The sequence below is a fragment of the Micromonospora sp. DT47 genome, from assembly GCF_049844475.1.
In the GTDB taxonomy this organism is placed as follows: Bacteria; Actinomycetota; Actinomycetes; order Mycobacteriales; family Micromonosporaceae; genus Micromonospora.
Map to the genome: position 1 here is coordinate 1 of NZ_JBNCLC010000009.1, position 56398 is coordinate 56398.

General features: G+C 73.9%; 51 protein-coding genes and 3 pseudogenes (1 of these 54 cut by a window edge). 35 read left to right on the forward strand and 19 right to left on the reverse strand.

The window, feature by feature from the left end:
• Positions 1-230 precede the first annotated feature (230 nt).
• From ACLQ2U_RS15770 to ACLQ2U_RS15780, 3 genes are all read left to right on the forward strand, one after another.
• Entirely contained in the window at positions 231-641 is a 411-nt protein-coding gene (locus ACLQ2U_RS15770) for a hypothetical protein (RefSeq protein WP_425751396.1), read from the forward strand.
• Between the two features lie 104 nt (positions 642-745).
• Positions 746-1717, forward strand: coding sequence for a pirin family protein (locus ACLQ2U_RS15775; RefSeq protein WP_425751397.1), 972 nt, complete (start codon positions 746-748; stop codon positions 1715-1717).
• A gap of 38 nt (positions 1718-1755) precedes the next feature.
• A complete protein-coding gene (locus ACLQ2U_RS15780; RefSeq protein WP_425751398.1) occupies positions 1756-2421 on the forward strand; it encodes a hypothetical protein in 666 nt (221 codons plus the stop codon).
• Between the two features lie 226 nt (positions 2422-2647).
• On the opposite strand, the gene ACLQ2U_RS15785 is transcribed toward ACLQ2U_RS15780, so the two are convergent.
• Positions 2648-3301 carry a DUF1345 domain-containing protein gene (locus ACLQ2U_RS15785; RefSeq protein WP_425751399.1) on the reverse strand — a complete coding sequence of 218 codons (654 nt, stop codon included), beginning with the start codon at positions 3299-3301 and terminating at the stop codon, positions 2648-2650.
• Between the two features lie 79 nt (positions 3302-3380).
• Complete coding sequence (locus ACLQ2U_RS15790; RefSeq protein WP_425751400.1) at positions 3381-3653, reverse strand: DUF2795 domain-containing protein; 273 nt, start codon at positions 3651-3653, stop codon at positions 3381-3383.
• A gap of 153 nt (positions 3654-3806) precedes the next feature.
• On the opposite strand from ACLQ2U_RS15790, the gene ACLQ2U_RS15795 reads away from it, so the two are divergent.
• A complete protein-coding gene (locus ACLQ2U_RS15795; RefSeq protein WP_425751401.1) occupies positions 3807-4220 on the forward strand; it encodes a DUF2267 domain-containing protein in 414 nt (137 codons plus the stop codon).
• A 109-nt stretch (positions 4221-4329) separates the two neighbouring features.
• Here ACLQ2U_RS15795 and ACLQ2U_RS15800 read toward each other — a convergent pair whose 3' ends face one another.
• Positions 4330-5493, reverse strand: coding sequence for a CaiB/BaiF CoA transferase family protein (locus ACLQ2U_RS15800; RefSeq protein WP_425751402.1), 1164 nt, complete (start codon positions 5491-5493; stop codon positions 4330-4332).
• A gap of 297 nt (positions 5494-5790) precedes the next feature.
• Here ACLQ2U_RS15800 and ACLQ2U_RS15805 point away from each other — a divergent pair, with 297 nt between their 5' ends.
• From ACLQ2U_RS15805 to ACLQ2U_RS15825, 5 genes are all read left to right on the forward strand, one after another.
• Positions 5791-6807, forward strand: a complete 1017-nt coding sequence (locus ACLQ2U_RS15805) for a TerC/Alx family metal homeostasis membrane protein (protein ID WP_425751403.1) — start codon at positions 5791-5793, stop codon at positions 6805-6807.
• 123 nt (positions 6808-6930) lie between these two features.
• Positions 6931-7521: a sulfite oxidase-like oxidoreductase gene (locus ACLQ2U_RS15810; protein WP_425751404.1), complete on the forward strand. Its 591-nt coding sequence runs from the start codon at positions 6931-6933 to the stop codon at positions 7519-7521.
• A 1-nt stretch (position 7522) separates the two neighbouring features.
• A complete protein-coding gene (locus ACLQ2U_RS15815; RefSeq protein WP_425751405.1) occupies positions 7523-8284 on the forward strand; it encodes a ferredoxin reductase in 762 nt (253 codons plus the stop codon).
• A 16-nt stretch (positions 8285-8300) separates the two neighbouring features.
• Positions 8301-8594: a DUF6510 family protein gene (locus tag ACLQ2U_RS15820; protein ID WP_425751406.1), complete on the forward strand. Its 294-nt coding sequence runs from the start codon at positions 8301-8303 to the stop codon at positions 8592-8594.
• Between the two features lie 490 nt (positions 8595-9084).
• Positions 9085-9606, forward strand: a complete 522-nt coding sequence (locus ACLQ2U_RS15825) for a GNAT family N-acetyltransferase (protein WP_425751407.1) — start codon at positions 9085-9087, stop codon at positions 9604-9606.
• Positions 9607-9722: 116 nt separating this feature from the next.
• Here the strand turns inward: ACLQ2U_RS15825 and ACLQ2U_RS15830 are convergent, their stop codons facing one another.
• On the reverse strand, positions 9723-11171 hold the full coding sequence (locus tag ACLQ2U_RS15830) for a M20/M25/M40 family metallo-hydrolase (RefSeq protein WP_425751408.1): 1449 nt from the start codon (positions 11169-11171) through the stop codon (positions 9723-9725).
• Positions 11172-11335: 164 nt separating this feature from the next.
• Here ACLQ2U_RS15830 and ACLQ2U_RS15835 point away from each other — a divergent pair, with 164 nt between their 5' ends.
• Positions 11336-12640, forward strand: coding sequence for an NAD(P)/FAD-dependent oxidoreductase (locus ACLQ2U_RS15835; protein ID WP_425751409.1), 1305 nt, complete (start codon positions 11336-11338; stop codon positions 12638-12640).
• Positions 12641-13046: 406 nt separating this feature from the next.
• Here ACLQ2U_RS15835 and ACLQ2U_RS15840 read toward each other — a convergent pair.
• Together ACLQ2U_RS15840 and ACLQ2U_RS15845 are read right to left on the reverse strand one after the other, a co-directional pair.
• Positions 13047-13841, reverse strand: a pseudogene (locus ACLQ2U_RS15840) (spermidine synthase).
• A gap of 92 nt (positions 13842-13933) precedes the next feature.
• Complete coding sequence (locus tag ACLQ2U_RS15845; RefSeq protein ID WP_425751410.1) at positions 13934-14911, reverse strand: DUF2267 domain-containing protein; 978 nt, start codon at positions 14909-14911, stop codon at positions 13934-13936.
• Between the two features lie 183 nt (positions 14912-15094).
• Between ACLQ2U_RS15845 and ACLQ2U_RS15850 the strand changes: the two genes are divergently transcribed.
• The 4 genes from ACLQ2U_RS15850 to ACLQ2U_RS15865 all read left to right on the forward strand — a co-directional run bounded on the left by ACLQ2U_RS15850 (position 15095) and on the right by ACLQ2U_RS15865 (position 17232).
• Positions 15095-15406 (forward strand): hypothetical protein, encoded by a 312-nt coding sequence (locus tag ACLQ2U_RS15850; RefSeq protein ID WP_425751411.1) that lies wholly within the window; start codon positions 15095-15097, stop codon positions 15404-15406.
• 263 nt (positions 15407-15669) lie between these two features.
• On the forward strand, positions 15670-16038 hold the full coding sequence (locus tag ACLQ2U_RS15855; protein WP_425751412.1) for an STAS domain-containing protein: 369 nt from the start codon (positions 15670-15672) through the stop codon (positions 16036-16038).
• A gap of 67 nt (positions 16039-16105) precedes the next feature.
• Positions 16106-16552, forward strand: coding sequence for a response regulator (locus tag ACLQ2U_RS15860; protein WP_425751413.1), 447 nt, complete (start codon positions 16106-16108; stop codon positions 16550-16552).
• A 131-nt stretch (positions 16553-16683) separates the two neighbouring features.
• Positions 16684-17232, forward strand: coding sequence for an ATPase (locus ACLQ2U_RS15865; protein ID WP_425751414.1), 549 nt, complete (start codon positions 16684-16686; stop codon positions 17230-17232).
• A gap of 10 nt (positions 17233-17242) precedes the next feature.
• Here the strand turns inward: ACLQ2U_RS15865 and ACLQ2U_RS15870 are convergent, their stop codons facing one another.
• Complete coding sequence (locus ACLQ2U_RS15870; RefSeq protein WP_425751415.1) at positions 17243-18094, reverse strand: hypothetical protein; 852 nt, start codon at positions 18092-18094, stop codon at positions 17243-17245.
• A gap of 356 nt (positions 18095-18450) precedes the next feature.
• Here ACLQ2U_RS15870 and ACLQ2U_RS15875 point away from each other — a divergent pair, with 356 nt between their 5' ends.
• A complete protein-coding gene (locus ACLQ2U_RS15875; RefSeq protein WP_425751416.1) occupies positions 18451-19401 on the forward strand; it encodes an endonuclease/exonuclease/phosphatase family protein in 951 nt (316 codons plus the stop codon).
• Positions 19402-19411: 10 nt separating this feature from the next.
• Here ACLQ2U_RS15875 and ACLQ2U_RS15880 read toward each other — a convergent pair whose 3' ends face one another.
• Positions 19412-19837: an OsmC family protein gene (locus tag ACLQ2U_RS15880; RefSeq protein WP_425751417.1), complete on the reverse strand. Its 426-nt coding sequence runs from the start codon at positions 19835-19837 to the stop codon at positions 19412-19414.
• Between the two features lie 143 nt (positions 19838-19980).
• Complete coding sequence (locus ACLQ2U_RS15885) at positions 19981-20931, reverse strand: serine/threonine-protein kinase (RefSeq protein WP_425751418.1); 951 nt, start codon at positions 20929-20931, stop codon at positions 19981-19983.
• Between the two features lie 179 nt (positions 20932-21110).
• Here ACLQ2U_RS15885 and ACLQ2U_RS15890 point away from each other — a divergent pair, with 179 nt between their 5' ends.
• From ACLQ2U_RS15890 to ACLQ2U_RS15900, 3 genes are all read left to right on the forward strand, one after another.
• Positions 21111-21344 carry a hypothetical protein gene (locus tag ACLQ2U_RS15890; protein WP_425751419.1) on the forward strand — a complete coding sequence of 78 codons (234 nt, stop codon included), beginning with the start codon at positions 21111-21113 and terminating at the stop codon, positions 21342-21344.
• A gap of 173 nt (positions 21345-21517) precedes the next feature.
• Complete coding sequence (locus ACLQ2U_RS15895) at positions 21518-22264, forward strand: response regulator transcription factor (RefSeq protein ID WP_425751420.1); 747 nt, start codon at positions 21518-21520, stop codon at positions 22262-22264.
• A complete protein-coding gene (locus tag ACLQ2U_RS15900; RefSeq protein ID WP_425751421.1) occupies positions 22242-23753 on the forward strand; it encodes a HAMP domain-containing sensor histidine kinase in 1512 nt (503 codons plus the stop codon). The genes ACLQ2U_RS15895 and ACLQ2U_RS15900 overlap by 23 nt, the downstream gene beginning before the upstream one ends.
• Positions 23754-23805: 52 nt before the next feature.
• Here ACLQ2U_RS15900 and ACLQ2U_RS15905 read toward each other — a convergent pair whose 3' ends face one another.
• Complete coding sequence (locus ACLQ2U_RS15905) at positions 23806-24651, reverse strand: arginase family protein (RefSeq protein ID WP_425751422.1); 846 nt, start codon at positions 24649-24651, stop codon at positions 23806-23808.
• A 153-nt stretch (positions 24652-24804) separates the two neighbouring features.
• Here ACLQ2U_RS15905 and ACLQ2U_RS15910 point away from each other — a divergent pair, with 153 nt between their 5' ends.
• Positions 24805-25530, forward strand: coding sequence for a helix-turn-helix domain-containing protein (locus tag ACLQ2U_RS15910; protein WP_425751423.1), 726 nt, complete (start codon positions 24805-24807; stop codon positions 25528-25530).
• Here ACLQ2U_RS15910 and ACLQ2U_RS15915 read toward each other — a convergent pair.
• Positions 25506-25904, reverse strand: a complete 399-nt coding sequence (locus tag ACLQ2U_RS15915; RefSeq protein ID WP_425751424.1) for a VOC family protein — start codon at positions 25902-25904, stop codon at positions 25506-25508. The genes ACLQ2U_RS15910 and ACLQ2U_RS15915 overlap by 25 nt on opposite strands.
• A gap of 150 nt (positions 25905-26054) precedes the next feature.
• Between ACLQ2U_RS15915 and ACLQ2U_RS15920 the strand changes: the two genes are divergently transcribed.
• The 4 genes from ACLQ2U_RS15920 (at position 26055) to ACLQ2U_RS15935 (ending at position 31250) form a co-directional block, all read left to right on the forward strand.
• Positions 26055-26288, forward strand: a complete 234-nt coding sequence (locus ACLQ2U_RS15920; RefSeq protein ID WP_425751660.1) for a hypothetical protein — start codon at positions 26055-26057, stop codon at positions 26286-26288.
• A 17-nt stretch (positions 26289-26305) separates the two neighbouring features.
• Positions 26306-27727, forward strand: a complete 1422-nt coding sequence (locus ACLQ2U_RS15925) for a class I SAM-dependent methyltransferase (RefSeq protein WP_425751425.1) — start codon at positions 26306-26308, stop codon at positions 27725-27727.
• A 25-nt stretch (positions 27728-27752) separates the two neighbouring features.
• Positions 27753-29780 carry a sulfatase-like hydrolase/transferase gene (locus ACLQ2U_RS15930; RefSeq protein WP_425751644.1) on the forward strand — a complete coding sequence of 676 codons (2028 nt, stop codon included), beginning with the start codon at positions 27753-27755 and terminating at the stop codon, positions 29778-29780.
• A gap of 186 nt (positions 29781-29966) precedes the next feature.
• Positions 29967-31250: a citrate synthase gene (locus ACLQ2U_RS15935; RefSeq protein WP_425751426.1), complete on the forward strand. Its 1284-nt coding sequence runs from the start codon at positions 29967-29969 to the stop codon at positions 31248-31250.
• A gap of 144 nt (positions 31251-31394) precedes the next feature.
• Here the strand turns inward: ACLQ2U_RS15935 and ACLQ2U_RS15940 are convergent, their stop codons facing one another.
• Positions 31395-32801: a glycosyltransferase family 4 protein gene (locus ACLQ2U_RS15940; protein ID WP_425751427.1), complete on the reverse strand. Its 1407-nt coding sequence runs from the start codon at positions 32799-32801 to the stop codon at positions 31395-31397.
• 312 nt (positions 32802-33113) lie between these two features.
• Between ACLQ2U_RS15940 and glgX the strand changes: the two genes are divergently transcribed.
• Genes glgX through treZ form a run of 3 tightly spaced genes read left to right on the forward strand, consistent with a single transcriptional unit; the run spans position 33114 to position 39299 of the window.
• Positions 33114-35231, forward strand: a complete 2118-nt coding sequence (glgX, locus tag ACLQ2U_RS15945) for a glycogen debranching protein GlgX (RefSeq protein ID WP_425751428.1) — start codon at positions 33114-33116, stop codon at positions 35229-35231.
• A gap of 1 nt (position 35232) precedes the next feature.
• Positions 35233-37569: a malto-oligosyltrehalose synthase gene (treY, locus tag ACLQ2U_RS15950; protein ID WP_425751429.1), complete on the forward strand. Its 2337-nt coding sequence runs from the start codon at positions 35233-35235 to the stop codon at positions 37567-37569.
• Positions 37566-39299 carry a malto-oligosyltrehalose trehalohydrolase gene (gene treZ / locus ACLQ2U_RS15955; protein WP_425751430.1) on the forward strand — a complete coding sequence of 578 codons (1734 nt, stop codon included), beginning with the start codon at positions 37566-37568 and terminating at the stop codon, positions 39297-39299. Before treY ends, treZ begins: the two co-directional genes overlap by 4 nt.
• A gap of 24 nt (positions 39300-39323) precedes the next feature.
• On the opposite strand, the gene ACLQ2U_RS15960 is transcribed toward treZ, so the two are convergent.
• Positions 39324-40802 carry a glutamate--cysteine ligase gene (locus ACLQ2U_RS15960; protein ID WP_425751431.1) on the reverse strand — a complete coding sequence of 493 codons (1479 nt, stop codon included), beginning with the start codon at positions 40800-40802 and terminating at the stop codon, positions 39324-39326.
• Positions 40803-40966: 164 nt separating this feature from the next.
• On the opposite strand from ACLQ2U_RS15960, the gene ACLQ2U_RS15965 reads away from it, so the two are divergent.
• The gene (locus ACLQ2U_RS15965) at positions 40967-41305 is read left to right on the forward strand and encodes a DUF3817 domain-containing protein (protein ID WP_425751432.1); all 339 of its coding nucleotides are present in this window, start codon (positions 40967-40969) and stop codon (positions 41303-41305) included.
• A gap of 121 nt (positions 41306-41426) precedes the next feature.
• Here ACLQ2U_RS15965 and ACLQ2U_RS15970 read toward each other — a convergent pair.
• Positions 41427-41737, reverse strand: a pseudogene (locus ACLQ2U_RS15970) (hypothetical protein).
• Between the two features lie 136 nt (positions 41738-41873).
• Here ACLQ2U_RS15970 and ACLQ2U_RS15975 point away from each other — a divergent pair.
• The 5 genes and pseudogenes from ACLQ2U_RS15975 to ACLQ2U_RS15995 all read left to right on the forward strand — a co-directional run bounded on the left by ACLQ2U_RS15975 (position 41874) and on the right by ACLQ2U_RS15995 (position 47866).
• The gene (locus ACLQ2U_RS15975; RefSeq protein ID WP_425751433.1) at positions 41874-42992 is read left to right on the forward strand and encodes a Vms1/Ankzf1 family peptidyl-tRNA hydrolase; all 1119 of its coding nucleotides are present in this window, start codon (positions 41874-41876) and stop codon (positions 42990-42992) included.
• Positions 42985-44549, forward strand: a pseudogene (locus ACLQ2U_RS15980) (thiamine pyrophosphate-binding protein). Before ACLQ2U_RS15975 ends, ACLQ2U_RS15980 begins: the two are co-directional and overlap by 8 nt.
• Before the next feature lie 43 nt (positions 44550-44592).
• A complete protein-coding gene (locus ACLQ2U_RS15985) occupies positions 44593-44718 on the forward strand; it encodes a hypothetical protein (protein WP_425751434.1) in 126 nt (41 codons plus the stop codon).
• A gap of 319 nt (positions 44719-45037) precedes the next feature.
• Positions 45038-46441 (forward strand): hypothetical protein, encoded by a 1404-nt coding sequence (locus tag ACLQ2U_RS15990; protein WP_425751645.1) that lies wholly within the window; start codon positions 45038-45040, stop codon positions 46439-46441.
• 282 nt (positions 46442-46723) lie between these two features.
• Positions 46724-47866 (forward strand): SigB/SigF/SigG family RNA polymerase sigma factor, encoded by a 1143-nt coding sequence (locus ACLQ2U_RS15995; RefSeq protein WP_425751435.1) that lies wholly within the window; start codon positions 46724-46726, stop codon positions 47864-47866.
• Between the two features lie 255 nt (positions 47867-48121).
• On the opposite strand, the gene ctaD is transcribed toward ACLQ2U_RS15995, so the two are convergent.
• From ctaD to ACLQ2U_RS16020, 5 genes are all read right to left on the reverse strand, one after another.
• Entirely contained in the window at positions 48122-50125 is a 2004-nt protein-coding gene (ctaD, locus tag ACLQ2U_RS16000; protein WP_425751436.1) for a cytochrome c oxidase subunit I, read from the reverse strand.
• Positions 50126-50212: 87 nt separating this feature from the next.
• Positions 50213-50938, reverse strand: coding sequence for an ATP-binding protein (locus tag ACLQ2U_RS16005; RefSeq protein WP_425751437.1), 726 nt, complete (start codon positions 50936-50938; stop codon positions 50213-50215).
• A 92-nt stretch (positions 50939-51030) separates the two neighbouring features.
• Positions 51031-51495: a DUF4383 domain-containing protein gene (locus ACLQ2U_RS16010; RefSeq protein WP_425751438.1), complete on the reverse strand. Its 465-nt coding sequence runs from the start codon at positions 51493-51495 to the stop codon at positions 51031-51033.
• A gap of 103 nt (positions 51496-51598) precedes the next feature.
• Complete coding sequence (locus tag ACLQ2U_RS16015) at positions 51599-52756, reverse strand: glycosyltransferase (RefSeq protein ID WP_425751439.1); 1158 nt, start codon at positions 52754-52756, stop codon at positions 51599-51601.
• 103 nt (positions 52757-52859) lie between these two features.
• The gene (locus tag ACLQ2U_RS16020) at positions 52860-53840 is read right to left on the reverse strand and encodes a glucosyl-3-phosphoglycerate synthase (protein ID WP_425751440.1); all 981 of its coding nucleotides are present in this window, start codon (positions 53838-53840) and stop codon (positions 52860-52862) included.
• Positions 53841-54090: 250 nt separating this feature from the next.
• Between ACLQ2U_RS16020 and ACLQ2U_RS16025 the strand changes: the two genes are divergently transcribed.
• The 3 genes in view from ACLQ2U_RS16025 to ACLQ2U_RS16035 are tightly spaced (at most 48 nt apart) and all read left to right on the forward strand, a layout consistent with a single transcriptional unit that may run on beyond the window.
• Positions 54091-55104 carry a Gfo/Idh/MocA family protein gene (locus ACLQ2U_RS16025; RefSeq protein WP_425751441.1) on the forward strand — a complete coding sequence of 338 codons (1014 nt, stop codon included), beginning with the start codon at positions 54091-54093 and terminating at the stop codon, positions 55102-55104.
• A complete protein-coding gene (locus tag ACLQ2U_RS16030; protein ID WP_425751442.1) occupies positions 55097-56185 on the forward strand; it encodes a zinc-dependent alcohol dehydrogenase in 1089 nt (362 codons plus the stop codon). The genes ACLQ2U_RS16025 and ACLQ2U_RS16030 overlap by 8 nt, the downstream gene beginning before the upstream one ends.
• A 48-nt stretch (positions 56186-56233) precedes the next feature.
• A protein-coding gene (locus tag ACLQ2U_RS16035; protein WP_425751443.1) for an ABC transporter ATP-binding protein crosses the window boundary here: on the forward strand, positions 56234-56398 show its 5' portion. 1581 nt of this gene lie beyond the right edge of the window; only the first 165 of its 1746 coding nucleotides appear in the window; it begins with the start codon at positions 56234-56236; its stop codon lies beyond the right edge, outside the window.

Genomic DNA, 56398 nt, shown 5'->3' on the forward strand with positions numbered 1-56398 from the left:
CAAGCGCTACACCGCCCGACACATGTTCCGGCTCATGGAAACCGCCGGAAGGACTTGACGAGCCATAGAAGCGTCAACTGGCGCCTGGCACCGCCGGCGCCTCGGGCGGGTAGGGCTGCGGGCGGAGGACCTCGGCGACGAGCTCTACCAGGTCAGCAGCCCGGTGGACTCCGGCGTCGTGCCGCGGCCGGAGGTGCTCGACGACCGGGTGCGGCTGCGCGTCGAGGAGAGTGGCCGGGCCGGGCCGACGCGTCGACGTGGTGCTCAACTCGCGTCTCGTCTGGCGGATCCGCCTGGTCGGCGGGGTCAGTGAGCAGCAGCTCGACCTGACCGACGCCCGGCTGGCCGGGGTGGATCTGGCCGGCGGCGCGGCCAAGGTCGACCTGCGCCTGCCCGAGACGACCGGCACCCTCACGGTGCGGATGACCGGGGGCGTCAACCAGTTCGCGGTGCACGCGCCGGGCAGCCCGCCGGTCCGGCTCCGCGCCGCCGAGGCCGGCGGCATTACCCTGTACGGCGACCGGCGGGACGGCGTCGCCGCCGGGGAGATCGTCAGCTCCCCGAACTGGGACCGGTCCGTCGACCGGGTCTACGTCGACCTCGTCGCCGGCGCCAACACGGTCACGGTGACCGAGGACTGAGGGCCGCCAGCGCAGGTCCGCGGCCGCCGGACCATGCGCCCGGCCGCGGGGGCGGTACCGGCGGCGTGGGGCGGGCCGGTGGCGGCGCGGCATAGAGTCGGGCCGTGGACCGTACCGAATCGTTGCCGGCGGAGACCCGACCACCCGGCGTGGCGCCGGTCGACCCGGGCAGCGTGCTGCTGCCCGGGCACGACGTGCCCCTGGGCCGCTACACCACCGTGCGCCGGCTGCTACCGCAGCGCCAGCGCCGGATGGTGGGGGCGTGGTGCTTCGTCGACCACTTCGGCCCGGATGACGTCGCCGAACGGCCGGGCATGGAGGTGCCGCCGCACCCGCACACCGGCCTGCAGACCGTCACCTGGCTGCTGGACGGCGAGATCGTGCACCGGGACAGCCTCGGCAACGTCCAGCCGATCCGTCCCGGCCAGCTCAACGTGATGACCTCCGGGCACGGCATCGCGCACTCCGAGCGGTCGCCCGGCACGCATCCGCCGCTGATGCACGGCGTGCAGCTCTGGGTGGCCCTGCCGGACCCGGCGCGGGCCGGAGCGGCCGACTTCGCCCACCACGCCGAGCTGCCCGGGTGGCGCCACGGCGAGTGGGACGTCACCCTGCTCGTGGGGGAGCTGGGCGGCGAGCGTTCCCCGGCCGTGGTGCACACCCCGCTGCTCGGCGCGCAGCTGGAGGCCCGCGGGCCCGCGCCAGCGACGCTTCGGCTGCGGCCCGACTTCGAGTACGGCCTGCTGGCCATGTCCGGCGCGGCGCAGGTGGACGGTCTGGGGCTCGCCCCGGGCGCGCTGCTCTACCTGGGCGCCGGTCGGGACCGGGTGGCGCTGGCAGCCGAGGCCGGCACCCGGTTGATGCTGCTCGGCGGGGAACCGTTCGACGAGCCGCTGGTGATGTGGTGGAACTTCGTCGGCCGCTCGCACGAGGAGGTGGCCGCCGCCCGGGAGGACTGGATGGCCGGCCGGCGCTTCGGCGTGGTGGCCGACGACTCCGCCCCGCCGCTGCCCGCCCCGGAGATGCCGACCACCCGGCTGAAGGCCCGCGACCGGCGCGGCGGCGTACGGGGCTGACCAGGCGTGGCCGCCGGCGGGGCGGGTAGTCGCGGGGCATGACCCGCAGTGTGATTTCTCGTACCGAGGACAGGAAACGCCTGGTCCGGCGGCTCGCCGGTGGTGGGCGGGGTTTCGCCGAGCAGTACGGGTTCCGGGTGACCAACAACCCGGCCAGCCTGTTCCAGCTGCTCTGCCTGGCGGTCCTGCTCGCCCGCCGCGGCGACTTCCGGCGCGCCGTGGACGCCGCCCACGCCCTACCCGACCACGGTTGGGACAGCGCCGCCCGGCTCGCCCGGTCGCTGCACGCCGACCGGGTACGGGCGTTGCGGGAGGCCGGCCAGCGCGGCAACGTCGACGAGTTGGCCGACGTCCTGGGCGATCTCGCCCGTACGGTGGTCGAGCGGTACCGGGGCGACCTGCGCCGGTTGCGGGCGACGGCCGGCCACGACGCGGGCCGGGAACGGGCGTTGCTCACCACGCTGCCCGGAGTGGACGACCAGGTGGCCGACCTGTTTCTACGCGAGACCCAGGCGTTGTGGCGGGAGGTGGCGCCCGTCGCCGACCGGCGGGCGTTGGCCGCCGCGCGTCGCCTGGGGCTCGGCCGGTCCGCCACCGACCTGGCCGAGCTGGCCGGCGGCGGCGAGTCGGAGCGGTTGGCGTGGCTGGTCGGGGCGCTCGCCCGGGTCGACCTGGAGCAGCGGTACGCCGAGGTGACGGCCTGACCGTGGCGGGGTGCCCTGGCCCACAGTCTCGCGAAAATCAGCCGTACGGGTGATGTTCTGTCGTATGATGATCGTGGCAGTGATGCCCGCCCGGTTCGGGCGAACATCCACCTACCGGCGGTTCGCCGGTGACAGGTGCGCGTGGCGCCCCAGGTCGCGGTTCGTGGCCCGGGGCGCCCGCCTGTTTCCCGGCCGCTGTCGCATCCCGCTGGCCCAGGGGAGCCGATCACCGGGCCAGGCCGGCCAGCAGGTTCACCGTCGCGGCGATGATGATCGCCCCGAACAGGTACGACAGCAACGCGTGCCGCAGCACCGTCCGGCGCATCTCGTTACTGGTCAGGTCGGTGTCGGAGACCTGGAACGTGGCCCCGACGGTGAACGCGACGTACGCGAAGTCGACGTAACACGGCTTGCCCGGCTGGTGGAAGTTGACCCCGCCGTCGCCGCCGGTGTAGTAGATCCGGGCGTACCGGGCGGTGAAGACGGTGTGCACCACGCACCAGGACACCAGGACGCTGAGCACGCCGAGCCCGCCGTACAGGTCCCGCAGCAGGCCCGGCGCCGTGCCGTGGGCGTTGATCAGCACCACCACGACCGCCAGCAGGCTGGCCAGGCAGGCGGCCAGCAGCAGGAAGTCGCGCATGGCCCGGTTCGGGTCCTCGTACACGGCCAGCCGCGCGGTCCGCTGGGCGTCCATCGGCCAGAGCGTGCGCCAGACCAGCGCCAGCCAGCTCGCCGCGGCGGCGTCCCAGCCGACCAGCGGGGCCAGCCCGGGCGAGACCAGCATGGTCGAGAGCCCGCCGACCACGACCCCGACCACGGCCATCACGGTGAGCTGGACGGCGGCCGGGGTATGCCCGTCCGGCGCCCGGCGGATCACCGGGCGCTCCGCGACCCGCTGCGCGCCAGCGCCGCGTACCGCGCCGTCCCGCCGAGCGGCCGCACCGCGTGCCGGCGGGTCAGATGCCGCGCAGGTGCTGCGAGACCCGCTGGTGCTGCTTTTCCCGGGCCTGCGCGCTCCGCTGCGACGGGCTCACCTCGGGTGCGGCGTCGATGCCGGCGGAACGGGCCACCTCGTTGCCGTTCGCGTAGTCCACCGGCGGCAGCGCGCGCAACGCCTGGAGCACCTCCGGCGGGGCGCCCTCCCGTTCGGCCTCCCGCACCACGTCGTCCTTCTCCGCCGGGTAGTCCAGGCTGGACAGGTACTGCAGGACGTCGGTGTAACTCGCCATGGCGTGGGCTCCCTCGCCGCCTCGATCCGGTCACGACCGGGCGCGGTTACCCGTCCGTCCGGTCGTCACGCGCCGCCGGGGCGAAAAATCGGCGCGGTTTCCGGCGCCACCCGCCGGGTACCCGACCGGTCCGACGCCGGAGGGAGCACCGTGATGAACTACGACACCTTCGTCGACCAGGTCGCCCAGCGGACCCGGACCAGCTCGGAACGGACGGTGGAGCTGACCCGGGCGACCCTGGAGACCCTCGCCGAGCGACTGACCGGGGGTGACGTGCTCGACCTGGCCGCGCAGCTGCCGGCCCCGTTGCAGCTGGTGCTCAAGCCCAGCCCGAGCACCGAGGCCGCTGACCGGTTCGGTGCCGCGGAGTTCGTCGCGCGGGTCGCCCGGCGGGCCGGCGTCGACGAGCCGGCGGCCCGGGACGCGGTACGGGCGGTCTTCGTGACGTTGCGCGAGGCGGTCAGCGGCGGCGAGTTCGACGACATGGTGATCCAGCTGCCGCGGGACTACCGGGACATGGTGGAGCCGGCGCTGAGCCCCGGCGCGACCGTCCTGCGCCACGCCTGACCCACCGGCGCCGCCCCGCGGGCGGGCCGGCCCGCCCGCCGGCCAAGGGGTCCCGCCGGCACTGCCTACTGGTGCGCCGACCGATCGGGCCGCGCCCCGGTCCCGGGCCTCAGACCACCGTGCCGGCGGCGCGCAGCGCGGCGATCCGGTCGGCGTCGAAGCCCGCCTCGGCCAGCAGCTCGTCGGTGTGCTCGCCGGGCTGCGGCGGGGGCCGTCGTACCGAGGTGGGGGTGGCGGAGAACCGGGGCGCGGGCGCCGGCTGGGTCACCCCGTCGTGCGTGACGAAGGTGCCCCGGGCGGCCAGGTGCGGGTGTTCCGGCGCCTCCCGCCAGTCCAGCACCGGCGCGACGCAGGCGTCCGAGCTGGCCAGCAGGTCGGCCCACTCGTCCCGGGTACGGGTGCGGAACAGCCGTGCCCACGCCGCGCGCAGCGCCGGCCAGTTCGCCGGGTCCGTCCGGTCGAGCGCCTCGTCGCCGGGGAGCGGGAAGCCGGTGAGTCGGACCAGCTCCTCGTAGAAGCGCGGCTCCAGGGCGCCCACCGCGAGGTGGCGCCCGTCGGCACACTCGTACGTGTCGTAGAACGGCGCGCCGCCGTCGAGCAGGTTGACCCCGCGCGGGTCCTGCCACATGCCGAACCGGCGCAGCGCGTGGATCTGGGTGCTGAGCACCGACACGCCGTCCACGATGGCCGCGTCGACCACCTGGCCGGGGGCGCCGGCGCGGACGGCGTACAGGGCGGAGACGATGCCCAGCGCGAGCATCATCCCGCCGCCGCCGAAGTCGCCGAGCAGGTTCATCGGCGGCACCGGGCGCTCGCCGGGCCGGCCGATGCCGTGCAACGCCCCGGTCAGCGCCAGGTAGTCGATGTCGTGGCCGGCGGACGCGGCGAGCGGGCCGTCCTGGCCCCAGCCGGTCATCCGCCCGTAGACCAGGCGGGGGTTGACCGCCAGGCAGTCGTCCGGGCCGAGGCCGAGACGTTCGGTCACCCCGGGCCGGTAGCCCTCGACCAGCGCGTCCGCGTCGCGGACCAGGGCCAGCACCACCTCGCGCCCGACGTCGGACTTCAGGTCGACCGCCATCGAGCGACGGTTGCGGTTGAGCAGGTCGCCCGGCGGGCTGCCGAAGGCGGCCGGGGTGGTGCGGTCCACCCGGACCACGTCGGCGCCGAGGTCGGCGAGCATCATCGCGGTGAACGGCCCGGGCCCGATGCCGGCCAGCTCGACCACGCGGACGCCGGTGAGCGGGCCGGTCGGGGTGGGAGCGTCGTCGGTCATCGGGCCACGATAGGCGCAGCGCGGCCGGCACGTCGCCCCGGGCGGCGGCGGGGGACCGCCACACCCTTCCGAGGATCATGGCCACGCAGCGGTTGACCAGGGCAACTTGATGACCAGCGGCGGGCGTGGCCGACTTGGCGGCGGAGTGAGCCTGACCTAACCTTGACCGCACGAGGGGAGTACTTCCCACGAACCATGCCGGTCAGTACGGCGTGCCCAGGGCACGCCTCGGGTGGTTGCCCACGAAACCGTGGGTGAAGGAGACCTCGAACATGGCACCGTGTTCGAGGAGGCTCCATGACCGATGTGTCGTATCTGGCCGCCGATCTCCAGTCGGTCGGCACGCCCACGCTCTGGGCGGTCACCATCGCGGGCGTGCTCGCCCTGCTGGTACTGGACTTCCTGGTCACCCGCCGCCCGCACGAGGTGTCGATCAAGGAGGCGCTGGGCTGGTCGGCGTTCTACATCGCGCTGCCGCTGGCCTTCGGCGCCTGGATCTGGTCCCGCTTCGGCTCCCAGCAGAGCGTGGAGTACCTGACCGGTTACCTGGTCGAGAAGTCGCTCTCGGTCGACAACCTCTTCGTCTTCATGCTGCTGCTGGCGGCCTTCGCGGTGCCCGCCGTGCTCGCCCAGCGGGTACTGCTCTACGGCATCGCCGGCGCGCTGGTGCTTCGGGCCGTCTTCATCGCCCTCGGCGCCGCCGCCCTGCAGACCCTGGACTTCGCCTTCCTGCTCTTCGCCGTCATCCTGATCGCCACCGCGGTCAAGCTGCTGCGCGACGCCCTCTCCGGGCACGCGCAGGAGGTCGACATCAACAAGATGCGGTCGGTGAAGCTGCTGCGCAGGTTCATGCCGGTCGTCGACGACTACCACGGCACCCGGATGACCATCCGGCAGCACGGCCGCCGCGCGCTCACCCCGTTCGCCCTGGTCGTGGTCGCGGTGCTCGCCACCGACATCGTCTTCGCCGTCGACTCGGTGCCCGCCGTCTACGGCATCACCGAGGACCCGTACCTGGTCTTCGCCACCAACGCCTTCGCCCTGCTCGGCCTGCGCGCGCTCTACTTCGTGCTGCACGCCGCGCTGAGCCGGCTGGTGCACCTCAGCTACGGACTGGCGGTCATCCTCGCCTTCATCGGCGTGAAGCTGGGCCTGCACTGGGCGCACGGCATCTGGTCGGGCGTACCGGAGATCCCGACCCTGGCCTCGCTCGGCGTGATCGTCGGCGTCCTTGTGGTCGTCACCATCACCAGCCTGCGCGCCACCCGGGACACCGCGCCCGGCGAGCACGAGGCGGTCTCCGAACGGCACTGACACCGGCCGCGCCGGCGGCGGCCCGATCCGGCCGCCGCCGGGCCGCGCCGGGAACCGATTCCGGGGTACGCCCGAACGCTCCCGCCCCCGTCCGCCAGGTGGTACGACTGACGGGTGGGAATCGTGTCACCGGGCTTTCAGGGCCGACGCCGCACGACCGGACCGGACCTGCCGCCGGGGCAGTACCTGACCGAGGACTTCCCGGTCCTCTCCGCCGGCCCGACACCGAAGGTGCCGCTGGACACCTGGGAGTTCGTCATCTCCACCGAGACCGGCGCCGAGTTCCGCTGGTCCTGGGACGAGCTGATGGGCCTGCCGCAGGAGATGCCGACCGTCGACATCCACTGCGTTACCCGCTGGTCCAAGTTCGGCACCAGCTGGCAGGGCGTCTCGCTGGACCTCCTGCTGGACGGGATCGACACCGGGGCGCGCTACGCGCTCGCGCACTCGTACGGCGGCTACACCACCAACCTGCCGCTGGACGACCTGCGCGGCGGGCGGGCCTGGATGGCGCACACCTACGACGGCGGCCCGCTCCCCGCCGAGCACGGCGGGCCGGCCCGGCTGCTGGTGCCGCACCTCTACCTCTGGAAGTCGGCGAAGTGGGTGCGCGGGATCCGGCTGCTGGTTGACGACCAGCCCGGTTTCTGGGAGACCGCCGGCTACCACGACTACGGCGACCCGTGGCGCGAGCAGCGCTACCAGGGCGACTGAGGTGGCCACGCCCGTGGCTGCGGGCCGGGTGAACGCGCCGCTGGCGTGGCGGGTGGCCCGGTTGGTGGAACGCCGGGTCGAGACGCCGACCGCGCAGACGTTGATCTTCGACGTGCCGGGCTGGCCGGGGCACCTGCCCGGGCAACACGTCGACGTCCGGCTCACCGCCGAGGACGGCTACCAGGCGGCCCGGTCGTACTCGGTGGCCGGGACCGCCGAGGGGGAGCGGATCGCGCTGACCGTGCAGAAGGTGCCCGACGGTGAGGTGTCGCCGTACCTGATCGACGTCTACGCCGAGGGTGACCCGGTGGAGGTGCGCGGCCCGGTCGGCGGCTGGTTCATCTGGCGGCCGGAGGAGACCGCGCCGGTACTGCTGGTCGCCGGCGGGTCCGGGGTGGTGCCGCTGATGGCCATGGTCCGGGCCCGACGCGCCGCCGGCAGCCGGACGCCGTTCCGGCTGATCTACTCGGTGCGCACCCCCGCCGACGTCCTCTACGCCGACGAGCTGCGCCGCCGGGCCCGCGACGACCTGGGCCTGGACGTGACGTACGTGTACACCCGCGAGGCGCCCGAGGGGTGGCGGGGCGAGCCGCACCGGATCGGAGTGGCCGACGTCAACACCCACGGCTGGCCGCCGGACCTGGAGCCGCTCTGCTACGTCTGCGGCCCGACCGGCTTTGTGGAGACGGTGGCGGATCTGCTGGTGGGCCTGGGCCACCAGACCCGGCGGGTGCGCACCGAACGCTTCGGCCCCACCGGTTGAACCGCGAGGAGACCCCATGACCGAGATGTCCTACCTGGACGGCAACATGCTCGACGGCCCGCTGCGCGAGCTGTTCGCCGTGGACCTGAGCGCCGCGACCGGGCGCTGCCAGTCGTGCGGGATGGTCGGCCCGATGGCCGCCCTGCACGTCTTCTCGCACGCGCCCGGCCTGGTGGCCCGCTGCCCCGCCTGCGCCGAGGTGATGCTGCGGCTGGTCCGCGCGCCCGACCGGGCCTGGCTGGACCTGCGCGGCACCACCTTTCTCCAGGTGCCGATGCCGGCGCAGCAGCCGTTCCCGCGCCCGCTCTGACGCTCCTTCGACTCCCTCGCCGAGTTCCAGGACGTCACCCTGGGCTGGAACCGGGGCCCGGTCACCGCGCCGGCGGCGACCGGGCCCCGCTCGCTCAGGCGGCCGCGGCGGCCAGCCGCCGCCGGTGCGAGGACGTCCGGGCACGCGGAGGCGCCCGCACGGGAAGTGCGGAAACACGAGGAACTCCCTCGGAAGCGATGTGGGTGGCGTGGTCACGCCATGACAAGGGACCTGCGCATACGGCGGGTCACTTCATCGCTTCGCGACGGACGACGGGGCCCGGCCCTTCGGGCGGGCCGGAACGGCCCGACGGCTCAGGAGAGCGGGATCGCCCGCGAAGCGGAGGCCAGCATCGTGCCGAGAGGAGCAGTGCCCATGATCAGCCTCCGATCGTCGGTGGATCCGGTCCACCGTACGGGGCGATGTGTCCGTTCGCGATCGCGGTTTCCGGTTGGACAACCCCCTCGGCGGGCGACCAGAGTGGTCCGCCGTGAGATACCTGCGCAGCGCCGGCCCGGTCGGCATCCGACGGCCGCGCCCCGCCGACGAGTCCGAGTTCACCGCTGCCGCCCGGCGCAGCCGCGACCTGCACCACCCCTGGCTGGCCGCCGCAGACGACGCGGAGAAATACGCCGCCTACCTGAGCCGGATCCGCCGCCGCGACAACCAGGGCTTCCTGATCTGTGACCGGCCCACCGGAGAGGTCGCCGGGTACGTGACCATCAGCGGGATCGTCATGGGCGCGCTGCGCGGCGGCTATCTCGGGTACGCCGCGTTCCTGCCGTACGCCGGGACCGGGCACGCCTCGGCCGGGATCGGCCTGGTGGTGGAGCACGCCTTCGGCACGCTCGGCCTGCACCGGCTGGAGGCGAACATCCAGCCGGGCAACGAGCCGTCGAAGCGGGTGGCCCGCAGGCTCGGCTTCCGCAGGGAGGGCTACTCGCCCGACTACCTCTTCATCGACGGGGCCTGGCGCGACCACGAGCGCTGGGCGATCACCAACCAGGCCTGAGCCCGCCGGCCATGATCGTCTACGGGTCACCGATCCGACACGCCGGTCCTGGTGCCGGAGAAGCGTAGACGATCATGGCAAACACCTCGCCCGCGAGATGGCGCGGCGACGACCGGTCAGCTGCCGGGGCGGGGGAACGCCACCGGGCTGCGGTGTCCGGCATGGTCGACCGCCCGGACGCCGAAGAAGACGTTGTCCTTGGACAGGTCGATCGTCGCCTCGGTGACGTCGCCGACCGCGATGATCTTCTGCCACTCGGCCGCGGTGGTCTCCCGCCACACGACCTCGTAGCCGGCCAGGTCCGGCTCGGTCCCGCGCTGCCAGCGCAGCGCGGTGTCGTTGGTGAGGTTGGTGGTGACGACGATCGCGCCCTTCGGGGTGCCGGGCCCCTGCGCGAGGGACCAGAGCGTCGCGCCGTTGACCCGGGCCACCCGGGTGATGTAGTCGAAGTCGCAGAACTCCGGCAGGTCGCCGTATTGCGCGCCGTCCACCACCCGGACGTCCTGGTGCTGGTGGGCGAAATCCTCGTTCGGTTCGGTGAACCGGCCGGCCGGCCAGCCCTCGCGCAGGAACGGGATGTGGTCGCTGCCGCGCAGGTAGCGGTCCCGCCGGTAGATCACCCGGACCCGCATCCCGGTGGCGCCGTTCTCGGCGACGTCGCCGACGAACCGGGCCAGCTGCCGCGACGGCGAGTCGTTCTCGCCGCCCACCGACTGCCGGGTGGTGGCCTCGGCCGGGGTCTCCGCGGTCGGCACGCCCTCGGCGAAGAGCCGGACGCTGCGCGGGTCACGGGTGCCGTCGTCGGCGGTGCTGGAGCCGATGATGTCGTTGCTGAACATGCCCTGGATGTCGACGCCGGCCGCCTTGTACTGCTTCGCCAGGTAGGTCGAGCCGTACAGGCCCTGCTCCTCGCCGGCCACCGCGGCGAAGACGATGGTCGCCTCGCTGCGTCGGGTCGCCATCACCCGGGCCAACTCCATCAGCACCGCTACCCCGGAGGCGTCGTCGTCCGCGCCGGGGGCGTCGCTGACCGCGTCCAGCACGTCGGTGGCCCGGGAGTCGTAGTGACCGGTCACCACGTACACCCGGTTCGGGCTGGCGTCGCCGCGCAGGGTGGCGACGACGTTGGTGATCTTCGTGGCGACCGGGATCCGGGAGGCGGGTTCCTGGATGTACGACTGGAGCTCGACGGTCATCCGGCCGCCGGAGGCGGCGGCGTACCCGGACAGCTGCGCGAAGATCCAGTCCCGGGCGGCGCCGATGCCGCGCTCGGGGTCGTCCTGGCTGGACAGGGTGTGCCGGGTGCCGAAGGCGGCGAGCCGGCGGACGGTGGCCTCGATCCGGTCCCGGTCGATCTCCTGCAGCAGGGCCCGCAGCTCGCGGTCCGGGGCCTGCGGGTGGATCGGGTGGCCCGGTCCGGCCGGGGGCGCGGCGTCGTGCGCGGCGGCGGGCCTGGCGGTCAGCGGTACGGCGACCGTGGCGGCGGTCGCGACTGCGGAGGCGGACAGGAAGGTGCGGCGGGTGGACCTCGTGGGCCGACCGCCGGTGGTCTCGTGTGATCCCATGAGGGCATCCTGACCACATCCAATGCTGTCTGTCCATATCTATCGGGATGGATCGGCGAGTTTCACCCGGAACGGGTGATGCCGCGGGGTGCCCGCTTTCCTACGGTGAGAGACATGGCCTTCGACCACGTTTGTCCGGCGGGTCGGCGGGAACCGCAGCGGGCATGACGAAACCTCGTGTGGTGATCGTGGGGGCCGGGTTCGCCGGTTACCACGCGGCGAAGACGTTGTGCCGGTTGGCCGGCAAGCGGGCCGAGATCGTGGTGCTGAACTCGACCGACTACTTCCTCTACCTGCCGCTGCTGCCCGAGGTGGCCGCCGGCGTGGTGGAGCCGAGGCGCATCTCGGTGCCGCTGAGCGGCACCCTCGACGGGGTGCGGGTGGTGGTCGGCGAGGCCGACACGGTTGACCTGCAGAACCGCTGGGTGGGCTTCACCCAGCCCGAGGGGGACAAAGGTCGGCTCGCGTACGACCGGCTCGTCCTCGCGGTCGGCAGCGTCAACAAGCTGCTGCCGATCCCCGGGGTGACCGAGTACGCGCACGGCTTCCGCGGCCTGCCCGAGGCGCTCTACCTGCACGACCACGTGATCCGTCAGCTCGAGCTGGCCGAGCAGGCCGAGGACCCGGCCGAGCAGCGGGCCCGGACCACCTTCGTGGTGGTCGGCGCGGGGTACACCGGCACCGAGGTCGCCGCGCACGGGCAGCTCTTCACCGACGCGCTGGTCGCCCAGCGGCCCCGGCTGAACATCCGGCCCCGCTGGATGCTGCTGGACGTGGCGCCCCGCGTCCTGCCCGAGCTGGACAAGCGGATGTCCGACACCGCCGACCGGGTGCTGCGCCGGCGCGGCGTCGACGTCCGGATGGGCACCTCGGTCGTCGAGGCCACCGCCGACGGGGTGAAGCTCACCGACGGCGAGTACATCCCGACCTGCACGCTGGTCTGGTGCGTCGGGGTCCGCCCCGACCCGTTCGTGGCCGAGCTGGGCCTGCGGACCGAGAAGGGCCGCCTGGTGGTCGACGAGTACCTCAACGTCCCCGGCTTCCCCGAGGTGTATGCCTGCGGCGACGCCGCCGCCGTGCCGGACCTGATCCGCACCGGGCAGATCTGCACGATGACCGCCCAGCACGCGCAGCGGCAGGGCAAACTCGCCGCGCAGAACATCGCCGCCTCGTACGGGCACGGCAAGCGGCGGCCGTACAAGCACCACGAACTGGGCTGGGTGGTCGACCTGGGCGGGAAGGACGCGGCGGCGAACCCGCTGAAGGTGTCGCTGTCCGGGTTGCCGGCCAAGGCGGTCACCCGCGGCTACCACCTGCTGGCGATGCCCGGCAACCGGGCCCGGGTGGGCGCCGACTGGGTGCTCGACGCGGCGCTGCCCCGCTCGGCCGCGCAGCTCGGCCTGGTGCCGGCCCACGCCGTACCGCTGGAGAGCTCGTCGCCCGAGGTGCCCGCCCGGGTGCCGCACTGACCACCGTCCGACCGTCCGGCTGGGCTCGCCACCGTCGGCGGCCCGGCCGGCGTCGGTTCCCGGCCCTGCCCGGGGTCAGCCGGTCGGGTCGGCGTCCGGGTCGGTGGGGTCGGGCAGCGAACCGGGTCCCGGTGGGGGCGAACTCCCCCAGCAGGACCCGCCCGATGCCGGCGGCCGGGATGGCCCAGCAGGGCGCCGAGCAGCCCGGCCAGCTCGGCCGCGAGCAGCACGCTGACCAGTACGGTCAGCGGGTTCAGCCGGACCGACCGAGCCATGATCACCGGTTGCGCGGTGGCCCGGTTCTCGGCGGCACTCATCCGCGCGGCTACCCAGCCGTGACGGACGGAAACGCCGGCGGGACCGGCACCGGGTGTTCCACCGTGCCCCGAGGCCCCTCATCCCGCGGTCAGCCGGCGGCGAGACCGGCGTCCGTCGCGGGTCGGGCCCCGCCGACGAACTCGTCCAGCGCCGGGCCGTGCAGCATCCCGCCCGGCACCACGTCGGCGGCGGCCCGGGCGGCGAGCCGGCGTACCGGCAGCCGGCCGGGCCGGTGCGCCGCGGCGAGCACCAGGTTGCCGTACCGGCGCCCGCGCAGCATCCGGCGGTCGGCCACCAGGCAGACGTCGGCGAAGACCGCGCGCAGCGTGGCCACCTGCACCCGGGTGAAGACCAGCGGCGGCAGGTCGGTGACGTTGACCAGGTACATGCCGTCCGAACGCAGCGTCCGGCCCACCTCGGCCACGAATTCCCGGGCAACCACGTGCGCCGGCATCCGGGCCGCCCGGTAGATGTCCGCCAGGATCAGGTCGTACGCCCCGGACGGGGCGGCGGTCACCGCCGCGCGGGCGTCGGCCACCTCCACCTGGACCTCCGGCGGCAGCGGCGGCAGCTCCCGGGCCACCAGGTCCACCACCGCGGCGTCCCGCTCGATGACCCGTTGCGCCGACCCGGGGCGGGTCGCGGCCAGCTAGCGGGGCAGGGTCAGCGCGCCGCCGCCCAGGTGCAGGACCTGGTAGGCGCGGCCCGGCGGCCCGGCGAGATCGACCAGGGCCGCCATCCGGCGGACGTACTCGAAATGCAGGTGGCGGGGGTCGGCCACGTCCACGTACGACTGGGCCACGCCCGCCGCGAGCAGCGTGCGGCCGGTCCGGCGGGCCGGGTCGACGACCAGGTCCAACCGGTCGTCGGCGGCGCTGTCCATGCCGGCACGCTAGCCGACCCGCAGCGGGCACGCGGGCGGGTACGGGCGCCGGGCCGGCGGGCGGAGCCCCGCCCACCGGCCCGGACCGGTGCTCAGCCGGCGTTCATCCCGGCGCCGACCTCCTCGATCGCGTCGTCGACCCGGTGCGCCAGTTCCACGTCGAGGGCGGTCACCGCGTCGGCCCGCTGGGTCCGGACCATCAGGACCGCGTTGTCCGGGTCGGGCCGGCCGATCTGCGGCCCCCGTCCGGTCTCCTCGCGGAGCTGGTCGAGCCGGTCGAGCACCCGGTCGAGGTTGCCCGGCGGCAGCTCGATGGTCCGCACCAGCGACCGCCGGTCGCTCGACCAGTGCCGCAGGTCGCCGAGGGCGTCCCGCAGCTCCTGCTCGGTCAGCGGGGCGGCGGCGGTGCGCGTGCCCACCAGGCCGCCACCTGGCGCCGGTGGTTCGAGCAGGTCGCGCAGCCCGTCCGGCACGTTCAGCGACCCGATCAGGTCGCCGTCGTGAGCGGCCAGCGCGGCGATGGTCGCCTCGGCCTGGTAGCGGGCCTGCTCCGGGGTGAGGCGGCTGCGCCGGCCCACCTCGGCCAGGAAGCCGGGCAGGTCCCGGTGCCGTTCGATGCCGGCGACCGGCACCACGTCGTGCAACTTCACCGGCACCGCCTCGAGCAGTCGTTCGCGCTCCGCCTCGTCCAGCGCCCAGGCCAGCGTCAGCACGGTCGCCTCGGCGGCCACCTTGGCAGTGAAGAAGTCGACCCCAGCCCGGCGGCCCACGTCGTCCACCAGCTGCTGGTAACCCATCGGCCGCACCTCCGGCGCGCCCTGCCCCGGATCGGGCATCGGCCGGGGAGCGGTCGCCACGGCGGTCGGCGGCGGGGCCGGTCCGCCCCGGGTGGTGTCCGGCTTGTGCCGGCCGGCGGGCGGGGGACCGGACCGTCGGCCCCGGTCCAGGCTGGTGAGCTGCTTGGTGGCGCTCAGCGTGCTGCCGGCCTCGCTCGGCCGCCGGCCCTGCTCCCGGGCCTGTCTGGCGAGGGCCCGGCGGCGCTGGTTGTCGCCCTCCATCTGCTTACGCATGGTCGACCTCGCTCCCTGTCGGTTCCGCTTCCTCGCCCGCCGCCTTCCCGCCGCCCGGCGGGAGGTAACGGGCCGGACCCGGTTGTCGGCTTCACACCCGGGGGGTGAGGGGCGCTCACCCGTCCGGGCCGCACGATCGGATCGGACCGGAGTTCTTCCGATGCACGCGGAAGGAAGGTCGTCATGAAGAGGATCGTCGAGATCGTCCCCGCCCGCGCCGGTTGGTACGCCCGCTGGCAGGTCACCTCCGAGGCCACCCGGTGCTACCCGGTGAGCCTCTGGGCCCTGCTGGAGGAGTCCGACGGTTCGGGTCGCGAGGTCGTCGGCGTGGACTGCGCCGGACAGTGGCCCGGATCGGACGACAACGAGGCGGGTGGGGAGTTCGTCCGGTACCTGTTCCAGACGCCCGATTCCGGCCCCCCGGAGGACGCCGAACCGTCCTCCCCGGCGGACCTGCGGTCGGCCGGTCCGCGACTGCAACCGGTCACCGCCTAGACCTTCCTCCCGGCCCCCGGCCCCTGGTCCCAGGGCCGGGGGCCACCCCGGCCCGGTGGCCGCGGTGGCGTCGGTCCGGTGGCGGTGAGCCTGGTCGGGTCAGCCGGTCGCCTCGCGGACGTCGTCGCCGTCGCCGGAGCGGTTTCTGGCGCTGGCCGAGGCCGCCGTCCCCCCGCCGGGCGGCGCCGGCCGCCGGTGATCGCGGCGGTGCCGCCGCCGGACCGGCCCCGTATACTTGCTTCACTGCAAGGAGCGGCCCTGCGGTGGGAGCGAGAGGGACGCCGTTGACCTTCACCGTCACGCTCACCCCGCGGGATGGTGGCGGGGTCCGCCTGCGGCTCGTCGGTGAGCTGGACATGAGCACCGCCGGAGAGCTCAACGCCGAGATCGACCGGCTCGCCGCGGCGGGGGAGCGGCAGTTGCTGCTGGACCTCACCGACCTGAGCTTCTGCGACTCCACCGGCATCGCCGCCTTCGTCCGGGGTGACAACCTTGTCGCCGCCGACGGGGGATGGCTCCGGCTCACCGGCGCGACCGGCCGGGTCGACCGGGTGCTCCAGGTCACCGGCCTGGCGGACGTGCTGATATACCAGCCGGACACGAGCGATCCGTCGTCGCAATCCGTCGGTTGATCGACTAGATTTTCCCGCCAGTGGGTACCAGGCGGTTCCCACCGTTGACACGAGAACAGGTAATCCCATGGGCCCAGGCACCTCGAACCCCGTCCGCATCCTGGTGGTGGACGACGACCCGGGTGACGTCCTGATGATCGAGGAGGCCCTCGAGGACTCGGAGATCGACAAGGTCATCGACGTGGTCAGCGACGGCCAGGAGGCGATGGAGTTCCTCCGCCGCCAGGGCCGGCACACCGAGGCCCGGCGCCCCGACATGATCCTGCTCGACCTGAACATGCCCCGGATGGACGGCCGGCAGGTACTCGGCGAGGTCAAGCAGGACGAGGACCTGCGGGCCATCCCGATCGTCGTGCTCACCACCTCCAACGCGGACACCGACATCGTCGGCAGCTACACGTTGCAGGCCAACGCCTACGTCACCAAGCCGATCGACCTGGACGACTTCAACGACGTGGTACGCCGGATCGACGAGTTCTTCGGGCGCGTGGTGGTGCTGCCCAAGCGCTCCTGAGCGCGCCCGGACGCCGGGTCCGGCGACTCCGCTCAGTTGCTGAACATTTTTCCTGAACCCCTTCGGCGCAGGCCGGCAGCCGCGAGGATCGAGCTGGGGAAAGACGTACCAGCTGCCTGGGGGGCGACAGTATGAGGTTCTCCGTCGTTGAGACCGGCTACGACCAGCGGCAGGTCGATTCCTGCCTCGACGAGCTCGGGGTCCGGTTGACCCGGCTCGCCGCGCGGGCGCAGGTGGCCGCCGGCGCCGGTCGGGAGTGGGACCAGATCCGGCAGGAGGCCACCCTGCTCTGCGGCCTGGTCGATCAGGCCCTCGCCGGGGCCGGCGACGTGGTGGCGGCCCGACGCGAGGCCTCCGCGATCGAACGCGAGGCGGCCGAGATCCTGGCCCGGGCCCGTAGCGAACTCGACTCGGCGCGCGAGGAGGCCCGGCAGGTGCGCGAGCGGGTGTACGCCGAGGCGGTGCAGGCCCGCCGTGAGTTCGAGGCCGCGTTGCACGAGCGCCGGCGAAGGGAGGCCCGGGTGGACCAGATTCTGGCCGGGGTGGCGGCGGAGACCGTACCGGCCGACACGCCCACCGCTGCGGCGGCGACGCCCGGCGGGGTCCCGGCGACCCGGGCGGGGGCGGGCGCCGACGAGGTGACCGTGGAACGGCCCGAGCCCGGCACCCGGGTGGCCTGAGCGGCGGGGCTCAGGTCAGCGCCTCGACCACCGTCGTGGCCCGCTCCTCGTGCTGGGCGTACGCGTCGGGGAACGCGGAGACCTGCACGGCCTGGGCGGCGGCGGTGATGCTGAGCTCCTGCCAGCCGGGGATCTCGGCCAGCGCGCGGTAGAAGGCGCCAGCCGCGTACGCCGGCCGCATCAGCTGGGCCACTGTGCCCCAGCCACTGCTCGGCCGCTGCTGGAATAGGCCGACCGAGTCGTGGTCGGCGCCGCTGCCCTGGTGCGGGTGGTCGTAGGACTCCGGCAGCACGTCGCTGGCCAGGTTGTACAGGTTGCTCTCCTGCATCGCGGTGGCGACGGCCACCACCAGCCCGCGCTCGGGCATCCGCAGGGCCACCCCGACCTCGACGATCACCTTGGCGTTGTCCATCTGCGCCTGGGTGAGTCCGGCGACCGGGCGCGGCCGCTTCGGCTTCGCCGGCCTTCGGGGCGGCGGCTTGCGGGTCGCCGACGGGCTGGGGCTGGCGCTGGCGGTGGGGCTCGGGGTGACCGGGACGGCGATCGGGGAGGCGGCCCGGTCCAGCGAGCGGGAGGCGCGCTGCTCCTGCGCGGCGCGGTCGGCGAGCAGTTCCTGGACCGGCTCCCGACGGCGGTCGGTCTCCTGCACGCCGGCGAACGCGACGAGCCCGAGGCAGCAGGTGACACCGCCGGCCAGGGCGACCCGGGCGGGGGTCGAGGCCAGCAGCGCACGGCCGCCGCGTCGGGGCGGTTCGGGGGCGCGGTGCCGACCGATCCTCCTTTCGCCCGATGCTGCATCGGCCGTACGGGCGGCCGGTCGGGCTTCGGTCAACTGCTGGTCAGAGGAGTCGTCGGGATGCACTCGCCGAGGCTAGAGAGCTTCCCGTCGCTTGCCACCGGGGTTATTGGTGGCATGCGCCACAATTTGCCATGATCCGACCGGTCATTACCCTCGGTGCACCACGAACCGCACCGAACTCGCTATTCCTTCTTATCCTTTATTTTCGCTTTTGGTGGGAGCTATGGGACGTCGGTCCACGATGGACCGGGCCGTCTGGCGCATCCCCCGTTCGACCGATGACACGATGGTCGTACCGGGGAGGTGGTCCCCGTCCGGGCGGCGGGTGACCCGGCCGGGGCTGCTGGCCGGAGGGCGCGGGCGGTAATTGCCGGGGTTGGCGACCCGGGCCGCCGGATCGGCTGGGTACCATGCGGACGGTGACCGACAGCAGGATCGACGAGCCCGTCCGCGGGGGCGCGGGCCGGTCCGGTGACCGGCGCGGGCTGGTCGTCGTCCTGCTCGCCGTGCTGCTCGCCGCGGTGCTGGCCGGTCACCGGGCGATCCCCAACGCGCACGGCCTCGGCAGCCTGCTCGACAGCGTGACCCCCCTGCTCGGCCTGGGTGTGCCGGTGCTGGCCCTCGCCGCGCTGCTGCGCCGCTCCCGGCGCGCGCTCGTCGCGGTCCTGGTGCCCGCCACGGTGTGGATCCTGACCTACGGCGGCGCCTGGCTGGCCCCGGCTGCCGGCGGCGGACTGGCCGGCGTCCGGGTGGCCAGCCAGAACCTGCGCGCCGGCAACCCCGATCCCACCGCCACCGTGGCCCCGCTCGCCGAATCGGGGGCCGACCTCATCGCGCTGCAGGAGGTGGATGACGGCGACCGGCTCGCCCCCGGCCTGCGCCAGCGCTACCCGCACCGGGCGGCGGTCTCCACCGTCGCCCTCTGGAGCCGGTACCCGATCCGGGACTCCGCCGGCGTGGACACCGGCCTCGGCTGGACCCGCGCGCTCCGCGCGGTCGTCGCCACCCCGCAGGGTGACCTGGTGGTGTACGTCGTGCACCTCGGCTCGGCCCGCGCCGGGCAGACCGCCACCCGGGACGAGACGGTACGGAGCCTCGCCCGGACGGTCGGCGCCGACCGCGCCGACCGGCTGGTGGTGCTCGGCGACCTCAACACCGCCAGCACCGACCGGGTCTTCGTCCCGCTGACCCGGCTGCTGCGCGACGCCCAGGCCGACGCCGGCCGGGGCTTCGGCTTCACCTGGCCCTCGAGGTTGCCGGTGACCCGCCCCGACCACGTGCTCTACCGGGGGATCACCCCGACCGCGGCCGGTGTGCTCCGGACGCCGGCCAGCGACCACCGCGCGGTGACCGCCGGCTTCCGGTGGTGACCCACCCGGGTCAGTGTCGGCCGCCGTCGGCCGGGGTGACGGTCAGCCGGTGCCGGCTGCTGTCGCCGCTGGAGAACGGCCAGAGCCGGTCGGCGTGCGCTACCAGGTCGGCCAGCTGGTCGCGGCTCAACCCCACGGACGAGATGGAGGCGTGCACGTCGGCCCGGTAGCGACCGTCGTCGTCGCGGCCCAGCTTGGCCTCGGCGGTCACCTGCACGGTGTGCGCCTCGTCGGTGATCTCTCCGGCCGCCTCCACCGCCGCGTGGTGCAGGCAGGACGCGAAGGCGGCGGCGAGCAGCTGTTCGGGCGTCAGCCCGGTGCAGTGTGGCGCGAGCGGCGACGCCAGCGCGGTGGACAGGCCGCCATCGTCGGTGCGTACGTGGCCACCCGCCGCGGTCGCCGTGGCCTCGTGCAGCCAGGAACTCGGATCCGGCATCGCGTTCCTCCCTCACTCACCGGCGCGGGTTCCCGGCCTCGATCGGGTGAAACGCCGCCCGACCTGCCGCCGCCGTCCGGGCCGGGCCTGCTGGTCCGGTGGGCTGCCGGGGCGGGCCCCCGCTCCGGCGGCGGGGGCGGGCGTCAGGCCCGACCGGTGCGGGACCTGTCGTCGAGGGCGACCGCCTCGGTGGCCTCGGTCGCCGCGCGCCCCGTCCAGGGGGAGACCGGCGCGGAGCGCGGCCGGGGTGTCGACGCCAGCATCGGCACGTACACCCGCGCGTCCACCGCCTCGGCGAGCAGCAGCGCGGCCATCAGGCTGGTCGGCCGGGCGGTGGGGTCGTCGTCGAGGCAGCGCCGGCACAGCTCGGCCACCTCGGTGGGCAGGCCCTCGACCGGCGGCAGTGGTTCGGCGGCGATCCGCCGGCGGGCGCCGACCAGCTGGGTGGCGGTCGTCCCGGCCGCGTACGGCAGCCGCCCGGTGAGGCTGTAATAGAGCAGCACGCCGAGGGCGTACATGTCGGCGGCGGGGGTGGCCGGCTGCCGGTCGAACTGTTCCGGCGCCAGGTACGCCGGGGTGCCCACCACCATGCCGTCCGGGCTGTCGTCCGGGGCGCCGGCCGAGGTGGCGATGCCGAAGTCGAGCACCTTCACGCCGGACGGCGTCAGCATCACGTTGGCCGGCTTCACGTCGCGGTGCACGATGTCGTGCGCGTGCGCGGCGGCCAGCGCCGCGGCCACCTCGGCGCAGACCCGCACCGCGATCCGCCAGTCCAGCGGCCCGGCCCGCAGGTGCGCGGCGAGCGTCTCCCCCTCGGCCAGCTCCATCACGATGTACGGAGCCTCGCGCCCTGGCAGCGTGGACGAGGTGCCGAAGTCGTGCACGCTGGCGACGTTGGGGTGCACCAGCCGGGCCGCCGAGCGCGCCTCGGCCCGGATCCGCTCCACCGACGTCTCCTCGCTCTGGTGCCCGGGGGACATCAGCTTCACCGCGACCGGCCGATCCAGCACGACGTCGTGCGCGCGCCACACTTCGGACATTCCGCCCATACCGATGCGCTGTTCGAGCTGGTAACGCCCGGCCAGCGTCCTCATCGACCCGCTCCTGTCCGTATCGTCCGTCGGCGGTCCCCCGCCGGTGCTGCGGACGCGGTACCCGGGGGCGGAGCTGGGCAAACCGGGACCGGTCGGCGCGGAGCGGGCTCGCCGCCGCCCATCTGTGCGGTAGCTTGCCAGCCAGGGCGTCCGAGCGTCCCGGGGGAGGGTGGTCGCGGATGAGCGAGGTGACCGTGCGCTTCGTCGGTGGGCCGGCCCACGATCTGGTCCGGCAGGTGCCCGCCGGGCCGGACGGCGACCCGCCCGCCCGCTGGGTGATGCGCCATCCCGACGGCGGCCCACCGCCGGGCGGGGGCGGCCCGGACCATCTCTACGCGCGGGACCGGCGCGACGGCAACGGTGTGTGGACCATGAGCTTCGTCCGCACCTATCCCGAGGGCGCGAGCGAGTAGCGGGGTCGACCGGCCGCGCCGGTGGTCTCCACGGCAGTCGGGTCGACGTCGCCCCCGCTGGCCTCGTCCGGGACCGGTCGGCCGGGTACCGCCGGACCGGACCGACCGGCGCGCACAGCTGACGCACAGGATGCGCATAGGTGAGCGCCAGCCACGGGGCCCACGATGGGGGCATGGTGATGAACGGGCAGGCCGCGCAGACCAGGATCGAGCTCCGCCGCCCCGACGGCGAACCCGTGCGGGTGCTGGTGGTCGACGACGAGCCGACCCTGACCGACCTGCTGTCGATGGCGTTGCGGTACGAGGGCTGGCAGGTGCGCAGCGCGGGGAACGGGATGGCCGCGCTGAGCGCCGCCCGACAGTTCCAGCCGGACGCGGTGGTGCTCGACGTGATGCTGCCCGACCTGGACGGCTTCCAGGTGCTGCGCCGGCTGCGCGAGCAGGCCCCGACCGTGCCGGTGCTCTTCCTGACCGCCCGGGACGCGGTCGAGGAGCGCATCGCCGGGCTCACCGTCGGCGGCGACGACTACGTCACCAAGCCGTTCAGCCTGGAGGAGGTCATCGCCCGGCTGCGCGCCCTGCTGCGCCGCTCCGGCTTCGCCATGGCCACCCGGGGGGACGCCGTGCTCACCGTCGGCGACCTCAGCCTGGACGAGGACAGCCACGAGGTGCGCCGCGGCGACAGCCTGATCACCCTCACCGCCACCGAGTTCGAGCTGCTGCGTTACCTGATGCGCAACCCGCGCCGGGTGCTGAGCAAGGCGCAGATCCTCGATCGGGTCTGGAACTACGACTTCGGTGGGCAGGCCAACGTGGTCGAGCTCTACATCTCGTACCTGCGGAAGAAGATCGACGCCGGCCGGCCCCCGATGATCCACACACTGCGCGGGGCGGGGTATGTCCTCAAGCCCGCGGAGTGACCGGGCCGGGGGGTTGCGTCGCTGGTTGGCCGGCTGGTCGCTGAGCCGCCGGCTGGTGCTTGCCGTCGTGGCGCTGCTCGCCCTGGTCAGCATCGGCATCGGCGGCCTGACCACGGTGGCGCTGCGCCACTTCCTGGTCGGCCAGGTGGACAACCAGCTCACCATGGGCGGCGACCGTCGGCCGGGCGAGTCGCCGCCCTGGGGCCCCCAGCTCGGCGGGCCGCGGCGGCCGTGCTCGAGCAACGATTCGCCGGCCCCGGAGCCGCCGCGCGGTTTCCCACCGGGCTCGATCGCGGCGTGCGCCGCCGGCGGCGAGACGGCGGCGACGACCCGGGCCCAGGCCGGCGGGCTGGAGGACGTCCCGGCCGCCGACGTCGCCCCGCTGATGGCGCTCCCCACCGACGGCCGGCCGCACACGGTCGACCTCGGTGACCGGGGCGACTACCGGGCGGTGGCCCGGCAGTCGCCTGACGGGGCCACTCTGGTCACCGCCTTTCCGCTGGCCGGCGTGCAGGAGACGGTCTGGTGGATGGTCGCCGCCCAGGCGGGGGTGGCCGCCGCCGGCCTGCTCGTCGCGAGCAGCCTGGGCGCGCTGATCGTGCGGGCCACGCTGCGTCCGCTGAACCGGGTCGCCGCCACCGCCAGCCGGGTCACCGAGCTGCCGCTGGACCGCGGCGAGGTGGCCCTGTCGGTGCGGGTACCGGAGAGCGACACCGATCCGCGTACCGAGGTGGGGCAGGTGGGCGCCGCGCTCAACCGGATGCTCGGGCACGTCGCCGCCGCGCTCGCCGCCCGGCAGGCCAGCGAGACCCGGGTACGCCAGTTCGTCGCCGACGCCAGCCACGAGCTGCGTACGCCGCTGGCCGCGATCCGGGGCTACGCCGAGGTGGCCCGGCGGGGCCGGGACCGGGTGCCGCCGGACGTGGCGCACGCGCTGCGCCGGGTCGAGTCGGCCAGCACCCGGATGACCAGCCTCGTCGACGACCTGCTGCTGCTCGCCCGGCTGGACTCCGGCCGGCCGCTCGCGACCGGGCCGGTCGACCTCACCGCGCTGATCGTCGACGCGGTCAGCGACGCGCACGTGGCCGGCCCGGAACACCGCTGGCAGCTGGACCTGCCCGACGAGGCCCTCGACGTGCCCGGTGACGCCGTGCGGCTGCACCAGGTGGTGGCGAACCTGCTGGCCAACGCCCGGGTGCACACCCCGCCCGGCACCACGGTGACCACCCGGCTGGCCCGGGTGGACGGAGCCGTCGAGGTCAGCGTGGCCGACGACGGCCCGGGCATCCCACCCGAGCTGCAGGGCGAGGTCTTCGAACGGTTCGCCCGGGGGGACAGCTCCCGGTCGCGCGAGCACGGCAGCACCGGCCTCGGCCTGGCCATCGTGGCCGCGGTCGTGGAGGCGCACCACGGCACCGTCCGGGTGGAGAGCCGACCCGGTCGTACCGTCTTCACGGTGCGGCTGCCGGATTCCACAGCTGACGCATAGCCGCTTCACCGGACCGGCCGGCTGGCTGCGTGCCGGCTGGGCAGGGCGGTGGTCAGCGACTGAGGGCGGTCGAGAGGACCTCGACGACGCGTCGTGCGTGCCGCCCGTCGGGGTCCTCGTCGGCGTTGAGGTCGGCGACGCTCATCCCGAGCAGCCGCTCGGACCGGGCCAGCGGGGTGACCAGCGCGAGCAGGTCGTCCCAGTCGAGACCACCGGGCTCCGGGTAGGACACCGCCGGCAGCGCCGTCGGGTCGAGCACGTCCAGGTCCAGGTGCAACCAGCTCGACTCGGTGCCGTCGGCCGCCAGCTCGCGGCCCACCCGCGCCGCGCCCCGCTGGCGGACGGTGGGCGCGGGGAACTGGGGGATCCGCGGATCGACCCGGGCGGCCTCCCGGCGGCCCTCGTCGTCCCGGGGCGGCCGGTGGCCGACCAGCCGGACCCGCTCCGGCGCCACCAGCGGTCGGTCGAACAGGTCGGGGCCGTGGCCGGTGAGGATGGACAGGTCCATGTCCGCCCCCTCACCCGTGGGCGAGGTCCGGCCGTCGCAAAAGTCGGGGTGGCCGTCGAGGAACCACAGCCCGGTGCCGGCGGGCAGGGCGAGGAAGACGCCGACCAGGAGGGTGCAGTCCCCGCCGACGACCAGGGGACGGTGGCCGTCCGCCCGGACCGCGGCCACCCCCGCGGCGATCGCCCGGCAGGCCCGCCGGACCTGCTCGGCGCCGATGAGCCCGGTGGCCGGGTCGCGCTCCGGGTCGTCGATCCGGGCGTCGAGCGCCCCGCCGTCCGCCGCCTCGAGCCGCTCCCGCAGGCCCGCCGCCCGTAACGCGCGCGGCGCGCGTTCCTCACCCCGGCCCCGGCCGGAGGAGTCCAGCGCCGCGTCCAGCACCGTCCATCGCACAGTCGCAGGCTAGTGCGGTGTCCACTGACGTTCACCGGGTTTCCGGTTGGGTGTGGTGGATCCTCGCCGTGGGGGCGAGCGACTCCCTACCGGGTGGTGGGGCGGGCCCCCGCCCGGGACACCGCACTAGCCCGGCGTGGCAGGCTGGGTGGCGTGTACCGGGAACGTCCCGCCGCCCTGCGCGGCGCCGTGCTCTGGACCAGCCTCAGCGGCGGCGCGCCCGTCCGGGTGCTGCCCGACGGCTGCCTGGACCTGCTCTGGTCCAGCCGGTCCGGGCTGCTGGTCGCCGGCCCCGACCGCACCGCGTACCTGACCGGCTCCGCGCGCGGCGAGCGGTGGCTGGGGCTGCGGTTGCCGCCGGGGGTCGGGCCCGCGGTCCTCGGTGTCCCCGCCGACGAGCTGCGGGACCGCCGGGTGCCGCTCGACGCGCTCTGGGGTCGGGCGGCGACCGAGGTCGCCGAGCGGCTGGGCGACCGGCCGACCGGCGCCGGCCTGACGGCGGTCGCCGCTGCCCGGCTGGCCGCCGCCGGTGGCCCGGACCCGCTCGGCGCGCGGGTCGCCGCGCTGCTCGCGGCCGGGGCCACCGTGACCGCGACCGCCGCCGAGGTCGGCCTCGGCCCGCGCGCCCTGCACCGACGCAGCCAGGCCCTCTTCGGGTACGGCCCGAAGACCCTCGCCCGCATCCTGCGGATGCGCCGGGCCGTGGCGCTCGCCGGCACCGGCGTCCCGCTGGCCGAGGTGGCCGTCCGCGCCGGCTACGCCGACCAGGCGCACCTCACCCGGGACGTACGCGAGCTGGCCGGCGTGCCACCGACCGGCCTGCTGTCGGGCTGGAGCGGGCGCCCGGCCGCCGGTCAGTTCCCGCCGAGCGGGGCGTAGAGGTCCACGCCGTTTCCGTCCGGGTCGTGCAGCACGGCGTACCGCTGGCCCCAGAAGGCGTCCCACGGCGCGAGCTCGCCGTGGAAGCCGGCGCCGGTCAACTCCGCCCAGTACCGGTCCACCTCGGCCGGGTCGGCGCAGCGGAAGGCGAGGTTGGTGCGGGGGCTTCCGGTGGGCGGCGTCCAGCTGGGGTGGAAGGTGCGGACCATGCTGACCTTGTCCCAGGCGAGCCGGACGCCGCCGGGCAGGGTCACCTCCACGTGGTCCTCGGATTCGGCGCCGCCTGGGATGTCCAGTCCGAGCCGCCGGTAGAAGTCGAGACTGCGGGCCATGTCGGCCACCGCCATGCCGATGAGGTCGAAGCGAAGTGCCATGCGGCCACGGTAGGGCGCGTACGCCGGGGCGGTCTTGAACGGAACGGACGGGCCGAGTGATCCGTGTGTCCCTCGCGGAGCGGCGCGGCGGCGTACCGTGTCAAGGGAGCAATCCGGCTTTACGGGCTATATGCCGCATAAGGCGTAGTCGTGACGTCGGGTCCAGACGGCGAGGGAAGGGAGCGGCCGGTGATGCACCTGGCCTACCTGGACGCGGGGTCCGGCAGCCTGATCGTGCAGGTGGTGGTCGGCGGAGTGGCGGGCGCGGCGGTCGCCGTCAAGCTCTACTGGCGTCGACTGGTCTCCCGGTTCCGCCGGCAGCCGACCGACCCGATGGGCGCCGCCCCGGGCGGTCGGCAGCAGCGACAGTCCGCCGACTCCTGACCGGCCGGCACCCCCCGATGGCCACCTCCGACACCCGTATCCGGGTCGAGCCCGGTTCCTTCCGCGACCCGGCGAACCGGGTCTTCCACGCCGGCGACGAGGTGCTGCGCGGGCTGGGCCCGCAGGCCGCCGCCGACTGGCGGGCGCTGCACGCCGCCGACTTCTTCACCGCGCTGCTGGCCGAGGGGAAGGTGTGCGGCACCGAGCTGGTCGACCCGGCCACGCTGCCCGACACCGGCTGGACGACCGTGCTGCGGCACGAGCGCATCCCGTTCGTCTCGCACCCGTACGAGTGGTCGTTCGCCATGCTGCGCGACGCCGCGCTGCTGCACCTGGAGATCCTGCGCCGGGCGCTGTCCGCCGGCTTCACCACCAAGGACGGGTCGGCGTACAACCTGCAGTGGCGCGGTAGCGCCCCGGTCTTCATCGACATCGGCTCGTTCGAGCCGATCCGCGAGGGCGAGCCGTGGGCCGGCTACCGCCAGTTCTGCCAGACCCTGCTCTACCCGCTGATGCTCCAGGCCCACCTCGGCCTGGACTTCCAGCCCTGGCTGCGGGCCCAGGTCGACGGCATCGAGCCGGAGCAGATGCGCCGGCTCTTCGGCGGCGCCCGGCGGCTGCTGCCCGGGGTGCCGACCCACGTCCACCTGCACGGCGCCATGCAGGCCCGCAACGCCCGGACCAGCACCAGCGACGTCAGGGCGCAGCTGCGCGCGGCCGGCTACTCCCGGGAGCTGGCGCTGGCCACCGTCCGAGGCCTGGCGAAGCTGGTCCGCCGGCTCGACCGGCGCGCGGACGGCAGCCACTGGGCCGACTACCAGCGCACCTGCGGCTACACGGCGCAGGACCGGGCCGACAAGGAACTCTTCGTCGACGAGGCGGTGGCCGCGGCCGGCGCGCCCCGTCTGGTGTTGGACCTCGGCGCCAACGACGGCCGGTACGCCCGGATCGCCGCCCGGCACGCCGCGCAGGTGGTCGCCGTCGAGCAGGATCCGGCGGTGGTTGACGCCCTCTACCGGGCGCTGCGCGTCGAGGGCGACCGGCGGATCCTGCCGCTGGTGATGGACCTCGCCGACCCCTCGCCGGGCGGCGGCTGGCGGGGCGTCGAGCGGGCCGCCTTCGCCACCCGGGCCCGGGCCGACGTGGTGCTCGCCCTCGCCGTGGTGCACCACCTGGCCATCGGGCGCAACGTGCCGCTGCCCGAGGTGGTCGACCAGCTGGTCGCGTACGTCCGGCCCGGCGGCCGGCTGGTGGTGGAGTTCGTCCACCCCGAGGACGCGATGGCCCGCCGGCTGCTGGCCAACAAGCCGGACGGGCTCTTCCCCGACTACCGGCGCGTGGAGTTCGAGCGGTTGCTGGCGGCGCGCTGCCGGGTGGAGCGGCGCCGGGACCTGCCGTCCGGCACCCGCACGCTCTACCAGGCGGTGGTGGGTGGCTGACCGGGTCGTCACCGTTCCGCCCGGCCTGCGACCGCCGTCCGCGCCCACCCCGTCACCGACCGGCGAGGCCGTGCCGTCTGCCCGCCGGGCCGAGCTGCGCCGGCTGCTGGAGGTGGCCGCCCTGGTCGGGCTGGTGGTCACCCAGCCGCTGCTCGACGTGCTCGGGCGCAGCCCCGACTTCTTCCTGTTCCACCGCGCCACGACCGGGGACATCCTGCTGCTGGTCGCGATGATCGCGCTGCTGCCGACGCTGGCCGTCGCCCTGGTGGGGCTGGCCGGCCGGCTGGCCGGGCCGCGCGCCCGGAGGGTGACGCACCGCCTGCTCGTCGGGCTGCTGCTGGCCGCCCTCGCCGTGCAGGTCGGCCGGCACGCCGCGCCGCTGCGGGGCGTACCGCTGCTGCTGGCCGCCGCCGTGGCCGGCGCGGCCGGGGCGGCCGCGCACCGGCGGTGGTCGGTCATCGGCCGGGTGCTGCGGGTCGCCGCGCTCGGGCCGCCGGTCTTCGTCGCACTGTTCCTGTTCGCCTCGCCCGCCTCGGCGGTGGTGCTGCCCCGGGCACACGGCGGCGCGGCCGGGGTGGCCGGGCCGGGGGAGCACCCGCCGGTGGTCATGATCGTCCTCGACGAGCTGCCGCTGGTCTCGCTGCTCGGCGCCGACGGCCGGATCGACGCCACCCGGTATCCGCACTTCGCCGAGCTGGCCGCCCAATCGACCTGGTACCGCAACGCCACCGGGGTCAGCGGCTGGACGCCGTACGCGCTGCCGGCGATGCTCACCGGCCGGTACCCGGCCCTGCCGCTCGCCCCGCACTACTCGCAGTACCCGGACAACCTCTTCACCGCCCTCGGCGGCCTCTACGACGTCCGGGCCGAGGAGAGCATCACCCGGCTCTGCCCGCCCAGCCGCTGCGATCAGCCGGTCCCCCAACAGGGGCTCGGGGCGCTGGTCCGGGAGACCGGCAAGCTTCTCGCGCAGGTCGCCGCGCCGGTGGACAGCCGGGTCGACCCGGAGGAGTCGTACCGGGAGCGAACCCGCGCCGAGGCGGGGCTGGACGCCGCCGAACCGGTCCCGGCCGACCCGAAGTTCCGCTGGGACAGCCTGGACGACAACCAGCCGGCCCGGTTCACCAGCTTTCTGGCCGGCCTGCGCCCGTCGAACCGGCCGACGCTGCACTTCCTGCACCTGCTGATGCCGCACCCGCCGTGGGCGTACCTGCCGTCGGGGGCGCGCTACGACGCCCCGGAGGACCTGCCCAGCGACGGGGCCGGCTGGGTCGACCTGGCCCGGGTCCGGCACCTGGCGCAGCTGGAGTACACCGACCGATTGATCGGCGAGACGCTGCGTACCCTGCGCGCCACCGGCCTGTACGACAAGGCCCTGGTCCTGGTCACCGCCGACCACGGGGTCAGCTTCACCCGGGACTGGCAGGGGCGGGGGATGGACGCGATCGACCACGCCGCCGGCCAGGTCGCCTGGGTGCCGATGTTCGTCAAGGACCCCGGCCAGCGGGCCGGCCGCACCGACGACCGCAACTGGGAGCACGTCGACCTGCTGCCGACCATCGCCGACGCGGTGCACGTGAAGGTCCCGTGGCCGATGGACGGGCGCTCCGCCCGGCAGGGGCCGCGGGACCGGACCGAGAAGTGGTTCTACGACCGGCCGGGGGAGCGGGTCACCTTCCCCGGCGGGGTGCCGGCCCGCCCGGCCGTCCCCGCGCCGCACCCGCTGGTCGGCGCCGCGGTCGGGGAGGAACCGGCCGGTGGCGCGGCCACCGTGGCGAACCTGGCCGCGTTCCGGCGGGTCGACCCGGCCGCCGGCGAGCTGCCCGCGCTGGTCTGGGGCACGGTGCCTCGAGAAGTGCCCGACGGTACGCTGCTGGCGGTGGCGGTCAACGGCCGGGTCGGCGCGGTCGTGCCGGTGGTCCCGGCGGACAAGGGGGGCCGCCGCTTCGCCGCCCTCCTCCCCGACGACCACCTGTTCCGGGCCGGCGCGAACCGGCTGGACCTCTACCGGGTCGGCGCCGGTGATGCGCTGCGCCACCTGACGCTCTCCTGAGCTTTCGTCCCCGACGTCCGTCTTCGTCGCGCGCCGCCCTCGCCCACCAGGGTTTCCGATCCGTCGGGTCGGGAATCGGGTGACGCATACCTCACCGCCGAACCACGGCGGGCGGTGTCCCGTGGACCGCGATTACGGTAAAAGCGAAGGCAATTCAACGAAGATTCGCCGGCGAAGCGAGGAACCATGACGGAAGTCAAGCTGGATCACCCCGGTGGGCAGCTTTCGATGCCGGTGCACGACGCGGTCGAGGGCCCCGCGGGCATCGGGGTGAGCAAGCTGCTGAGGGAAACCGGGATGACCACGTACGACCCCGGTTTCGTCAACACCGCGTCCTGTTCGTCCGCGATCACCTACATCGACGGTGACGCGGGCATCCTGCGGTACCGCGGCTACCCGATCGAGCAGCTGGCCGAGAAGTCCTCCTTCCTGGAGGTCTCCTACCTGCTGATCTACGGTGAGCTGCCGACCCAGCAGCAGCTGACGGAGTTCAGCGAGCGGATCCGGCGGCACTCGCTCCTGCACGAGGAGATGCGCCGGTTCTTCGACGGCTTCCCGCGCGACGCGCACCCGATGGCCGTGCTCTCCTCGGCGGTCAGCGCGATCTCCACCTTCTACCAGGACAGCCTGGACCCGTTCGACTCCCAGCACGTGGAGATGTCGACGGTCCGGCTGATGGCGAAGGTCCCCACCATCGCCTCGTACGCCTACAAGAAGTCCATCGGGCAGCCGCTGCTGTACCCGGACAACTCGCTGGGCTATGTGGAGAACTTCCTCCGGATGACCTTCGGCGTGCCGGCCGAGGAGTACGAGGTCGACCCGGTGATGGCCCGCGTGCTGGACATGCTGTTCGTGCTGCACGCCGACCACGAGCAGAACTGCTCGACCTCCACGGTCCGGCTGGTCGGCTCCAGCAACGCCAACCTGTTCGCCTCGGTCTCGGCCGGCGTGAACGCGCTCTTCGGCCCGCTGCACGGCGGCGCCAACCAGGCTGTGCTGGAGATGCTCCAGAAGATCCACGCCGACGGTGGCGACGTGCAGTCCTTCGTCCGCAAGGTCAAGGACAAGCAGGACGGCGTGAAGCTGATGGGCTTCGGCCACCGGGTCTACAAGAACTACGACCCGCGTGCCGCGATCGTGAAGAAGGCCGCCCAGGACGTGCTCGGCCGGATGGCCAAGCCGGACCCGCTGCTGGACATCGCGATGCAGCTCGAGGAGATCGCGCTCGCCGACGACTTCTTCGTCTCCCGCCGGCTCTACCCGAACGTGGACTTCTACACCGGCCTGATCTACAAGGCCATGGGCTTCCCGACCAAGATGTTCACCGTGCTCTTCGCGCTGGGCCGGCTGCCGGGCTGGATCGCCCAGTGGCGCGAGATGATCAACGACCCGGAGACCAAGATCGGCCGTCCGCGGCAGATCTACACCGGAGCCGCCGAGCGGAACTACGTCCCGCCGTCGGAGCGCTGACCTCCCGGTCCGCACGCGGCGAAGGCCGCCGACCCGCTCGGGTCGGCGGCCTTCGCCATGATCGACACCGGGTCGGCGACGTCGCGGTGTCGCCGCGCCCCGGACACCGCGATGTCCGGGAAACGGAGTGGATCGTACGACGCCTCAGCGCAGGCCGGCGGCGGCGAGCAGGTTGCCCTCCGGGATCGGCGCGGTGGCCCGGCCGAGGGTCATCCGCAGCTCCGCCCGCTCGGCGGTGAACGCCGCGTCGCCGGTGATCGCGGCCGTGTAGGCGGCCGCGGTCCGGTGCGCGATCGCCGACCAGTCGTACTGCTCGTGGACCATGGCCCGGGCCCGGCGGGCGAGCACCCGGGCCCGCTCCCGGTCGGACAGCAGGGCGTCGACCGCCTCGGTGAGGCCGTCCGGGTCCTGCGGGGCGAAGGTCATCCCGGTGACGCCCGGCTCGACGATCTCGGCCAGGCCGCCGGTGCGGGCCACCGCCAGGGGCGCCCCGGCCGCGGCGCCCTCCAGGGCCACCATGCCGAACGGCTCGTAGATGCTCGGCACCGCGAAGCAGTCCGAGGCGGCCATCACGGCCGGCAGGTCGGTGCCACCGAGGAAGCCGGGCATGCTCACCGCGCCCTCGAGGCCGAGCCGGTGCACCTCGGCCTCGAGGGCCGCCCTGTACGGCCCGTCGCCGACGATCACCGCCCGCAGCCCGGGGTGCCGCTCGCGCAGCCGGGGCAGGCCGGCGAGCAGGTGCTGCACGCCCTTCTCGTAGACCAGCCGGCCGGCGAAGGTGACCAGCGGGCCGTCCCCGGCGAACCGGGCCCGGGCCGAGGCGATCGCGGCCACCGGCACCTTCCAGCGGTGCGGCTCGACACCGTTGGGCACCACGTCGACCCGGCCGGCGGGCACCCCGAACAGCGCGCCCACCTCGTCGCGCATGTACCCGGAGCAGACGATCACCCGGCCGGACTCGCCGGCCAGCCAGTGCTCGACGCCGTGGATGGTGCGGTTCATCTCCTCCGGCAGCCACCCCTGGTGCCGGCCCGCCTCGGTGGCGTGGATGGTGCTCACCAGCGGGACGTCCAGGTGCTCGCGCAGCGTCATCGCGGTGTGCGCGACCAGCCAGTCGTGGGCGTGGATCACGTCGTACGAGCCGGACTGGGCGGCCCGCAGCGCGGCCCGGGTGAGCGTGTGGTTGAACGCCATCGTCCAGGCCAGCAGCGAGTCCGTGGCGAGCGGGAAGGCCACCGGGTCCTCGGCGGCGCGGACGACGCGCACCCCGTCGGCGTACTCCTCCAGCGGTGTGCCCTCGGTGTGCCGGGTGACGACGGTGACCTCATGCCCGGCGGCGGCCAGCGCGACCGACAGCGCGTGCACGTGCCGGCCGAGCCCGCCGACCAGCACCGGCGGGTACTCCCAGGAGAGCATCAGGATGCGGCGGGTCTGCGGGGGCACCCCGGAGCCGCCGCTCTGCTGCGGGATCTGGGGCTGGAAGGTGGGGGTGGGCCGGCAGGACCGGTCCGGGGCGGTCGCGAGCTGCTCGCCGACCCGCAGGGTCGTCACATCAATCTCCGTCCATGCACGAAGGATCGCGCCGGCAACGGTGGCGGCGGAAAGAAGGTGGTGGGGGTGGCCGAGGGCCGAGCGGACCCGCGGGCGCGTCCGCATAAAGCAAAGGGTATTGCGCGTCCCGGCGCATCCCGAGAAGGCCTATCGTGACGGAGGACACCCAAAGGTCCGGGCGGCCTCACGTGGGTGGATATCGGGTGCCGTCCGTTCGGATGGATTGGCCGCAGCGGGTCCGGGGAACTACCGGCGGTCGCACCGGCGGCCCGCCCGTCCGGTGCGCTCACGATCATGTGCCGAAGGAGCGACATGCAGGTCTGGCCGGGCGACCGTTACCCCCTCGGAGCCACCTACGACGGGATGGGCACCAACTTCGCGATCTTCTCTGAGGTGGCCGAGCGGATCGAGCTCTGCCTCTTCGACGAGTGGGACACCGGCGCGGAGCGGCGGGTCGAGCTGCGGGAGGTCGACGCGTACGTCTGGCACGCGTACATCCCCGGGATCGAGCCCGGCCAGCGGTACGGCTACCGGGTGCACGGGCCGTACGACCCGGCGAACGGGGTGCGCTGCAACCCGCACAAGCTGCTGCTCGACCCGTACGCCAAGGCGGTCGACGGGGAGGTCTCCTGGAGCCCGGCGGTCTACGACTACGAGATGGGCGAGCCGGAGCGGATGTCGGAGACCGACTCCGCGCCGTTCATGCCGAAGTCCGTGGTGGTCAACCCCTACTTCGACTGGGGCAACGACAAGCCGCCGCGCACCCCGTACCACCACTCGGTGATCTACGAGACGCACGTGCGCGGGCTGACCATGCGCCACCCCGGCATCCCCGAGGAACTGCGCGGCACGTACGCGGCCATCGGCTCCCCGGTGATGATCGAGCACTTCAAGAGGCTTGGGATCACCGCGGTCGAGCTGATGCCGGTGCACGAGTTCGTGCACGACCACCGCCTGGTCGACCTCGGGTTGCGCAACTACTGGGGTTACAACACCATCGGCTTCTTCGCCCCGCACCACGGCTACTCCGCGCTGGGCCGGCTCGGCCAGCAGGTGCAGGAGTTCCGGGGCATGGTCAAGGCGCTGCACGCCGCCGGCATCGAGGTGATCCTCGACGTGGTCTACAACCACACCGCGGAGGGCAACCACCTCGGCCCGACGCTGAGCTTCAAGGGCGTCGACACCGCCAGCTACTACCGGCTGAGCGAGGAGGACCGGCGCTACTTCGTCGACTACACCGGCACCGGCAACAGCCTCAACGTGCGCAGCCCGCACTCGCTGCAGCTGATCATGGACTCGCTGCGCTACTGGGTGACCGAGATGCACGTCGACGGCTTCCGCTTCGACCTCGCCGCCACCCTGGCCCGGGAGTTCTACGATGTCGACCGCCTCTCCACCTTCTTCGAGGTGGTCCAGCAGGACCCGGTGGTCAGCCAGGTCAAGCTGATCGCCGAGCCGTGGGACGTCGGCCCCGGCGGCTACCAGGTCGGCAACTTCCCGCCGCTGTGGACCGAGTGGAACGGCAAGTACCGGGACACGGTGCGGGACTTCTGGCGCGGCGAGCCGGCCACCCTGGCCGAGTTCGCCTCGCGCATCTCCGGCTCCGCCGACCTCTACCAGGACGACGGCCGCCGGCCGTTCCACAGCATCAACTTCGTCACCTGCCACGACGGGTTCACCCTCAACGACCTGGTCTCGTACAACGACAAGCACAACGAGGCCAACGGCGAGGAGAACCGGGACGGCGAGAGCCACAACCGGTCCTGGAACTGCGGCGTCGAGGGGGAGACCGACGACCCGGGCGTGCGGGCGCTGCGAGCCCGGCAGCGGCGCAACGTCCTGGCCACCCTGATGCTCTCCCAGGGCGTGCCGATGATCGGCCACGGCGACGAGCTGGGCCGCACCCAGCGCGGCAACAACAACGCCTACTGCCAGGACAGCGAACTCGCCTGGATCGACTGGGAGCACGCCGACGAGGAGCTGCTGGCCTTCGTCCGGCGGCTCACCGACTTCCGTACCGGGCACCAGGTGTTCCGCCGCCGGCGGTTCTTCACCGGCCTGCCGGTCGGCGGCCGGGCCGCCGGGTCCGGCCTGCCCGACCTGGCCTGGTACACCCCGGACGGCCGGGAGATGACCGGCGAGGACTGGGGCAACGACTTCGGCCGCTCGGTGGCCCTGTTCGTCAACGGCGACGGCATCCCGGAGCGCGGCCAGTACGGCCAGCGCCACCAGGACACCTCCTTCCTGCTCTGCTTCAACGCCCACGACGCGGCGCTGGACTTCACCATGCCCGGCGCCGAGTTCGGGCAGCGGTGGGAGCTGGTGATCAGCACCGCGGAACCGGAACCGGAGAAGACGGCGATCGTCGAGGCAGGCGGCGTGATCTGCGTGCCGGACCGCTCCCTGGTGGTCCTGGAGAGGATGGTCTGACGTGCCCGACACCCCTCGACCCGACGTGACGGCGGCACCGACGACGCGGGTCGGGTCGACCTACCGCGTCCAGGTCCGCCCCGGCTTCGACCTGGACGCCACCGCCGGCCTCGCCGGCTACCTGGCCGACCTGGGCGCGACCCACCTCTACAGCGCGCCCCTGCTCACCGCCACCCCCGGCTCGGCCCACGGCTACGACGTGGTCGACCACCGGGCGGTCAACCCCGAACTGGGCGGCGAGGCCGGCCGGCAGCGGCTGGTCCGCGCGCTGCGCGCGGCGGGGCTCGGCCTGGTCGTGGACATCGTGCCCAACCACGCCGGGGTGGCCCAGCCGGCGGCCAACCCGGCCTGGTGGGACGTGCTGCGCCGGGGCCGGGACTCGGCGTACGCCGGCTGGTTCGACATCGACTGGGACCGGGGCCGGCTGCTGCTGCCGGTGCTCGCCGACACCCCCGACGCGCTGCACGACCTCAAGGTCGTCGAGGGCGAGCTGCGCTACCACGAGCACCGCTTCCCGATCGCCGACGGCACCGGCGACGGCGGGCCGCGCGAGGTGCACGACCGGCAGCACTACGAGCTGATCTCCTGGCGGCGCGGGGACGGCGAACTGACGTACCGCCGGTTCTTCGCCGTGTCGGACCTGGCCGGCCTGCGGGTGGAGGACCCGGAGGTCTTCGCCGCGACCCACCGGGAGATCGTGCGCTGGGCCGACGCGGGCGAGCTGGACGGCATCCGGGTCGACCACCCGGACGGGCTGCGCGACCCGACCGGGTACCTGGCCCGGTTGCGCGCCGCCGCCCCGCACGTCTGGTTGGTGGTGGAGAAGATCCTGGAGTACGGCGAGGAGTTGCCGGACTGGCCGGTGGAGGGCACCACCGGCTACGACGCCCTCGCCGCGGTCTGCGGGCTCTTCGTCGACCCGGACGCCGAGGGCTACTTCACCGCCCTGGACACCCGACTGGTCGGCCACCCCACCTCCTGGGAGAGCCTGACCCACGACACCAAGCTGGCCGCCGCCACCCGGCTGCTCGCCGCCGAGCTGACCCGGCTGGCCGCCCTCGCCCCCGAGCTGGACCGGGAGTACACCCGGGCGGCGCTGGCCGAGCTGGCGGCCTGCTTCCCGGTCTACCGGGGCTACCCGCCGCTGGGCGCCCGGCACCTGGCCGCCGCGCGCTCCGAGGCCGGCCGACGCCGGCCCGACCTGGCCGGCACCCTGGACGCGGTCACCCGGCTGCTGCGCGACTCCGAGCACGAGCTGGCCCTCCGCTTCCCGCAGCTCACCGGCGCGGTGATGGCCAAGGGCGTGGAGGACACCGCCTACTACCGGTGGAGCCGGTTCGTCGCGCTCAACGAGGTCGGCGGGTCGCCTGCCCACTTCGGTGTGCCGCCGGCGGAGTTCCACCGGTTCGCCGCCGCCAGGCAGGTGCGCTGGCCGGCCTCGATGACCACCCTCTCCACCCACGACACCAAGCGCGGGGAGGACGTCCGCGCCCGGCTGGCCGTGCTCGCCGAGCTGCCCGGCCGCTGGGCCGAGCAGGTCACCGCCTGGATGTCCCGGGCGCCGCTGGCCGACCCGGCCTTCGCCCACCTGCTCTGGCAGACCGCCGTCGGCGCCTGGCCGATCGAGCGGGACCGGCTGCACGCGTGCGTGGAGAAGGCCGCCCGGGAGGCCGCCGCCTCGACCAGCTGGTCCGACCCGGACCTGGGCTTCGAACGGGAGCTGCACGCCCTGGTCGACCGGATGTACGACGATCCGCAGCTGCACGCCGAGATCACCGCGTTCGCCGCCGAGATCACCCCGGCGGGCTGGTCCAACTCGCTCGGCCAGAAGCTGGTCCAGCTCGCCATGCCGGGCGTGCCGGACACCTACCAGGGCACCGAGCTGTGGGAGAACAGCCTGGTCGACCCGGACAACCGTCGCCCGGTCGACTTCGCCGTCCGCCGGGAGCTGCTGGCCCGCCTCGACGGCGGCTGGCGGCCCGAGGTCGCCGCCGACGGGGCCGCCAAGCTGCTGGTGGTCTCCCGTACCCTGCGGCTGCGCCGGGACCGTCCGGACCTGTTCACGGGCTACCGGCCGGTGCCGGCGCACGGGCCGACCGGCGCGCACGCCCTCGCCTTCGACCGGGGCGGCGCGATCGCGGTGGCCACCCGGCTGCCGGTCCGGCTGGCCCGCCGGGGTGGCTGGCGGGGCACGACACTGTCGATTTCCGTCAACACTGTTACCGACGTGTTCACCGGTCGGGTCTACAGTGGGTCTGAGCTGCTCCTGGATGATCTGCTGAGCACCTATCCCGTCGCCCTGCTGGCTCCCGCCGATCTCGTGGAGGCCGCCACATGACCGAATTCACGGTGTGGGCGCCCGACGTCGCCCGGGTCCGGCTGCGCCTGCCCGGCGCCGCCGACCACGAGATGCGATCCGCCCCGGACGGCTGGTGGCGGGTCGAGGTCCCCGGCGCCGGCCCCGGCACCGACTACGCCTTCCTGCTCGACGACGACGACCGGGCCCTGCCCGACCCCCGCTCCGCCTGGCAGCCGGCGGGGGTGCACGGGCCGAGCCGGCTCTACGACCACGACGCCTTCGACTGGACCGACCAGGGCTGGACCGGCCGGCAACTGCCCGGCAGCGTCCTCTACGAGCTGCACATCGGCACGTTCACCCCGGAGGGCACCTTCGACGCCGCGATCGGCCGCCTCGACCACCTGGTCGACCTCGGCGTCGACATGATCGAACTGCTCCCGGTGAACGCCTTCAACGGCGAGCACAACTGGGGCTACGACGGGGTCTGCTGGTACGCCCCGCACCAGCCGTACGGCGGGCCGGACGGGCTCAAGCGCCTGGTCGACGCCGCGCACGCCAAGGGGCTGGGGGTGATCCTCGACGTCGTCTACAACCATTTCGGGCCCTCCGGGGCCTACGCGCCGATGTTCGCGCCGTACCTCACCGAGCAGAGCAACACCTGGGGCCGCACCGTCAACCTGGACGGCCCGCACTCCGACGGGGTGCGCCGCTACATCACCGACTCGGTGCTGATGTGGCTGCGCGACTACCACGTCGACGGGCTGCGGCTGGACGCCGTGCACGCCATGCCGGACTCCCGGGCCACCCACCTCCTGGAGGAGGTGGCGGTCGAGGTGGAGTCGCTCTCCACCCACCTGGGCCGGCCACTGTCGATGATCGCCGAGTCCGACCTCAACGACCCGAAGCTGATCACGCCGCGCGAGGCCGGCGGCCACGGCCTGCACGCCCAGTGGAACGACGACGCCCACCACGCGCTGCACACCCTGCTCACCGGTGAACGGCAGGGCTACTACGGCGACTTCGGCTCGCTGGAGTGCCTGACCGACGTGCTGACCGGCGCGTTCTTCCACGCCGGCACGTGGTCCAGCTTCCGCAACCGCAGCCACGGCCGGCCGGTGGACCGGCAGCGTACGCCGGGGCACCGGTTCGTGGCGTACCTGCAGAACCACGACCAGATCGGCAACCGGGCCACCGGCGACCGGATCTCCGCCAGCCTCTCCCCGGCGCTGCTACGGGTCGGCGCGGTGCTGCTGATGACCGCCCCGTTCACCCCGATGCTCTTCATGGGGGAGGAGTGGGCCGCCAGCACGCCGTGGCAGTTCTTCACCAGCCACCCGGAGCCGGAGCTGGCCACCGCGGTGGTGACCGGCCGCAGGCGGGAGTTCGCCGCGCACGGCTGGCCCGCGGGGGACGTGCCCGACCCGCAGGACCCGCAGACCTTCCTGCGCTCCCGGCTCGACTGGGCCGAGCTGGACAAGCCCGAGCACCGCGAGATGTACGACTTCCACCGCCGGCTGATCGCGCTGCGCAGGAGCCGGCCCGACCTGTCCGACCCCCGCCTGGACCGGGTGGAGGTGCGCCACGGCGACCAGTTCCTGCTGATGCGCCGCGGTGAGTGCCTGGTGGTGGCCAACCTCGCCGGCAAGCCGCAGCGGATCACCCTGCCCGGGGTGGTGCGCAACGTGCTGCTGGCCACCAACACCGGGGTCACCGTGATGCGGGACCGGGCGGAGCTGCCCGCCGAGACCGCCGCCATCGTCGCGCTCTGATCCACTCCGCTTCCAGCGGCCGGGTCAGGGGATCGGCCACTCGTGGACCGGGCGGTTGCTGTGCATCAGGTCGACGTAGTGCCGGACCACCTCGCGCAGCGCCTCCGGCCGGTCCAGGTGGTCGGCGGACTCCAGCCGGTGCAGGGTCTCCACCTGCCAGCTCGCCCCGTTGCGCCCGGTCAGGCAGCGCTGCTCGATGATGCCCAGCAGCCGGTCCCGCTCGCCCGGGTCGAGCCCCCACCGGTCCAGCCCGTGGTACGCCAGCGGCAGCAGCCGGCGCAGCACCAGCTCGGTCACCGGCAGGTAGCCCAGGGCCGGCCAGAAGACCTGGGCGTCGATGCCGTGCCGGGCACAGTTGGTGAAGTTCTCCTCGGCGGCGCTGAACGACATCTGCGACCACAGCGGCCGGTCCGACTCCGCCAGGGCCCGGACCAGCCCGAAGTAGAAGGCGCCGTTGGCGACCGTGTCCAGCACGGTAGGCCCGGCCGGCAGCACCCGGTTCTCCACCCGCAGGTGCGGTCGCCCCTTCAGCACGTCGTACACCGGGCGGTTCCAGCGGTAGATGGTGCCGTTGTGCAGCCGCAGCTCGGCGAGCTTCGGCACGCCGCCGGCCGCCAGAGTCTCGGCCGGGTCCTCCGGGTCGCAGACCGGCAGCAACGCCGGGAAGTAGCGCACGTTCTCCTCGAACAGGTCGAAGACGCTGGTGATCCAGCGCTCGCCGAACCAGACGCGGGGGCGTACCCCCTGGGCCTTGATCTCCTCGGAGCGGGTGTCGGTGGCCTGCTGGAACAGCGGGACCCGGGTCTCCCGCCACAGCTCCCGGCCGAAGAACAGCGGCGAGTTCGCGCCGAGCGCGACCTGGATGCCGGCGACCGCCTGGGCGGCGTTCCAGTAGTCGGCGAACTGGGCCGGGCTGACCTGGAGGTGGAACTGGGTGCTGGTGCAGGCGGCCTCGGGGGTGATCGTGTCCGCGGTGGTGGCCAGCCGCTCCACCCCGCTGATCGAGATCCGCAGGTCCTCGCCCCGGGCGGCGAAGATCTGCTCGTTGAGCAATTCGTAGCGCGGGTTCGCCGACAGTGTCTCGGCGGTCAGGTGCTCGGGGCGCAGGGTGGGCAGGATGCCGATCATCACCATGTGCGCGCCGACCGTGCGGGCCTTCTCCTCGGCGGCGTTGAGGCTGGCCCGGACGCTCCGCTCGAACTCGGCGGTGCCGGTGCCGGCCAGCCGACGGGGTGCCACGTTGATCTCCACGTTGAACTGGCCCAGCTCGGTCTGGAAGCTGGGGTCGGCGACGGCGGCGAGCACGTCGGTGTTGCGCATCGCCGGCTGGGACTCCTCGTCGACCAGGTTGAGCTCGATCTCCAGGCCGGTCATCGGTCGTTCCACGTCGAAGCGCGACTCGCGGAGCATCTCGGCGAAGACGTCGAGGCAACGGCGGACCTTCTCGCGGTAGCGGGCCCGGTCCTCCCGACTGAACGTACGCGCGCCGACGTCCTCGCCCATTGGTCACCACCCTGTCACCGTTGGTCTCCCTAACCTCGCACGACTCTGCGGCGTGGGGAAAGACCCGAAGGACCCTTTACGTACCCACGGCACGCCGGGTGATCCCCGTCGCCTCCTCCGGCGGACGAACGCGGGGCGGGCGGGCGGCTGGTTAGCATGGCGCGATGCGCGAGAAGACGACCCGGTTGTTCGTGGCGGCGGCGATCGCCGAGGCGTGCTCCTGGCTGGCCCTGCTGGTCGGCATGGCGATCAAGTACGGCCCACCGGCGAACGAGATCGGCGTGAAGATCTTCGGGCCGGTCCACGGCGGGCTCTTCGTCGCGTATGGCCTGCTGGTGCTGGTCATGGCCCGGACCCACCGGTGGAGCCTGCCGGTGACCGTGGTCGCGCTGGCCTGCTCCGTGCCGCCGTTCGCCACCCTGGTCTTCGAGCGCTGGGCCCAGCGCCGGGGCATGCTGCGCACCGCCCCCGAGCCGGCCCGCCCGCTGACGCCCGCCCGCTGACTGCCCGGGCAGCAGCACCACGGGCGGCCCGGACCCGCACCCGGACCGGGTTGACATCGATCTCGGTCAGCGTGAAGCCGGGGAACATGGCCCTCCGGTGCCCGCGCGGGATCGGAAACCCTCAGCCGGTGAGCACCGAGCAGGCGGCGAGGCCGGCCACCTGCAGTGCGCCGAGCGCCGCCTGGAGCAGCAGCGGCGGCCCGAGGTGCGACCAGACCGTGGGGTACGCGGCCGGAGCAGCTGCCCGGTGGTCAGGTTGACGATCAACAGCCCCACCACGCTCGCCGCGGTCACCACCGCCACCAGCACCGGCTGGCCGACCTTGATCTCCCGGGGGTAGCCCTCCATCAGCCGGACCACCCGCCCGGTGAGGATCCCCTCCGACGTCCGACGCGGGTACGGAGGTCGTTTTCCATGATCACCACCGAGGATCAGATGACGTTCACCGAAGGTATCGGTGCGCCTGCCCGAACGGCGTGAATGAACCGGGGTCACGCCCGTCCCGGCCGCGAGGTGACATCCCCGATGGCGCGGGTAAGCGAGCGGCCGAGCTGGAAAGGGGTCGAGCATGCGCCTGTCCTTCCTGCGCCCGCTCTACAACCGTCCCGGGCCGTGGTGCTCGGTCTACCTGGACGCTTCGAGAGACACCCACGACTCGCGTCCGGCAATGGACCTGCGCTGGCGGGCCCTGTCCGAGCAGCTCGCCGCCGACGGCGCGGACGAGCCGAGCATCGCCGCGCTGGACCGGGTGGTCCGGGGCCACGACCCGATGGCGGGCGACTACGGGTTGGCCGCCTTCGCCACCCGGGGCCGGGTGGTGCTGTCGGAGTACCTCTCCGCCCCGCCACTGCGCGACCTGGCCGCCTGGAACCCGTTGCCGCACGTGATGCCGCTGCTCGCCCAGCGCGGCGAGCAGGTCGCCTGGGTCCGGGTGCTGGCGGACCGGATCGGCGCCGACGCGGTGGCGGTCAGCGCCGGCGGGGTGCCCCGCAAGGCCCACGTCGTCGGCAGGGAGAGCTACCAGCTGCGCCAGGTCAAACCGGGCGGCTGGTCGCAGTCCCGCTACCAGCGCGCCGCCATGGAGGCGTGGCACCACAACGCCGGTGACGCCGCGGCGGCCACCGCCGAGCTGGCCGACCGGGTCGGCGCCGACGTCGTGGTGGTGGCCGGCGACATCCGGGCCACCGGCATGATCGCCGCCCAGCTGCCGGAACGCTGGCAGGACGTGGTGGTCCGCACCGACGCGGGCTCCCGTGCCCGCGGCGCCGACCCGATGGCGATGGACGACCTCACCGTGCAGACCATCGCCGAGGTCGCCGACCAGCACATCACCGCGGCCCTGGACCGCTTCGGCATGCAGGAGGACGTCGGCGCCGGACTGGACGCCGTCGTCGCCGCCCTGCAGCGCAACCAGGTCGACACCATGCTCATCGTGGACGACCCGTCGGCGACCGGGCAGCTCTGGATCGGCCCCGAGCCCACCGACATCGCCACCGACCCCGGCCAGCTGGTCGCGGTCCGCGACCCGCAGCGGGTACGCGCCGACGCGGCACTGGCCCGGGCGCTGGTCGGCACGAACGCCGAGCTGACCGTCCTCGGGCCGGACGAGGCGCCCGACCTGGCCGACGGCGTCGGCGCGGTGCTGCGCTACGCCGACGCGGCCACACCCGGGCGTGGCAATGGCTGATCGCGCCGTCGCCGACCTGGTGGTGGACCGGCTGCGCGCCTGGCGGGTGCCGCGCGTCTTCGGCTACCCGGGCGAGGCGATCGCCCCGGTGGTCGAGGCGCTGGACGGCGCCGGCGGCGACCCGGAGTTCGTGCCGGCGCGGCACGAGGAGACGGCCGCCTTCATGGCCACCGGGCACGCCAAGTTCACCGGTGGGATCGGCGTCTGCCTGGCCACCCAGGGGCCGAGCGCGGTGCACCTGCTCAACGGCCTGTACGACGCCAAGCTGGACAGCAAGCCGGTGGTGGCGATCGTCGGGGAGGACATCACCGGCCCGCTGGGCGGGGCGCACGAGGAGATCGGGCTGAGGCGGCTCTTCGGCTGGCCCGGGTGCTGCCGCACGACGCCGACCTGGACGCCGCAGCGTCGCTGCTCACCGTCGGGCAGCGGGTGGCGATCCTGGTCGGGCAGGGTGCCCGGGGCGCGGAGGACGACATCGTCGCGCTCGCCGACCGACTCGGCGCCGGGGTGGCCACCTCGCTGCTCGGCAAGCCGGTGCTCGACGAGCGGCTGCCCTTCCACACCGGCGTGCTCGGCGAGGTCGGCACCACGGCCGCCGCGCAGCTGATGGGCGGCGCCGACACCCTGCTGCTGGTCGGCACCAACGACCCGTGGACGGACTACTTCCCGATGCCGGGCCAGACCCGCACCGTGCAGGTGGACATCGACGGGCGGCGGATCGGCACCCGCTACCCGGTGGACGTACCGCTGGTCGGCGGCGCCGCCGAGACGCTGCGGGCCCTGCTCACCCGGGTGGCCGAACACCCCAACCGGGACTGGCGGGCCACCGTGGAGGGGTCGGTGGACCGGTGGCGCCAGGACGCCACCAACCGGGCGGCCGGGCCGGCCGAGCCGGTCAACCCGCAGCTGGTGCTGCACGAGCTCTCGCCCCGGCTGTTCCGCGCCGGCTCGGTGGCCGTCGACGTGGGGTCGGTGATCTACTGGTACGCCCGCCACCTGGAGCTGCCCCCGGGGGTGAACGCCCAGCTCTGCGGCACCCTCGGCTCGATGGGCTGCGCCCTGCCGTACGCCGTGGCCGCCAAGCTGGCCCGCCCGGACGAGCCGGTGGTCGCGCTGCTCGGGGACGGCGCGATGCAGCTCAACGGCCTGGCCGAGCTGATCACGGTGGCGCACCGCTGGCGAGAGTGGACCGACCCGCGACTGGTGGTGCTGGTGCTCAACAACCGGGACCAGTCCGGCATGGGCGGCGGCCGAGCGGTCACCAGCGTCGCCGACCGGCGGCCGGATGTGCCGTACGCCGGCTGGGCCCGCCTGCTCGGCCTGCACGGCGTCCGGGTCGACCGGCCCGAGCTGGTCGGCGCGGCCTGGGACGAGGCGCTCGCCGCCGACCGGCCGTGCGTGCTGGAAGCCGTGGTGGACCCGGCGGTGCCGCTGCGTCCGCCGGAGCCGGCCCTGGCCGACCTACGGGGGATCTTCGCCGACGGCGACGCCGCCCGGCGGGTTCGGGACCGGGCGTTGGCCGCCCGTACGGTCGTCGAGGCGGAGGACCTCGTTTAGCGGCCCGTGCTGGTCCGCGCCGAGCCGGCGCTCGCCCGGGAACGTGCTGTTCGGCGCGGCCGCCGCGCTGGCGGTGGACCGGCTCTTCGCCACCCACCTGCTGGACAGTTGGGCCGCCGGCCGCTCCTCGCTGCGCCCGGCGGCGTCCCCGGTCCCGGTCGCCGTCTGAGTCGTGGTCCCGGCGCCGGGAAGGCGGCCGAAAGCGTGGGTCTGTGCTCCCGGTCGGTGCTGGCGCGGACCTTCACCGCCTTGTGGGTGCCGTCGCGAAACGGCTTGAGCGCCGACGTGCCCGGAAGTGCCCGTGGCGGCCCGGCCGAAACACCCGGCCGCGGTTGGGCGGTGACACCCCCGCCGACCCTGGACCGGTGTACCGCCACCGGCCTGCGGATTGGTCCCGCCCGGTGGTGGATGCCCCGTTTAGACCCCAGAGGGACGGGAAGCCGACCCGCGTGGTGAGCGAACGAGGCAAGGTGGGGCCGGTGCCCAAGGTGCAGGAGGGGCTGACGGCCGAGGGCGCCGGGCTGGCCGGCGACCGGGTGGTCGCGGTGGGCAGCACGGCGCGGGTGCTGGTGGCGGCCGCGGCCCGCGCCCTGCGCGGAGTCGACTGCGCCGACCTGGGCCAGGCCATGCCGCTGTCCCGGTTCACCCCCGCGCCCGAGTCGGTGCGCCGCGCCGCGGCGGCCCGCGCCGCCGGACGGGTGGCGCTCACCCCGGCCCAGACCGCCGAGGTGGACGCCGAGCGGGTGGGCCGCTGGATCGTCGACCAGTATCCCCGCCGCCGCTACGCCGGGGTGGTGCTGGGCTCGCCGCATGCCGCGGCGGTGCACCTGGCCGTGGCGCTCGGCGTACCGTGGCTGCCCGCCGCCTTCGAGATGACCGTGCACTGGACCCGGGGTGCCGTGGACCAGCCCCGGGCCGCCCTCGACCACGGCGCCGCGCTCGCCGCCCGGCTGCTCGCCGGCAACCCCGACCTGCACGTCCGTCAGGTGCACTGCCCGGCCAGCCGGGGTGCGCTGGCCGGCACGACGGTGTCGTTGACGGCCCGCTGGCAGGCCCTGCCCCTGGCGTACGCGCGGTTCCTGGCCGACCGGCTGGAGCCGAACGCCCCGCTGCTGCTGGTCCGGGACGCCCGGACCTGGCCGGTGCAGGACGAGGGGCGGGGGCACAGCTTCCAGCTCGGCTGCCCGTCCAGCGGGCTGGAGCCGGTGGACTTCCACCCCGACTCGCACGCGCTGCGCCAGGTGCTCCGTTCCGCCGGCGGGGACGGCGCGCGGTGGGAGCCGCCCGAGGTCTCCGCCGCGCGCGAGCACGCCGAGCAAGGGGTGGAGGTGGGCTTCGAGGTCGGCGTCCGGCAGTGGGCGCAGCGGCGCCGACACGCCCTGCACCAGGTCCTCTTCCCGCAGCCGGCGGCGCTGAGCGCGGCGACCGCCGACCTGTACCGGCGGTGGCTGCGGGCGGCCGGCAAGACCGGTGACCGGTTGGTGGTCGAATGCGGCCGGCTGCTCGACCCGTGGCAGGTGGTACGGGCGGGGATGGTGCCGTACTGGTGCGAGAACGCGACCCGGCGCAGCGTCGAGGGGGTGGAGTGGTGGCTCGCCGGCAGCGAGCCGTTCAGCTCGGTGGACGTGCTTCCGGAGTCGCCCGGGATGCGCTCGCCGGCCCTGGCCGGGCTGCCGCAGTGGCTGGCGGTCGCGGCGTTCGGCCGGCGACGCCGGGCGCTGGACCGGACCGCCGCCCGGGGCTACCCGGTGGCGTCGGTGCCGACCCGGCGGGCCACCGAGGTGCTCCGCGGCCAGCCGTACGACCTGCCGGTCCCGCCGCCGCTGGCGGTTGACGACGCCCTGGCCGGACTGCGCGACGGCGGCGCCCCGCTGGGCCTGGCCGTGTTCTGAGAACCGGCCGGAACCGGACGCCGGGCGCACCGGCGCCGGCCTGGCGGACCGAGCAGGCCGAAACATCCTCGCGAACCCGGGGTCCCGTGATTGAGTACCTGGGGAGCGGGAAAACCGCTCGCTGCGACGGCCCGAACACGGTGCGCAGCGCATTGTCGTCGCTCCCGCGCGTCCGGTGACACCGGCGCGTGACGTGACCCAACTTCCGGCCCGGTGCGTGGCCCGACCACGCGCACGACCGGCTCCGATTCCGGGCGGGGGACCTTCCTGAGGGAGGCGCGGATGTTCGGACAGACCACCACAACCACACCACCACCGCCGACTGATCGCGGCCTGGAGGACCTCGACGCGGCCGCGCTGGCCTACGCCGCGCGGATCGAGGGCCTGCCACCCGAGCGGCGGCAGGAGGCGCGGGACGACCTGGTCCGGTTCGCCCTGCCCTTCGCCGGCCGGCTGGCCCGCCGATACCGGGGCCGGGGCGAGCCGCTGGAGGACCTGGAGCAGGTGGCCCGGCTCGGCCTGGTCAACGCCGTCGACCGGTACGACCCCGAGCGCGGCTCGTTCACCGCGTACGCGGCGATCACCATCGTCGGTGAGATCAAGCGGCACTTCCGGGACCGTACCTGGGGGGTGCACGTACCGCGCCGGCTGCGGGACCTGATCCTGGAGGTCGGGCAGGCCACCGCGGCGCTGACCAGCGAGCTGTCCCGGGCGCCGACCGTGGCCGAGCTGGCCGAGCGGCTGGAGACCCCGCAGGAGGAGATCCTGGCCGCGCTGGAGTCGGCCGCCGGGTACAGCCCGGCCTCGCTCAACGCGCCGGTCGGCGGGGAGAGCTCGGCCGAGTTCGGCGACCTGGTCGGCGAGTCGGACAACGCGCTGGAATCGGTCGACGACCGGGTGACCGTCAGCGGGCTGCTGCACCGGCTGCCCTGGCGGGAGCGGCGCATCCTGGCCATGCGCTTCTACGGCAACCAGACGCAGGCGGAGATCGCCGCCCGGTTCGGCATCTCCCAGATGCACGTCTCCCGGCTGCTGTCCCGGGCGTTGACCTGGCTGCGCCAGGCGATGCTCGCTGACGCGCCGCCGCCCTGGCAGAACGGCGCCCCCGAGTCGGAGACCGGGCGCAACCGGATCGCGTTGAAACGCACCGGCGACCGGGTGGTGGTGGAGGTCGGCGGCGAGATCGACCGGGACGGCGCCGACCAGCTGCGCCGGGTGATGCTGGAGGCGGTCACCGGCCAGCCCCGTGAGGTGGTGGTCGACCTGGACGGCGCCGGCGGCGTCGACGCCGGCGGGATCGCCGCGCTGATGGCCGGCCGGGACGCGGCCGCCCGCACCGGGGTGCCGCTGCGGCTGACCCGGGTCCAGCCGGCGGTACGCCGCTCGCTCACCGCCGCCGGGCTGCCCGCGACAGCCGACGCCTGAGTCACCTACACCGACCCCGGTACGGCCCGGCCGTGCCGGGGTCCCGCGCGTCCGGGTCCGCCCGGCGCGGACCGGTCGCGGAGCGTATGAACCTGGTGCCGTCGGCGGATCACGCATCGGGTTCGCAGTGGACGGACAGGTCGTCGCCGGGGACCGGGTCGACGCCGACGGCGGGTGGGGCGCCCGGACCCGACGGCACGCACGGGGGAGGACCGGCACCCGCGAACGGTGCCGACCCTCCCGTACGGTCGTGGGTCAGTGCTCCTCGGTGTCGTCCTTGCCGTGCGGGTGCCGCCACCGCTGGTTCTCCCGGGGGCGCCGTTCGGCGGCCTCCGGCGCGGCCTCCGGCGCGTCGGTCTCCTCGAAGGCGGGCCGGCGGACCTGCTCGGGCTCCGGCACCTCCACCGGCCGGGCGCCGGACTGCGGCGCCGGCTGGTAGGCCACCGCCTCCCGGGCGCCGTGCGCGCCCTCGGCCGCCGGCGACTCCGGCAGGTGCCGCTCGTGGTGCATCTCCTCGCGGAACTCCTGCGGCGGAAGGGTGGTGCGCTGCGGCAGGTCCCGGCCGAGGTCGGCGACGAGCGGGCCGTACTTGGCGTCGAAGGCGGGGCGCTCGGAGCGGATCCGCGGCATCCGGTCGAAATTGCGCAGCGGGGGCGGGCAGGTGGTGGCCCACTCCAGGGAGTTGCCGAAACCCCACGGGTCGTCCACATTGACCATCGCGCCGTACCGCCAGGACTTCCAGACGTTGTAGATGAAGAACAGCGTCGACGCCCCCAGGATGAACGACCCGATGCTGGAGATCGCGTTCAAGGTGGTGAACCCGTCGGTGGGCAGATAGTCGGCGTACCGCCGGGGCATGCCCTCGTTGCCCAGCCAGTGCTGCACCAGGAAGGTCATGTGGAAGCCGACGAACATGGTCCAGAAGTGCGCCTTGCCCAGGCGTTCGTCGAGCAGCCGCCCGGTCATCTTCGGGAACCAGAAGTAGACCCCGCCGAACGCGGCGAAGACGATCGTGCCGAAGAGCACGTAGTGGAAGTGTGCCACCACGAAGTAGGTGTCGGTGGTGTGGAAGTCCGCCGGCGGGCTGGCCAGCAGCACCCCGGTCAGGCCGCCCAGCAGGAAGGTGGTCAGGAATCCGATGGCGAACAGCATCGGCGTCTCGAAGGTGAGCTGCCCCTTCCACATGGTGCCGATCCAGTTGAAGAACTTCACCCCGGTCGGCACCGCGATGAAGTAGCTCACGATGCTGAAGAACGGCAGCAGCACCTGGCCGGTGCCGAACATGTGGTGCGCCCAGACGGTCATCGACAGGATGGTGATCGCGATGGTGGCGAGCACAATACCGGTGTAGCCGAAGATCGGCTTGCGGGCGAACACCGGGATGATCTCGGAGATGATGCCGAAGAACGGCAGCGCCACGATGTAGACCTCGGGATGGCCGAAGAACCAGAACAGATGCTGCCACAGCATCATCCCGCCGGTGCTCGGGTCGAAGACGTGTGAATGCAGGATCCGGTCCGAGGCGAGGGCGAAGAGCGCGGCGGCCAGCAGCGGGAAGACCAGGATCACCAGCACACTCGTCAGCAGCAGGTTCCAGGTGAAGATCGGCATCCGGAACATGGTCATCCCGGGGGCGCGCAGGGTGACGATTGTGGTGATCATGTTGACCGCGCCGAGGATCGTGCCGAGGCCGGAGAGGGCCAGCCCGACGATCCACATGTTTCCGCCGACGCCCGGGCTGTGCTGGGACAGGCTCAACGGGGTGTACGCGAACCAGCCGAAGTCGGCCGCCCCGCCCGGGACGACGAACCCGCCCACCACGATCGAGCCGCCGAACAGGTAGAGCCAGTAGGCGAGGGCGTTCAGCCGGGGGAACGAGACGTCCGGGGCGCCGATCTGCAACGGGACGATGTAGTTGCCGAAGGCGAACACCAGCGGGGTGGCGAAGAGCAGCAGCATGATCGTGCCGTGCATGGTGAACGCCTGGTTGTACTGCTCCGGGGAGAGGAACTGCATCCCCGGTCGGGCGAGCTCGGCTCGCAGCAGCAGGGCCAGCACGCCGCCGATCAGGAAGAAGACGAACGAGGTCACCAGGTAGAGCAGGCCGATCAGCTTGGCGTCGGTGGTGCCGAGCAGCTTGAGCAGCTTGTTGCCCGGCAGTGCCGGGCGGAGCGGGCCGGGGAAGCCGCCGAACCGTGCCGGCGCCAGGATCGCCGGCCCACGGTCTCGTGCGGGCTCGGTGGTTACCCGTCTGGGCATGGCTCTCACCCCGTCGTGACGACAGAAAGGACGGGCGCGACTACCCGCCCCTCCGCCCATGTAACCAGGCGAGAGTGATAATTTCGGTCAATTCGCCTGGACGAGGGCCCAGACGACCTTGCCGTCGACGAGCGGCGCGCTGCCCCAGCGCTGGGCCATCTCCCGGACCAGCAGCAGGCCCCGACCGCCCTCGGCGCGCAGGTCGGGGCCGGCCGCGCGGGCGGCGGTCCGGCTGCCGTCGGTGACCGCCACGTGCAGGTACGGCCGGCGCAGCGTCAGCGTGACCTGCATCGGCGTGTGCGCGTGCCGGACCACGTTGCCGACCAGCTCGCTGAGCACCAGCGACGCCGGGCCGGCCAGCTCCGGCACGTTCCACCGGCCGCAAGCGTCCCCGACCAGCTCCCGTGCCTTGCGGCAGGCGCTCGCCACCGGCTCCAGCCGGGCGCGCAGTCGCGGCGCGGCCGCTCCGGCCAGCCGGGTCGCCTCGGCGCAGTCGGGGTGCACCGGCACCACCCGGCAGGCGGTGGACTCGGCGAGCCAGGCGGCGGCCTCGGACGGCGGTGAGCAGAGCACCACGGGCACGGCCGGCCACTCGGCGGCCCGCCGGGCCGCGGCGACGAAGACGGACAGGGCCAGCCGGTCGGCGACCCTGACGTCAGCGAGGTCGACCACGAGCGCGTCGGGCTGGCTGGTCAGGCAGCGGTCGAGCACGGTGTGCACCGAGCGCATCGTGCCGAGGTCGAGCGCGCCGGACAGGCGCACGACGGTCACCGGGGACTCGTCGCACACCTCGCAGCTGATCCGGCTCGCCATCGGCCCCTCGATTCCGCTCGCGTGCTCGCAGACTCCCGCACTACCCGCGGCTCCGCCGGGTGAAACCGGACCGACCGGATACTCCGCCCTGGTCAGGGGCGATCTCCGTCACGCCGGGTGACGAGTCCGAGACCGATCATGCCCAGCCCCAGCGCCAGGTGCAGCCAGTCGTCCGCGTCGTTGACCGGGATGAAGTTGGCCCCGGTGCGCTCGTCGACGACCAGCCCGTAGAGCCACAGCACCAGATAGACCGCGCCGCCGCCGACCAGGTAGGCGCGGGCCCCGGCGACGGTCCGGGCGAGCGCGAGACCGGCCGCCCCGAAGGCCAGGTGCACCGCGTTGTGCAGCACGGACACCTGGAACACCCCGAACAGCTCGGCGCCGGACTGGTGCCCGGCCAGCCGCAGGTCGGCGTAGTCGCTGGTGATCCCGGGGACGAAGCCGAGGACGCCGACGAGCAGGAACACCACGCCGACGGTGGACGCGGCCCGGCGTACCGGGGCCCGGCCGTCCGCGGGATTGCGCCGGGCCCGGGAGTGGGCCATCGGACCGGCCATGCGCGGGCTCCCCTCCGTCGGGCCGCCGCATTCCCTGCTCCCGAACGGACAAACCCGGGCCCGGACCGTACGGGCCCGGGCCTGGGTGGAGACAACCGCCGTCTCAGACGGCCTGGAGCTGGCGTACGCCGGCGCCCTGCCGGACCCGCTCGTAGAGCGCGACGTACTTCTCGGCCATCACCGCCGGGGTGAACCGCAGGGCGGCCTCCCGCCGGCACTCGTCCGGGTCGAGCAGGCTGGCGGCCAGCAGCAGGTCGGCCAGCTCCTCCTCGTCGGTGGTGAGCAGGCCGGTGCGGCCGTGCTCGATCAGCTCGGGCATGCAGCCACGGGCGGTGGCCACCACCGGGGTGCCCAGGGCGAGCGACTCCACCACCGCGGTGCCACCCGGCTCCTCCCAGCGCAGCGGGAAGAGCGAGGCCTTCGCCCCGGCCAGCAGGTCGTCGCGCTCCTGCCCGGCCACCGTGCCGACCCAGCGGACCAGGTCGCCGTCGACGTGCGGGGCCACCTCGTCGTAGAAGAACCGGACGTCCGGGTTCTGCCGGGCCTCGTCACCGGCCGCGGCCAGGTCCTCCGGCCGGTGGTACGGCCCGACCGGGCCGGCGAGCACCAGCGGCACCCCCACCCGCTGCGCCAGCCGGGCGCCGACGTCCTGCCCCTTACCCGGGTTGATCCGGCCCAGGATGATCGTGTAGTCGCCCTTCTCCGCCCGGGGGGCGCGGTCCGCCCCGACCGCGAGCGGGGTGGACAGGTGCACGTGCCCGACCGAGTGGTCCCGCAGCGCCTGCGGGGCGCGGGCCAGCTGCGAGGCGGAGACGCCGTTGACCCGGACCCGGTCGCCCGCGTCCAGGTTGCCGTAGAACTCCGGGTGCTTGGCCAGGTCCCAGTGCAGGGTGTGCAGCGCCGGCGGGGCGTCCGGGCCCATCGCCGCCATGGTGGCCAGCCCGACCGCCTCCACGTGGTCGTGCACCAGGTCGATGTCGTCCCGGGTGTGCAGCTGCCGGACCACCGCGTTGAGGTGGGCCTGGGAGACGCCGCAGACCTGGTTGTAGGGCCGCTGGAGGGCGTGGAACTGCCCGTCGGGGAAGACCGAGAACTTCTCGTCCACCGGCAGGGTGCTGCTCTCGACCGAGGCGAGCACCACGCGTACGCCGAGGCGGCGCAGCTCCGGCACCAGGGTGGCGATGACGTTCTCGATCCCGCCGTAGCCGGGGGGCGGCACGGACAACCACGGTCCGGCGTTCATCAGGACGGTGAGACTCATCGTGATTTCCTTCCCTCGGCGGGGCCCCCGTCGGCCGTCCGCGCTCCGCCACCGACCGTCCGGTACGGCCGGCCGTCCGGCACCGGTCGGCTCGACCGGATCCTCACGCCGCCACCCGCCGGCGCGGCACCCGGTCCCGCAGCTGCGCCAGCGGCGGACGCTCCTCCACCGAGACGTCGTTGACCACGATCTCCCGGTCCAGATTGGGCAGCGCGTCCGAGCCGCCCCGGCGGAACTGGGTCAGCATGGTCGCCGGCATGGTGCCCGGGCTGGCCCAGCCGCGCCGCTGCAACCGGGACCAGGCGGTGTGCATGATCTGCGCGGACATCCGGCCCAGCGCCTCGGTGTCCTGGTGGCGGTGCTTGCGCTCGCCGAGGTCCACCTGGGCGAGCGCGTCCAGGCCGACCAGCTCCAGCAGGTCGATCAGCATCGCCGTCTCGACGCCGTAGCCGGAGACGAACGGCACCTGCTCGAGCACCTCGCGGCGGCCGGCGTACTCACCGGCGAGCGGCTGCACGAAACCGGCCAGCTCCGGCCAGAAGAGGTTCAGCAGCGGCCGGGCCATCAGCTCCGTCACCCGCCCGCCGCCGTCGGCCTCGACGCTGGTCGCGCCGACCAGCGGCCGGTGGTAGAAGCCCTTGACGAAGTCGACCGACGGATCGGTCAGCAGCGGTCCGATCAGGCCGGTCACGAAGTGCGGCCGGAACTCCCGCAGGTCGGCGTCGACGAACGCGACGACGTCGCCCTCGGCGGCGGCGAGACCTGCCCAGAGCGCGTCGCCCTTGCCGGTCAGTCGGGGCAGCCCCCGGGTCATCGCGTCCTGGCTGACCACCTCGGCGCCGGCCGCCCGGGCCACCTGGGCGGTGCGGTCGGTCGACCGGGAGTCGACCACGATGAGCTCGTCGACCAGGGCGACCCGGTCCATCAGGTGTTGACGGATCGTCGACACGATCGCGCCGACGGTGGCCTCCTCGTTCCGGGCGGGCAGCACCACACTGACCCGGCTGTCACCCTTGGCCTGCATGAGCCGACGAGCCGGCCAATCCCTGGCCGAGGTCGTCCGGTACGTGGCCCAAGCCTCCACGACGGGTGAGACGATTGATTCTGTATCCCGCACGGGCACACCCCCAGATCATGGCGGAAAACGCGGAGTTGGTTTTCCCATCTCCGCCCTCGCGCTAACCGGATCATGCCTAACAGCTTGATCAGGGAGGTCACACCGGACGGTTCCCGGCAGGTGAACGTCTGATTGCGCACCTGGTGGGGTTTCGTCTTCCGTCGTCCAGGGGAGTCCTGTCCCGGCTAGTAGCAACAGCGTCGAGAGGGTCGGTGGAATGCGCACGTGCCGGGTGGGACTGGTAGGGGCCGGCGGGGTGGCGCAACGCCACGCCCGCGTGTTGAGCGGATTCGAGGACGTGGAACTGCTCGGGGTGACCGACGTGGCCCGGGACGCGGCGGCGGAGCTGGCCGGCGCGCACGGTGGGCAGGCCTTCGTCGACATCGACGAGCTGCTCGCGGCCGGGCCGGACGCGGTGTACGTCTGCGTGCCACCGTTCGCCCACGGCCCGGTCGAGGAGTTGGTGATCGCCGCCGGGGTGCCGATGTTCGTGGAGAAGCCGATCGCGGTCGACCTGGACACCGCCGAGCGGATCGCCGCGCTGGTCGAGGAGAAGCAGCTGCTCACCGCGGTCGGGCACCACTGGCGGTACCTGCATGTGGTGGAGCAGGCCCGCGAGCTGCTCGCCGACCGCCCGGTGCGGATGGTCAACGGGTCGTGGCTGGACAAGGTCCCGCCGGTGGCCTGGTGGGCGGTGCGGGACCGCTCCGGCGGCCCGGTGGTCGAGCAGGCCGCGCACGTGCTGGACCTGGTCCGCGCGCTGGTCGGTGAGGCGACCGAGGTGACCGCGTACGGCAACGGCACCCCGCCGCCGGTGGACGGGGCGGACATCGACTCGGTGACCGCGGCCACGCTGCGCTTCGCCGGTGGGGCGGTGGGCACCCTCGCCGCGGCCTGCGTGCTGAACTGGAAGCACCGGGCCGGGCTGGAGATCCTCGCCGACGGGCTGGCGCTGTCGCTGGCCGAGGACGGCCTGGTGATCCGCGACGCCGACGGGGAGCGCCGGGTGGGGTCCGATCCGGACGGCGCCCGGGTCGCCGTCGACCGGGCCTTCATCGACGCGGTCACCGGCGTCGGTGACGACGTCCGGGTGCCGTACGCCGAGGCGCTGCGCACCCAGCGGCTCGCGCTCGCCGTCGCGGAGTCGGCGCGGACCGGCCGCAGCGTGACGCTGCCCACCGGGCCGGCCGCCGCGCCGCTGGCCACGGCGGGGGTGAGCGTCGATGCGTGACAAGGTCGTGGTGGTCAGCGGGCCGGGCCGGGTCGAGCTGGTCGAGCAGGACGCCGCCGAACTGCGCGAGGGCACCTTCCGGGTGGAGACCCTCTACAGCGGGGTCTCCGCCGGCACCGAGCTGAGCTTCGTCAAGGGCACCAACCCGTACGTCAACGTCACCTGGAACTCGGACCTCGGCCTGTTCCAGCCCGGTGCGGCGAGCACGCCGTACCCGGTGACCCGGCTGGGGTACATGCAGGTCGGCCGGGTGGTGGAGAGCCGGACCCCGGCGATCGCGGTCGGCACGGTCGGTGCGATGACCTACGGCCACCGCACCGGCTACGTCGCCGACCCGGTCGCCGAGCGCTTCGTCCCGCTGCCCGAGGACATCGACCCGCTGCTCGGCGTCTACGTCGCGCACATGGGGCCGATCTGTGCCAACGGCGTGCTGCACGCCGCCGCCGACGTGTGCGGCACCGACGTGCGCTCACTCGGCGACGGGGTGCGCGGGCGCCGGGTCGCGGTGGTCGGCAGCGGCGTGGTCGCCCTGCTCACCGCCCTGTTCGCCAAGCGGCACGGCGCCGCCTCGGTGGTGGTGCTCGACCCGACGCCGCAGCGGCGGCAGGTCGCCGAGGCGCTCGGCCTGGAGACCCTCGACCCGGAGGCCGACGACCCGGCCGTGGTGCTCAAGACCCGGTGGAACCACGCCGCCGGGGACCGGGGCGCCGACGTGGTGTTCCAGTGCCGGGGCCAGGCCTGGGCGATGCAGCTGGCGCTGCGCCTGCTGCGCCCCCAGGGCACCGTGATCGACCTGGCCTTCTACCAGGACGGCGCGAACGCCGTCCGGTTCGGCGAGGAGTTCCACCACAACGGGCTGTCGCTGCGCTGCGCCCAGATCGGCCGGGTCCCGCGCGGGCTCGCCCCGACCTGGGACCGGGAGCGGCTCTCCGCCGAGACCATCGAACTGCTGCGGCAGTACGGGGACCTGATCCGCAAGCACCTGGTCTCGGCGGTCGTCCCGTTCGAGGAGGCCCCGGCGCTGCTCACCGACCTGGCCGAGCGACGCCGCTCGGAGCTCCAGGTGGTGCTCACCGCCTGAGTCCGACGGGCGGCGTGGGGGCTGGGCGACGGCGGCTACGGTTTGCCCATGACGACCGACGCCGCCCGACCGGGTGGCCTCGCCGCCCTGCTGCCGTACCTGCGCGCCCACCGCGGCACCCTGGCCGTGGTGGGCGCGTTGTCGCTGGCCGGGGCGGGTGCGTCCCTGGCCCAGCCGCTGCTCACCCGGGAGGTGCTCGACGGGCTGACCGCG

Excerpts from the sequence above, each read along its gene's own strand:
- ACLQ2U_RS15780 (WP_425751398.1), top strand. The coding sequence starts at position 1,756 with ATGACCCGCAGTGTGATTTCTCGTACCGAGGACAGGAAACGCCTGGTC.
- ACLQ2U_RS15790 (WP_425751400.1), bottom strand. The coding sequence starts at position 3,653 with ATGGCGAGTTACACCGACGTCCTGCAGTACCTGTCCAGCCTGGACTAC.
- ACLQ2U_RS15795 (WP_425751401.1), top strand. The coding sequence starts at position 3,807 with ATGAACTACGACACCTTCGTCGACCAGGTCGCCCAGCGGACCCGGACC.
- ACLQ2U_RS15800 (WP_425751402.1), bottom strand. The coding sequence starts at position 5,493 with ATGACCGACGACGCTCCCACCCCGACCGGCCCGCTCACCGGCGTCCGC.
- ACLQ2U_RS15805 (WP_425751403.1), top strand. The coding sequence starts at position 5,791 with ATGACCGATGTGTCGTATCTGGCCGCCGATCTCCAGTCGGTCGGCACG.
- ACLQ2U_RS15820 (WP_425751406.1), top strand. The coding sequence starts at position 8,301 with ATGACCGAGATGTCCTACCTGGACGGCAACATGCTCGACGGCCCGCTG.
- ACLQ2U_RS15830 (WP_425751408.1), bottom strand. The coding sequence starts at position 11,171 with ATGGGATCACACGAGACCACCGGCGGTCGGCCCACGAGGTCCACCCGC.
- ACLQ2U_RS15835 (WP_425751409.1), top strand. The coding sequence starts at position 11,336 with ATGACGAAACCTCGTGTGGTGATCGTGGGGGCCGGGTTCGCCGGTTAC.
- ACLQ2U_RS15845 (WP_425751410.1), bottom strand. The coding sequence starts at position 14,911 with ATGCGTAAGCAGATGGAGGGCGACAACCAGCGCCGCCGGGCCCTCGCC.
- ACLQ2U_RS15850 (WP_425751411.1), top strand. The coding sequence starts at position 15,095 with ATGAAGAGGATCGTCGAGATCGTCCCCGCCCGCGCCGGTTGGTACGCC.
- ACLQ2U_RS15860 (WP_425751413.1), top strand. The coding sequence starts at position 16,106 with ATGGGCCCAGGCACCTCGAACCCCGTCCGCATCCTGGTGGTGGACGAC.
- ACLQ2U_RS15865 (WP_425751414.1), top strand. The coding sequence starts at position 16,684 with ATGAGGTTCTCCGTCGTTGAGACCGGCTACGACCAGCGGCAGGTCGAT.
- ACLQ2U_RS15880 (WP_425751417.1), bottom strand. The coding sequence starts at position 19,837 with ATGCCGGATCCGAGTTCCTGGCTGCACGAGGCCACGGCGACCGCGGCG.
- ACLQ2U_RS15885 (WP_425751418.1), bottom strand. The coding sequence starts at position 20,931 with ATGAGGACGCTGGCCGGGCGTTACCAGCTCGAACAGCGCATCGGTATG.
- ACLQ2U_RS15890 (WP_425751419.1), top strand. The coding sequence starts at position 21,111 with ATGAGCGAGGTGACCGTGCGCTTCGTCGGTGGGCCGGCCCACGATCTG.
- ACLQ2U_RS15895 (WP_425751420.1), top strand. The coding sequence starts at position 21,518 with ATGGTGATGAACGGGCAGGCCGCGCAGACCAGGATCGAGCTCCGCCGC.
- ACLQ2U_RS15900 (WP_425751421.1), top strand. The coding sequence starts at position 22,242 with ATGTCCTCAAGCCCGCGGAGTGACCGGGCCGGGGGGTTGCGTCGCTGG.
- ACLQ2U_RS15915 (WP_425751424.1), bottom strand. The coding sequence starts at position 25,904 with ATGGCACTTCGCTTCGACCTCATCGGCATGGCGGTGGCCGACATGGCC.
- ACLQ2U_RS15925 (WP_425751425.1), top strand. The coding sequence starts at position 26,306 with ATGGCCACCTCCGACACCCGTATCCGGGTCGAGCCCGGTTCCTTCCGC.
- ACLQ2U_RS15935 (WP_425751426.1), top strand. The coding sequence starts at position 29,967 with ATGACGGAAGTCAAGCTGGATCACCCCGGTGGGCAGCTTTCGATGCCG.
- glgX (WP_425751428.1), top strand. The coding sequence starts at position 33,114 with ATGCAGGTCTGGCCGGGCGACCGTTACCCCCTCGGAGCCACCTACGAC.
- treZ (WP_425751430.1), top strand. The coding sequence starts at position 37,566 with ATGACCGAATTCACGGTGTGGGCGCCCGACGTCGCCCGGGTCCGGCTG.
- ACLQ2U_RS15960 (WP_425751431.1), bottom strand. The coding sequence starts at position 40,802 with ATGGGCGAGGACGTCGGCGCGCGTACGTTCAGTCGGGAGGACCGGGCC.
- ACLQ2U_RS15965 (WP_425751432.1), top strand. The coding sequence starts at position 40,967 with ATGCGCGAGAAGACGACCCGGTTGTTCGTGGCGGCGGCGATCGCCGAG.
- ACLQ2U_RS15975 (WP_425751433.1), top strand. The coding sequence starts at position 41,874 with ATGCGCCTGTCCTTCCTGCGCCCGCTCTACAACCGTCCCGGGCCGTGG.
- ACLQ2U_RS15995 (WP_425751435.1), top strand. The coding sequence starts at position 46,724 with ATGTTCGGACAGACCACCACAACCACACCACCACCGCCGACTGATCGC.
- ctaD (WP_425751436.1), bottom strand. The coding sequence starts at position 50,125 with ATGCCCAGACGGGTAACCACCGAGCCCGCACGAGACCGTGGGCCGGCG.
- ACLQ2U_RS16005 (WP_425751437.1), bottom strand. The coding sequence starts at position 50,938 with ATGGCGAGCCGGATCAGCTGCGAGGTGTGCGACGAGTCCCCGGTGACC.
- ACLQ2U_RS16010 (WP_425751438.1), bottom strand. The coding sequence starts at position 51,495 with ATGGCCGGTCCGATGGCCCACTCCCGGGCCCGGCGCAATCCCGCGGAC.
- ACLQ2U_RS16015 (WP_425751439.1), bottom strand. The coding sequence starts at position 52,756 with ATGAGTCTCACCGTCCTGATGAACGCCGGACCGTGGTTGTCCGTGCCG.
- ACLQ2U_RS16025 (WP_425751441.1), top strand. The coding sequence starts at position 54,091 with ATGCGCACGTGCCGGGTGGGACTGGTAGGGGCCGGCGGGGTGGCGCAA.
- ACLQ2U_RS16030 (WP_425751442.1), top strand. The coding sequence starts at position 55,097 with ATGCGTGACAAGGTCGTGGTGGTCAGCGGGCCGGGCCGGGTCGAGCTG.